At 58.8% G+C, this 57,671-nt stretch carries 40 protein-coding genes and 5 pseudogenes (2 of these 45 only partly in view); 24 read left to right on the forward strand and 21 right to left on the reverse strand.

All coding sequences use genetic code 11. The features are described 5' to 3' along the window. On the reverse strand, nt 1-743 hold the 5' portion of the coding sequence (locus tag IAE38_RS01595; RefSeq protein WP_201215452.1) for an undecaprenyl-diphosphate phosphatase. It extends 88 nt beyond the left edge of the window; the window shows 743 of its 831 coding nt (coding positions 1-743); its start codon is at nt 741-743; its stop codon lies off the left edge, out of view. A 386-nt stretch (nt 744-1,129) separates the two neighbouring features. Here IAE38_RS01595 and IAE38_RS24195 point away from each other — a divergent pair. The 11 genes and pseudogenes from IAE38_RS24195 to IAE38_RS01645 form a co-directional block, all read left to right on the forward strand. Beyond that, nucleotides 1,130-1,801 (forward strand): annotated as a pseudogene (locus tag IAE38_RS24195) (cache domain-containing protein); the annotation flags it as partial. Nucleotides 1,802-1,939: 138 nt separating this feature from the next. After that, entirely contained in the window at nt 1,940-2,674 is a 735-nt protein-coding gene (locus IAE38_RS24200; protein ID WP_428829806.1) for a methyl-accepting chemotaxis protein, read from the forward strand. Between the two features lie 106 nt (nt 2,675-2,780). Continuing rightward, the gene (gene pnuC, locus IAE38_RS01605) at nt 2,781-3,347 is read left to right on the forward strand and encodes a nicotinamide riboside transporter PnuC (RefSeq protein ID WP_201215456.1); all 567 of its coding nucleotides are present in this window, start codon (nt 2,781-2,783) and stop codon (nt 3,345-3,347) included. After that, on the forward strand, nt 3,344-3,880 hold the full coding sequence (locus IAE38_RS01610; protein ID WP_201215458.1) for an AAA family ATPase: 537 nt from the start codon (nt 3,344-3,346) through the stop codon (nt 3,878-3,880). The genes pnuC and IAE38_RS01610 overlap by 4 nt, the downstream gene beginning before the upstream one ends. Before the next feature lie 311 nt (nt 3,881-4,191). Beyond that, on the forward strand, nt 4,192-4,626 hold the full coding sequence (locus IAE38_RS01615) for a hypothetical protein (RefSeq protein WP_028634225.1): 435 nt from the start codon (nt 4,192-4,194) through the stop codon (nt 4,624-4,626). Between the two features lies 1 nt (nt 4,627). Further along, a complete protein-coding gene (locus IAE38_RS01620) occupies nt 4,628-5,206 on the forward strand; it encodes an adhesin (RefSeq protein WP_201215460.1) in 579 nt (192 codons plus the stop codon). Between the two features lie 50 nt (nt 5,207-5,256). Continuing rightward, complete coding sequence (locus tag IAE38_RS01625; RefSeq protein ID WP_201215461.1) at nt 5,257-6,678, forward strand: heme utilization protein; 1,422 nt, start codon at nt 5,257-5,259, stop codon at nt 6,676-6,678. A 61-nt stretch (nt 6,679-6,739) separates the two neighbouring features. Continuing rightward, nucleotides 6,740-7,420 (forward strand): C39 family peptidase, encoded by a 681-nt coding sequence (locus IAE38_RS01630; RefSeq protein WP_028634228.1) that lies wholly within the window; start codon nt 6,740-6,742, stop codon nt 7,418-7,420. 45 nt (nt 7,421-7,465) lie between these two features. Next, entirely contained in the window at nt 7,466-8,224 is a 759-nt protein-coding gene (locus IAE38_RS01635; RefSeq protein ID WP_201215463.1) for a hypothetical protein, read from the forward strand. A gap of 45 nt (nt 8,225-8,269) precedes the next feature. Beyond that, nucleotides 8,270-9,550 (forward strand): hypothetical protein, encoded by a 1,281-nt coding sequence (locus IAE38_RS01640; RefSeq protein ID WP_201164859.1) that lies wholly within the window; start codon nt 8,270-8,272, stop codon nt 9,548-9,550. Nucleotides 9,551-9,687: 137 nt separating this feature from the next. Continuing rightward, a complete protein-coding gene (locus IAE38_RS01645; RefSeq protein ID WP_201215464.1) occupies nt 9,688-11,877 on the forward strand; it encodes an LTA synthase family protein in 2,190 nt (729 codons plus the stop codon). A 12-nt stretch (nt 11,878-11,889) separates the two neighbouring features. On the opposite strand, the gene ureG is transcribed toward IAE38_RS01645, so the two are convergent. The 9 genes from ureG to IAE38_RS01690 all read right to left on the reverse strand — a co-directional run bounded on the left by ureG (nt 11,890) and on the right by IAE38_RS01690 (nt 18,593). Beyond that, nucleotides 11,890-12,513 carry an urease accessory protein UreG gene (ureG, locus tag IAE38_RS01650; RefSeq protein ID WP_201210787.1) on the reverse strand — a complete coding sequence of 208 codons (624 nt, stop codon included), beginning with the start codon at nt 12,511-12,513 and terminating at the stop codon, nt 11,890-11,892. A gap of 12 nt (nt 12,514-12,525) precedes the next feature. Further along, complete coding sequence (locus tag IAE38_RS01655; protein WP_201164857.1) at nt 12,526-13,200, reverse strand: urease accessory protein UreF; 675 nt, start codon at nt 13,198-13,200, stop codon at nt 12,526-12,528. Further along, nucleotides 13,200-13,745, reverse strand: coding sequence for a HupE/UreJ family protein (locus IAE38_RS01660; RefSeq protein ID WP_201215466.1), 546 nt, complete (start codon nt 13,743-13,745; stop codon nt 13,200-13,202). The genes IAE38_RS01655 and IAE38_RS01660 overlap by 1 nt, the downstream gene beginning before the upstream one ends. A gap of 18 nt (nt 13,746-13,763) precedes the next feature. Next, nucleotides 13,764-14,255 (reverse strand): urease accessory protein UreE, encoded by a 492-nt coding sequence (gene ureE, locus IAE38_RS01665; protein ID WP_201164855.1) that lies wholly within the window; start codon nt 14,253-14,255, stop codon nt 13,764-13,766. Nucleotides 14,256-14,265: 10 nt separating this feature from the next. Further along, on the reverse strand, nt 14,266-15,969 hold the full coding sequence (ureC, locus tag IAE38_RS01670) for an urease subunit alpha (RefSeq protein ID WP_060481914.1): 1,704 nt from the start codon (nt 15,967-15,969) through the stop codon (nt 14,266-14,268). Next, nucleotides 15,966-16,283 (reverse strand): urease subunit beta, encoded by a 318-nt coding sequence (locus IAE38_RS01675; RefSeq protein WP_028634237.1) that lies wholly within the window; start codon nt 16,281-16,283, stop codon nt 15,966-15,968. Before IAE38_RS01675 ends, ureC begins: the two co-directional genes overlap by 4 nt. 19 nt (nt 16,284-16,302) lie before the next feature. Continuing rightward, nucleotides 16,303-16,605 carry an urease subunit gamma gene (locus IAE38_RS01680; protein WP_201164854.1) on the reverse strand — a complete coding sequence of 101 codons (303 nt, stop codon included), beginning with the start codon at nt 16,603-16,605 and terminating at the stop codon, nt 16,303-16,305. 10 nt (nt 16,606-16,615) lie between these two features. Further along, complete coding sequence (locus IAE38_RS01685; RefSeq protein WP_201215468.1) at nt 16,616-17,449, reverse strand: urease accessory protein UreD; 834 nt, start codon at nt 17,447-17,449, stop codon at nt 16,616-16,618. A 229-nt stretch (nt 17,450-17,678) separates the two neighbouring features. Then, the gene (locus IAE38_RS01690; protein WP_201215469.1) at nt 17,679-18,593 is read right to left on the reverse strand and encodes a site-specific integrase; all 915 of its coding nucleotides are present in this window, start codon (nt 18,591-18,593) and stop codon (nt 17,679-17,681) included. A 205-nt stretch (nt 18,594-18,798) separates the two neighbouring features. Here IAE38_RS01690 and IAE38_RS01695 point away from each other — a divergent pair. Next, nucleotides 18,799-19,987: pseudogene (locus IAE38_RS01695) on the forward strand (NnrS family protein). Here IAE38_RS01695 and IAE38_RS01700 read toward each other — a convergent pair. The 5 genes from IAE38_RS01700 to IAE38_RS01720 form a co-directional block, all read right to left on the reverse strand. Then, nucleotides 19,984-22,245, reverse strand: coding sequence for an ATP-dependent DNA helicase (locus IAE38_RS01700; RefSeq protein WP_201215471.1), 2,262 nt, complete (start codon nt 22,243-22,245; stop codon nt 19,984-19,986). The pseudogene IAE38_RS01695 and the gene IAE38_RS01700 sit on opposite strands and share 4 nt — an antisense overlap. Next, complete coding sequence (locus tag IAE38_RS01705; RefSeq protein ID WP_201215535.1) at nt 22,242-23,891, reverse strand: VRR-NUC domain-containing protein; 1,650 nt, start codon at nt 23,889-23,891, stop codon at nt 22,242-22,244. The genes IAE38_RS01700 and IAE38_RS01705 overlap by 4 nt, the downstream gene beginning before the upstream one ends. Nucleotides 23,892-23,981: 90 nt before the next feature. Continuing rightward, nucleotides 23,982-25,310, reverse strand: coding sequence for an aminotransferase class I/II-fold pyridoxal phosphate-dependent enzyme (locus tag IAE38_RS01710; RefSeq protein WP_201215473.1), 1,329 nt, complete (start codon nt 25,308-25,310; stop codon nt 23,982-23,984). Next, nucleotides 25,310-26,695: a hypothetical protein gene (locus IAE38_RS01715; protein WP_201215475.1), complete on the reverse strand. Its 1,386-nt coding sequence runs from the start codon at nt 26,693-26,695 to the stop codon at nt 25,310-25,312. Before IAE38_RS01715 ends, IAE38_RS01710 begins: the two co-directional genes overlap by 1 nt. Before the next feature lie 505 nt (nt 26,696-27,200). Further along, a complete protein-coding gene (locus IAE38_RS01720; protein ID WP_201215476.1) occupies nt 27,201-28,223 on the reverse strand; it encodes a zinc-dependent alcohol dehydrogenase family protein in 1,023 nt (340 codons plus the stop codon). Nucleotides 28,224-28,428: 205 nt separating this feature from the next. Between IAE38_RS01720 and IAE38_RS01725 the strand changes: the two genes are divergently transcribed. Together IAE38_RS01725 and IAE38_RS01730 are read left to right on the forward strand one after the other, a co-directional pair. After that, nucleotides 28,429-29,343: a LysR family transcriptional regulator gene (locus tag IAE38_RS01725; protein ID WP_060481905.1), complete on the forward strand. Its 915-nt coding sequence runs from the start codon at nt 28,429-28,431 to the stop codon at nt 29,341-29,343. A gap of 495 nt (nt 29,344-29,838) precedes the next feature. Then, entirely contained in the window at nt 29,839-31,554 is a 1,716-nt protein-coding gene (locus IAE38_RS01730; protein ID WP_201215478.1) for a DUF6119 family protein, read from the forward strand. A gap of 293 nt (nt 31,555-31,847) precedes the next feature. Here IAE38_RS01730 and IAE38_RS01735 read toward each other — a convergent pair whose 3' ends face one another. Beyond that, nucleotides 31,848-35,513: a hypothetical protein gene (locus IAE38_RS01735; protein ID WP_201215480.1), complete on the reverse strand. Its 3,666-nt coding sequence runs from the start codon at nt 35,511-35,513 to the stop codon at nt 31,848-31,850. A gap of 660 nt (nt 35,514-36,173) precedes the next feature. On the opposite strand from IAE38_RS01735, the pseudogene IAE38_RS01740 reads away from it, so the two are divergent. Continuing rightward, a pseudogene (locus IAE38_RS01740) lies at nt 36,174-36,365 on the forward strand (type II toxin-antitoxin system YhaV family toxin); the annotation flags it as partial. A gap of 210 nt (nt 36,366-36,575) precedes the next feature. Here IAE38_RS01740 and IAE38_RS01745 read toward each other — a convergent pair. The 4 genes from IAE38_RS01745 to IAE38_RS01765 form a co-directional block, all read right to left on the reverse strand. After that, a complete protein-coding gene (locus IAE38_RS01745) occupies nt 36,576-38,345 on the reverse strand; it encodes an alkaline phosphatase family protein (RefSeq protein ID WP_201215483.1) in 1,770 nt (589 codons plus the stop codon). A 5-nt stretch (nt 38,346-38,350) separates the two neighbouring features. After that, nucleotides 38,351-39,475: a DUF4062 domain-containing protein gene (locus tag IAE38_RS01750; RefSeq protein ID WP_201215485.1), complete on the reverse strand. Its 1,125-nt coding sequence runs from the start codon at nt 39,473-39,475 to the stop codon at nt 38,351-38,353. Between the two features lie 139 nt (nt 39,476-39,614). Continuing rightward, the gene (locus IAE38_RS24205; RefSeq protein ID WP_442968249.1) at nt 39,615-42,002 is read right to left on the reverse strand and encodes a UvrD-helicase domain-containing protein; all 2,388 of its coding nucleotides are present in this window, start codon (nt 42,000-42,002) and stop codon (nt 39,615-39,617) included. Then, entirely contained in the window at nt 41,999-44,254 is a 2,256-nt protein-coding gene (locus tag IAE38_RS01765) for an AAA family ATPase (protein WP_201215487.1), read from the reverse strand. The genes IAE38_RS24205 and IAE38_RS01765 overlap by 4 nt, the downstream gene beginning before the upstream one ends. Before the next feature lie 398 nt (nt 44,255-44,652). Here IAE38_RS01765 and IAE38_RS01770 point away from each other — a divergent pair, with 398 nt between their 5' ends. From IAE38_RS01770 to IAE38_RS01800, 7 genes and pseudogenes are all read left to right on the forward strand, one after another. Beyond that, nucleotides 44,653-45,489 carry a helix-turn-helix transcriptional regulator gene (locus IAE38_RS01770; RefSeq protein WP_201215488.1) on the forward strand — a complete coding sequence of 279 codons (837 nt, stop codon included), beginning with the start codon at nt 44,653-44,655 and terminating at the stop codon, nt 45,487-45,489. Then, nucleotides 45,471-46,958 carry a Wadjet anti-phage system protein JetA family protein gene (locus IAE38_RS01775; RefSeq protein ID WP_201215490.1) on the forward strand — a complete coding sequence of 496 codons (1,488 nt, stop codon included), beginning with the start codon at nt 45,471-45,473 and terminating at the stop codon, nt 46,956-46,958. The genes IAE38_RS01770 and IAE38_RS01775 overlap by 19 nt, the downstream gene beginning before the upstream one ends. A 2-nt stretch (nt 46,959-46,960) precedes the next feature. Beyond that, entirely contained in the window at nt 46,961-47,638 is a 678-nt protein-coding gene (locus tag IAE38_RS01780; protein WP_092250095.1) for a DUF4194 domain-containing protein, read from the forward strand. Next, nucleotides 47,635-51,081 (forward strand): SbcC/MukB-like Walker B domain-containing protein, encoded by a 3,447-nt coding sequence (locus IAE38_RS01785; protein ID WP_201215491.1) that lies wholly within the window; start codon nt 47,635-47,637, stop codon nt 51,079-51,081. The genes IAE38_RS01780 and IAE38_RS01785 overlap by 4 nt, the downstream gene beginning before the upstream one ends. Further along, nucleotides 51,078-52,244, forward strand: a complete 1,167-nt coding sequence (locus IAE38_RS01790) for a Wadjet anti-phage system protein JetD domain-containing protein (protein ID WP_201215493.1) — start codon at nt 51,078-51,080, stop codon at nt 52,242-52,244. Before IAE38_RS01785 ends, IAE38_RS01790 begins: the two co-directional genes overlap by 4 nt. Nucleotides 52,245-52,411: 167 nt before the next feature. Continuing rightward, complete coding sequence (locus IAE38_RS01795) at nt 52,412-52,729, forward strand: type II toxin-antitoxin system PrlF family antitoxin (protein ID WP_092250104.1); 318 nt, start codon at nt 52,412-52,414, stop codon at nt 52,727-52,729. Then, nucleotides 52,729-53,190, forward strand: a pseudogene (locus IAE38_RS01800) (type II toxin-antitoxin system YhaV family toxin). The gene IAE38_RS01795 and the pseudogene IAE38_RS01800 overlap by 1 nt, the downstream one beginning before the upstream one ends. 324 nt (nt 53,191-53,514) lie before the next feature. Here IAE38_RS01800 and IAE38_RS01805 read toward each other — a convergent pair. Next, nucleotides 53,515-56,076 (reverse strand): AAA family ATPase, encoded by a 2,562-nt coding sequence (locus IAE38_RS01805; RefSeq protein WP_201215495.1) that lies wholly within the window; start codon nt 56,074-56,076, stop codon nt 53,515-53,517. 58 nt (nt 56,077-56,134) lie between these two features. Between IAE38_RS01805 and IAE38_RS01810 the strand changes: the two are divergent. Together IAE38_RS01810 and IAE38_RS01815 are read left to right on the forward strand one after the other, a co-directional pair. After that, nucleotides 56,135-57,177 (forward strand): annotated as a pseudogene (locus tag IAE38_RS01810) (IS256 family transposase). 279 nt (nt 57,178-57,456) lie between these two features. Further along, nucleotides 57,457-57,671 carry the 5' portion of an MFS transporter gene (locus tag IAE38_RS01815; protein ID WP_201215496.1) on the forward strand. Its footprint extends 997 nt past the window's final position, so only the first 215 of its 1,212 coding nucleotides appear in the window; its start codon is at nt 57,457-57,459; its stop codon lies off the right edge, out of view.

Genomic DNA, 57,671 nt, shown 5'->3' on the forward strand with positions numbered 1-57,671 from the left:
GCTGCGTAGCTGTGGTTGGCAATGAACTTGAGCAAGGCACGCACGGCAATCATGGCGAAAATGAACGAGGTCGCGAACCCCAATGCGAACACGGGCAAGTCATCTGGCTGGAACAGGTGCCGGTACTTGTAGCCGGAATACACCGCTGCGCCGACCATGGTTGGCATTGCCAGGAAGAATGAAAACTCGGTGGCCGCTTTGCGCGACAAGCCGAACAGCAGGCCGCCGATGATGGTGGAGCCGGAACGTGAAGTACCCGGGATCATCGCCAGGCACTGGACAAAGCCGATTTTCAGCGCATGGCCCCAGCCCATTTCATCCACATGGTCCACCTCCACAGTGTGCTGGCGGCGCTCGGCCCAGAGCATGATCACCCCGCCCACCACCAGCGCGGCCGCCACGGTGATGGCGTTGAACAGGTATTCATGGATCATGTCGGCGAACAATACACCCAGCACCAGCGCAGGCAGGAAAGCCAGCAGCAGGTTGCCGGTGAAGCGCCTTGCCCGCGGCTGGCTGGGCAAGCCCCGGACGACATCGAAGATCTTGCTGCGAAATTCCCACATCACCGCCAGGATGGCGGCCAGCTGAATGATGATGTTGAAGGCCATGGCCCGTTCGCCGCCAAACCCGATCAGGTCGGCAACGATGATCTGGTGGCCGGTACTGGAGATTGGCAAAAACTCCGTCAGCCCTTCGACCACGCCCAATATGATTGCCTGAAAGGCAGTCCAAAAATCCATCATTCCCCCGATGAAGCTTGCGCATGACAAGCCCCTTGTTCTTGATTTGCTTAGGTCGCCGCACGCGGCCCGGCATTTTTACAGCGCCTGTTGGTCACAAAGCCAGAAGAAAAGTTCACGCCCCCTAAAGGTTTCATCTTGCGCGGCCGAGATGCTAGCAGAGGCTCTTTGCATTGGCTTTACGCGACCTGCTGCAGACTATTTCTGAGATAGCACTTAGCCATTGGTCGAGTGGGGCCATGTAGCCAGCCGTGCTTGGATGCACCTGAATAAAAAGAACAAACGGGAGCACCTGAATGAAGACGTTGAGATCGATGTCGATCAGCAGCCGCTTGTGGCTGATCCTGCTGGTGTCGGTGGCCATGCTGATGGTGCTGGGGCTGCTGATGCTGCGCCAGATCCACGGCGACCTGTACCAGGCCAAGGCCGAGAAAACCCGCCACGTGGTGCAGACTGCGGCCGGGGTGCTGGCGTATTACCAAGGGCTTGAAGCTGCAGGCACGCTCAGCCGGGAGGCCGCTCAGCAACAGGCGTTGCAGGTGGTGCGGGCGCTGCGCTACGACCACGACGACTACTTCTGGATCAACGACCTGGGGCCGAGAATGGTCATGCACCCGACCAACCCCAAGCTCGACGGCCAGGACCTGTCGGGTATCCGGGACCCGGACGGGTTCGCTGTATTCAACGAAATGGTCGCGCTCGCACGGCAACAGGATGCCGGGCCGGTCAATTACCGCTGGCCCAAGCCCGGTGCCAGCGAACCGGTTGCCAAGACTTCCTATATTCAGCTGTTCAAGCCCTGGGGCTGGATCATCGGTTCAGGTGTATACATTGACGGCGTGCAGGCCGAATTTGCCCGCCAGGTGCGCGATGCATCGCTGCTGGGCCTGGTTATCGCCCTGGTGCTGGCCCTGGTGGTGCGGCTGATTGCCCGCAGCATCGCGCGCCCCTTGCAAGAAGCGGTAGAGGCCATGGGCACCATCGCCAGCGGCGAGAGCGACCTCACCCGGCGCCTGGACACCCATGGGCGGGACGAAATCACTCACCTGGGTGAACACTTCAACCGCTTCAACGGCAAGCTGCAGGGCGTGGTCGGCCAACTGCAGGGGGCGGCCCATGAACTGGCACGTTCGGCCGGCCATGTGGGCGACAACGCCGGGGCCGCTCAACATCAAAGTGCCCAGCAGTCGCTGCAGATGGACCAGGTAGCCACGGCGGTCAACGAAGTCACCTATGCCGTGCAGGATGTGGCCAAGACGGCCGAGCAGGCGGCGGGCGAGATGCGCACAGCCCAGCAACAGGTGGCCCATGGGCAGCAGGCTATCCACGGCAGCCTGGCGCAAATCGACCGGCTATCGATGACCATCGACCAGGCCGTGCAGGTCATTCGTGAACTCGCCGGGCACAGCACGCGGATAGGCGGTGTGCTGGAGGTGATCCGTTCGATCGCCGAGCAGACCAATTTGCTGGCACTCAACGCCGCCATCGAAGCCGCCCGCGCCGGTGAACAGGGCCGAGGGTTTGCCGTGGTCGCTGACGAAGTGCGGCTGCTGGCCCAGCGGACCGCCCAGTCGACGGCTGAGATCCACACCATGATCGAGCACCTGCAAAGCCAGTCCGATGCGGCGGTGAAGGCCATCGACACCAGCAGCGAAGCGTCGCGCCAAACCGTCGAGCAGGCCCGTGAAGCTGGCGCCAGCCTGGATGCAATCAACCTGGTGTTGAACAACCTCACCGCACTGAACGCGTCCATCGCCAGCGCCACGTTACAGCAGTCGCACGTCGTGGAAGAGATCAACCGCAATGTACTGGATACCGCTGGGCTTTCTCAGCAGGCCGCCGAAGCGGCGCGCCAGTCAAGCGATGCGGGCCTGGCCCTGGGCCGCCTGAGCCAGGACCTTGAGCAGTTGCTGCGCCAGTTCCGGGTTTGATACACGCAGCGCGGTAGGCACAGGCTGGACCGCAGCCTGTGCCCTACACCTTACCCCTGCGAACGGCTACAATCGCGCCCCTCCCCGATTTATCCAAGGATCGCCGATGTCCGGCCTTGAACTCATCGCCGCCGTCCTCGGCGTTACCGCTGTATGGCTCACGGTCAAGCAGAACACCTGGTGCTGGCCCATCGGCCTGATCGCTGTGCTGATCTACGGCTGGTTGTTTTATGAGGTCAAGCTGTACTCGGGCATGTTGCTGCAGGTGGCCTACGCCGGTTTGCAGCTGTACGGCTGGTGGCAATGGCAGCGGCCCGGGCGCGCCGAAGAGGCGCGCCGGGTCTCGCGCCTGGCGCCATTGCCAATGGTCGCCGGCCTGGCAGCCGGCCTGGTGCTGAGCGCAGGGCTGGGCGCCAGCATGGCCGGCTTCACCGATGCCGCGCTGCCGTGGCTGGATGCCACCCTGACCGGGTTCAGCCTGGTCGCGCAATTGTGGATGGCGCAGAAGCGTGTGCAGTGCTGGCCGCTGTGGGTGGTGGTCGATATCGCCTATGTCGGCCAGTACCTTCATCAGCAGCTCTACTTCACGGCGGGTTTCTTCGTGGTGCTGACCTTGATCGCACTGCGCGGCTGGCTGGAGTGGCGCCGTGACCCGGCGCTGGCGCAACCATGAAGGTCGTGGTGCTGTGCGGGCCGGAATCCAGTGGCAAGAGCTGGTTGAGCGGGTTGATCCAGGCCCGTTTCGGGGGTGTGGTGGTAGGCGAGTACGTCCGCTACTTCATCGACCAGCAACGGCGGGACACCTGTTATGCCGATATCCCGGTCATCGCCCGCGGCCAACTGGCCTGGGAAGATGAGGCACGTGCAGAGGCCCCGCCACTGCTGATCCTCGACACCCACCTGCTCAGCAACATGCTGTGGAGCCAAGCCTTGTTTGCGGCGTGCCCGCCGTGGCTGGAGCAGGCATTGCTGGCGCGGCATTACGACCTGCACCTGTTGCTCAGCCCTCACGGGGTACCTTGGGTAGCGGATGGCCAACGCAGCCAGCCGGCGCTGCAGGACCGCCAGCAGTTCTTCGACGACAGCCTGCAGTGGCTGCAACGCCACCAGCAGGCCTACCATGTTATCGAGGGCACCTGGGAACAGCGTCAGCAGGTGGCCGCAGAGCAAGTCGCCACCCTGATGGGGCGCTGCGCGACGTCATAACCGCCCCAGTGTTAAGCACATGACACACGCCAGCCCCCGAATACCCCGCATTCAGGGGCTCTGGTGTTAATTGCCGCAGAGTGTCAAGGCGCTGAAACACCCAAGTTTCCCCCTCAAGATTGAGGCCATTGCAGCAGCCCGCCCACCCTGGGCGCCGGTGCGCTGTATCAGGGCTGACACACATCCCCACCTCATCACCCCTCCTGAACGCCCAAGCCCTTGATATTGCTGCAGTTATCAAAAGCGGCACGGCTTCTGCTCTGCCTAGCGCATCGCTGAACAAGGCCAGCGGCTGAAGAGGGAACGCCGTCGTGAGGAAGATCAACCACCGCCTCAACCACCTGATGCTGATCGGGTGCGTGCTGGGCTCGCTGAGCCTGTCGGCCCAGGCCGACAACGGCATCATCGTGATCACCCGTGATGTGCAGACCCGCAACGCGGTAGTCCCCCCTCTGCAGCCTGACCCCTCCCCGACCACCGTCAACGCCAACCCCGTCGCCCACGTGCTCAGGCAAACCAACGAACTGAGCGATGGCGACTTCGCCAACATCAGCAGCGGCGCTGGCATCAATTCGCTCATCACCCAACAGACCGACCACCTGGGGGGCAACCTGTCGCATCAGAACCAACTGCCCAACCTGGCCGCAGGCAGGGGGACAGGCTCGGGCAACGGTATTTCCAACATGGTCAATTCAAGTGTGCAGAAAGGCCTGGCCCCACTGCAGATCCTGACGGGAGGCAAGTGAGATGAAGCCCATGCTGCTTCTGCTGGCCGCGCTGTGCGGCGCGCCGGCCTTCGCCCAGCCACCGGCCGCGGTCAACAACACCGCCGACATCGACAACTCGGGCAGCGGTTACCAAGGCAACATGACGGTCAACCAGGCGGCGGGCGACATGCAGCAGCAGGCCAACGCCCGCGCCTTCGCAGCCGGGCACGGCGCCAGCGCCAGTACCCAGGTCCGTCAGCGCCTGAACGTACCGGCTGACCCGGCCATGGATGCAAAGGCCAGTATCGGTGGCACTGCGTTCAGCAATGGCAGTGGCGCCCTGGGCGTCAACCAAAGTGCCGGTGCCGGCACGCAGCAGGCCAACGCCCTGCGTATCAGTATCGGGGCACAACCGCAAAGCATCGACGACAGCGTCCTCATGCAACAGAACGTGGCGCTGCTCAACAACTCCGATTCAGCTGCCATCTCGGCCGGCCATCGCCAAGTCACGACCAGTGACCAGGCGTTCACCGGTGGCCGTGGGGTGGTACAGCTGAACCAGAGTGCCGGGGTGGGAAACCGCATGGCCAACACCTTGAGCATACGGGTCGCGGATTGACCCTTTTCGTTAAGCACGACACTTAACCCTTAAGAGCACGGAGAATCACCATGAAACCTTCGATGGCACTCAAGCCTCTGGTTTTCGCAATTGCGGCGGTCATGGCTGTAGCTGCACAAGCTGATCAGAACGGCCGCACCTACCACAACGGCAGCAGCACCACCTGGCTGCCCATTTCGGCCAAAGCCGATGCACTGGATACCCAGCGCAGCACCGGCAACACCATCACCAACCAGGGCACTGTGAACCAGGCCGAGATGAGCAGCTCGGCCACGGGCGCAAGCGGCAACGTGGGTGTCAACGTGGCGTCCGGTAATGGCAACCAGCAGGGCAACGCGTCGGCGATCGCCAATGCGGCGGCTGATTCCACCCTGGACAACAGCTTCGTGTTCGGCACTGCCGAAGCCAATGCCGATGTCAGCCAGTACAGCAACAACAACCGTGTCGACAACTGGTCTACCCAGTCTTCGGCCGTGATGAGCGGCTCGGGCGAGGGCAGCTCGGGTAACGTGGGCATCAACATTGCCGGCGGCGACCTGAACCAACAGAAAAACAGCATGGCCATCGCCAACACCAACGCTGGCATCGGTAACGCCACGGCCACCGCCAAGGCCGACCAGAATGGCCCAGGCCTGGTGGTCAACAACGGCGCCGACCGCACCTACCGTGTCGACACCCTGACCTTCACCACCTCGGCCACCGGCTCGAGTTCGCGCGAAGGCACCCTGAACTCCACCGACAACCGCAGCGCATCGTCCAACTTCAGCCTGGCCGGCTCGCAAAGCGCGAGCTCCAGCGGTTCGAACGGCTGGAACGCCAGCGGCTCACACTCCAGCAACGCCAGCGGTTCCAACAGTGGCAGTGCCAGCGGCTCGAACAGCTGGGGCGTGAACGGCTCGGCCAGCGGCAGCGCCAGCTCGTCCAGCAGTGCCAACCTGAGCGCCACCCTCGCAGCCGCAGCGGATGCCACGCGCACCGTAACCGTCAACAACGGCAACGGCGACCGCACCCGCACCAACAGCGTCGACGGCTCGCTGAATGCCTCGCTGAACGCCTCGATCGACAAGTCGCAGCAAAGCGCCTACGACTCTTCGTTCGAAAAAGCCTTCGATTCGAACTACGAGAAAACCCACCAATCGTCCTATGACAAGTCGCGTGACTCTTCGTACACCAAGTCGCATGACTCGTCGTACGAGAACGCCTCGGCCTCGGCGTATCAGAAGTCTGGGCAAGCAGCCAGTCAGTCCTCGAACGACGTTGCCAAGAGCTACAGCGAAAGCAGCGCTTACGACTTGAGCAATACCGTGTCCTTCCAAGTGCTGACCCCGACCGGCTGGGCCAACCCTGTTACCAACACTGCAACCCTCAGCGGTTCGGTGAACGGCGGCAGCGGCAACCTGGGCGTGAACGTGGCGGCAGGTGTGGGCAACCAGCAGAGCAACTCGCTGGCCATCTCCAACACCTCGTTCTAAGTGGCGTGCCAAAGGCCCTCTTCGGAGGGCCTATCCCCAACACACCAGAAGGCAACCGATCATGCGCACCATCGCCTTGGCGTTCCTGTTGTGCGTGGCCTGCGTGAGTGAGGCCGCGCAGATGCCGCTGTCCGTATTGCCGGGCGGTGCCGTGGTGTTCAAACCGATCCAGAGTGTGCGCGAACGCAAGTTCGTCGACCTGGTGCAACAAAAAACCGATTTCAGCTGCGGTGCTGCCGCGCTGGCCACCATCCTGCGCCAGGCCTACTGGCTGGATGTGGACGAACATCAGATCATCGAGGGCATGCTGGCCCACGCCGACCAGGACCTGGTGCGTACGCAAGGCTTCTCGATGCTCGACATGAAACGCTACGTGGAGAGCCTGGGCATGCGTGCCCGGGGCTACCGGGTAGCACCCGATACCCTGCACGACGTGCGCATCCCGGTGGTGGTGCTGATGGACATCCGTGGCTACAAGCACTTCGTGGTCATGCAGAAGGTCGACAGGGGCTGGGTATACATCGGTGACCCCGTACTGGGGCACAAACGCTACAGGGTCGATGACTTCATCAAAGGCTGGAACGGCATCATCTTTGCCGTGATCGGCCAAGGGTACGACAAGGACAACGCGCTGATAGACCCACCGCTGCCGCTCACCGCCAAGGGCCGCCTGGATGGCTTCACGCCAGTCAAAGACGCAGACCTGCTGGACTTTGGTTTCATCAAAAGCGACTTCTTCTAACGCCTCTTCCAATGACAAGGTGCATGATGCGCCGGGGAGCATTCCATGAAGACCCCAATCTGGCTGGCCATGGCCTGTCTTGCCGCCAGCCTGCCCATCCACGCCGAAACGTTCAAGCCCATCGAGCTGAAGGACCAGGAGCTGGCGAACCTGCGCGGACGCTTCGTGATGCCGGGGCGCATCGTCAGTTTCGGCATTGTCATGAGCAGCACCTGGCAGAACGCCCAGGGTGAGGTGATTGGTGCCACCAGCAGCCTGCAGGTGCAGCAATCCACAATCAAACCTCAGTTCTACGTGTCGATGATCGATGAAAAAGTCCCCACCAGTGCCCATGCCAGTACCCCGGCAGGCGCTCAAGGTACCGGTACGGTAACCGGTGGCGGCGGGCTGGGGACGACACAAGGGGTCACCCAGGTGGTACGCGCCGCCGGTGACAACAACAGCGCCTACAACAATGTCGATGTGAACGTCACCAAGGCCAACGAGGCGCCCGTCTTCCAGCCCCAGGGCCAGGCGCTGGCCGCCGGGCAGACGCTGGTGGGTGAAAATGGCGCCGGTGCGCTCAGCGTATCGTCCAGCGGCGTGGGCGTGCAGTTGAACATCAACGCCAACAATAATCAGGGGAGCACCGTGCAACGGCTGGCCCAGGGCGGGCTGATGCAGAACACCACACTGCTGGGCAATGGCAACTTCGTTAACAACGTGACCTCGTTGAATGTGGTGATGCGCGACAACCTGCCTGCGGCCGCGTCGCTCAATGGCAGCCTGGACCAACTTAAAGGTCTTCGCACTTTCGGATACTGATCTACGCTCAGTCTCATCAAAGCAGTCGGAAGGGACGGCAATTCCATGCAACGATCGTTAACGCTCAGAGCGGTTGTTTGTTTGACTACCTTGGCACCCGCCACCTCGCTGTACGCCGCTGTAGATCCGCAGGTAGAAGCATTGAAACAGGAGTTGGTAGAGCTCAAGCGCCGCTACGAGGCCCAGCAGCAGGCGCTGATGGTGCTGGAACAGCGAGTGCGTCAGGTTGAGGAAACCCCTGCCGCCCCGCCGCCCAAGCGCCTGGTGAAATCCCCGGCTGAACGCGTCAAGGGTGGCCAGACAGTGGCCACCGGGGCCCCTGGCACCACCGGCAGCTCCTACGGCCAGGCGTTGGCAGCAGACTCGGAGCCTGCACAGAGCGTGTCCAACCTGTACGACGAGGCCAGTGGCTTCTTCGGCGGTGGCAAGTTCAGCCTGGAAACCGGCCTGACCTACACCCATTACGACACCCGTGCGCTGACCCTCAACGGCTTCCTGGCCCTGGACTCGATCTTCCTCGGCAACATCAACCTGGACCGCATCAAGGCCGATAACTGGACCCTGGACCTGACCGCCCGCTACAACCTGGCTCAACGCTGGCAGTTCGACGTCAACGTGCCCGTGATCTACCGCGAGTCCACCTACTCTTCAGGGGGGGCCGGTGGCGCCGGGCCCACCACGTCCGATGCCAGCGTGACCCGTGACCCGGAAATCGGCGACATCAACGTGGGCGTTGCCTACAAGTTCCTCGACGAGTCCGAGAGCTGGCCGGATGCCGTTGCCACCTTGCGGGTCAAGGCCCCTACCGGCAAGGACCCGTATGGCATCAAACTGCGCCAGGTGGCTGGCAACGACAACCTCTCGGTACCTGAAAGCCTGCCGACCGGCAATGGCGTGTGGTCCATCACCCCCGGTATCTCGCTGGTCAAGACGTTCGACCCGGCAGTGCTGTTCGGCAGCCTGTCCTATACCTATAACCTGCAAGACTCGTTCAGTGACATCAGCCCCCAGGTCAACAGCAAGGTGCCGGGCGACGTCAAGCTGGGTGACTCGTGGCAGATCGGTGGCGGTATCGCCTTTGCCCTGAACGAAAAAATGAGCATGTCGTTCTCGGTGTCGGACCAGATCGGCCGCAAGAGCAAGATCAAGCCCGATGGTGGTGACTGGCAAACCATCTCCAACAGCGACTACAACGCCGCCAACTTCAACATCGGCATGACCTTCGCTGCCAGCAACAACCTCACGATCGTACCCAACCTGTCCATCGGTCTGACCGATGACGCCCCGGACTTCTCGTTCAGCCTGAAATTCCCTTACTACTTCTGATGGTTGCACACACCGGGCCCGCCTGTGCGGGCTCGGTTTTTGTGTGGCAGGCCTTTGCACAAAGGCTTCCGAGCGCCCTTGCCTGTTATCATCCAGCACAGATGCATGACGTTTTAATGGCAAAAGGGAAGTTTTTTGTGAAGAGCCTGTCAGACCGCCCACGCACCCGGTTGATCGCCCTGGCGATGCTGGTGCTGGTGATCCCCCTGGTTGCGCGCACCGTGCTTGGCTGGTCGAACCCGCTTGGCTACGTGTCGGACCTTGCCCTGGGCGGGGCTCTGCTGCTGTTGCTGTATCGCCGCCCCTGGTGGCTGGGCTTGCCGGTTTTGCTGGCCTGGGCGGGCCTCTGGGTGGCTTCGGCCGAGCTGGTCAGCGCGGTGGGCAGGCTGCCGACCAGTGCCGACCTCACCTATTTGTTCGACCCGCAGTTCATGGAAAACTCCACCGGCGGCAGCCTGGCCCACGCCTGGCTGCCCGGCCTGCTGGGCGCAGGCCTGCTAACCTGGCTGGTCTGCGCATGGCGCAGCCGTGGCCAACCCGGCGCGCCGTTGCCGCGCAGTGCGTGGGCCGGTGTCATGGGCCTGTTCGCCATTCACTGGGGCAGCCAGCAGTTGGCGCCCTCGGATGCCGATCAATGGCGCCAGTACAACCTTGGCCACCAGGTGTTGTCTGCGGGCGTGGGCAACCTGCAACGTCTTGTCGAGGGGCGCGCGCCTTTCACACCCCTACCCAGTACCGGGCTGACCCAGGCCGACCTGAACGGCCAGCGCCTGTTGGCCGCCACCGGCAGCGCCCGCAACGTGTTGATCATCACTGTAGAAGGCATCCCAGGGGCCTACGTGCGCCCTAATCGCGAGGCGTTGCACAGCCGCTTCGATGAAGACCTCATGCCCAGGCTTGGCCAGTGGGCGGCTCGGGGCATGAACACCCCGGACTACGTGCTGCACACACACCAGACCATCCGTGGGCTCTACGCCATGCTGTGCGGCGACTACGACAAGCTGGCCAATGGCACCCCCAAAGGCGTAGAGCTGCTGACCCAGGCCGAGCGCAACCAGGCGTGCCTGCCTGCCCAACTGCGCCAGGCCGGTTTTACCACCCATTACCTGCAAGGGGCGGGCCTGCGCTTCATGGCCAAGGACCGCATCATGCCGCACATCGGCTTTGAATCCGTGCATGGCGTGGAATGGTTCGGCAACCGTAACTACCTCGATTTCCCGTGGGGCAAGGATGACCGCGCCTTCTTCGAAGGTGCTCTGGACTACGTGGGCCAGCTGCGCAAACAGGACCAGCCCTGGATGCTGACCCTGCTCACGGTCGGCACTCACCAGCCCTATTCGGCACCGGCGGATTACCTGGCCCGTTACGACACCCCCAAACAGGCGGCCGTCGCCTACCTAGATGACGCCCTTGGCGGCTTCCTGGACGCCTTGGAGCGCCAGGGCGTACTCAAGGACACCCTGGTGGTGGTCACCTCGGATGAATCCCATGGCATCGACGGTGTGCGCCTTGCCTCGTCCTGGGGCTTCAACCTGACTTTGGCACCCGAGCAGCGTTTGCTGCCAACCCTCAAGTCAGGCACCTACGGTCATGTTGACCTGGCCACCTCCGTACTCGACTATTTCGCGCTGCCCATCCCCCTGGCCCTGAGTGGGCGCTCCCTGTATCGGGATTACGACACCGGCCGCGAGATGATCTCGTTCACCAATGGCATGCTGCGCTATCACAACGGGCAGGGGGTATTCACCGAGTGTGATTTCCAGCAGCGCTGCCGGCGCTATGCCAGCGAGGGCTTCATCGCCGACAAGGCCCGCTACCTGGGCCAGGGCGATAGCTACCTGGGCCAACAGGTCGGTGCATTGGCGGCGGTACTCGACCAGTCTCTGCTGCAGACCCCACTGAACCTGCGCTACCAGTTCGGCGGCCCCTCCCCCATCCAGCTGCGCAAGCGTATTCACGACGACTGGGCCGACAACCTGATTGGCGCTCAGTATCTGGAAATGCCACAGGGCTCGCACACGCGCGTCAGGGTCAAGGTGCGCTCACTCGACCCCAAGCGGGCAGCATTCATCCAGCTCAAGGCCAAGCAAATGGAGCAGGAAGTGGCCTTGGGCCTGCCCGCCGAGGTAAAGGTAACCACCAAGAAGCCGCTTGAAATGGAGTTCCGTTTCGACAACCCCGTTGAGCGCAAGGCCTTTTCATTTCACCTGCTTGGCTACGGCGGTGGCCAGGTGGAAGTCAGTGACTTCAGCGTGATCACCGCGCTGCCGGGTGAGGATGACGGCCTGGATGAGTTGACCGACGCCCCTGTCGCCCACGCGGGTTGACGGCATGGCGGGCTAGGTGCGCACACCCAGCATGCCGCGCTCGACGATGAAATCGATTATCGCCTGCAGGCCCTCGCCTTTTTTCAGGTTGCTGAAGGTCCAGGGCCGTTGTGGCCGCATGCGCTGGGTATCACGTTCCATGACCTCAAGCGATGCGCCCACATAGGGCGCCAAGTCGGTCTTGTTGATGACCAGGAAGTCCGATTTGGTGATACCTGGCCCACCCTTGCGCGGGATCTTCTCGCCTTCGGCCACGTCAATCACGTAGATCGTCAGGTCAGCCAGCTCTGGGCTGAAGGTCGCGCTCAGGTTGTCACCGCCGCTCTCGACGAAAATCACCTCCAGGTTGCCGAACTTGCGCGCCAGGGCCTCTACGGCGGCCAGGTTCATCGAGGCATCTTCGCGGATCGCCGTGTGCGGGCAACCACCGGTTTCGACGCCGACAATACGCTCGGGCTCCAGGGCGCCGGCCTCGGTGAGGATACGCTGGTCTTCCTTGGTGTAGATGTCATTGGTGACCACGGCGATCTGGTAGTGGTCACGCATGGCCTTGCACAGCGCTTCGAGCAATGCAGTCTTGCCAGAGCCGACCGGGCCACCGACACCGACGCGCAGGGGTTGTTGATAGCTTTGCATTTCAGGCAGTCCTCAAGAACGGAACAAACGGGTGTATTGGGTTTCGTGACGCGATGAGGCGATGGCCAACAGCGGCAAGCCGCCGCCGATCTGCTCATCCTCCAGCATCAGCGCGTGGTCGAAGGCTGCAGGTAACTCAACACTCAAGTCGCGTAAGAGCGTTTGGGCCGCCTGCTGGCCAAAAGGCACCAGCTTGACCCCGGCCATGACGGCGCCCTCCAGCCAGGCAAAGCCATGGCCCAGGGCCAGCTTCCGCAGGGGGATGGCCCACTGGGCTGCCAACCAGGCCATGCCACCCAGTTGAGTCATCTCCAGGCTGGTTCGCCAGGCCGGGGCCTGGCCCAACTGCCAGCCGTCGAGCAAACGTGCCAGCGCAGCCCCACGCTGCTGCTCTTCCAGGCGCAATTCGGCGGTTTCGCGGTTTGCCAGCAAGAAGCGGCTCCAGTGCTCGAACGCCGCAGCATCCTCGGCCAGGCAGGCGTGGTACAGGCGCACCAGCACCGGCCAGTCGAGGCAGGCCAATGTATCGTCGATCTGCTCGCGCTGCCAGGCAGTGAACCCGGCTAGGTCCTTCACCCAGCCAGCTTCCACCGCCCACTCAAGGCCTTGCGAATAGGTAAAACCACCTACCGGCAGGCCAGGGCTGACCAGCTGCAGCAAGCGCAGTAACGCCAGGTCGCTGCTCATCAACCGGCCAGCACCATGGCGGCGCTGGCCAGCAAGCCGCCGCCGAACACTTTCTGCAGCCCGGTGTGGCGACGCAGCAGGCAGCCGACGGCAAAGCCGGCGGCCAACAGCAGGCCACTGACGAGCACAAAGCCTGCGCTGAACTGCCAGAAGGCACTTGGCGTGGCTTCGACGCCGTGAGCCCAACCGTGGAACAACGCGAACATCGGCATGGCCATGGCCAGCAGTACCTGCCGCCCTGGCAGCAGCAGGGCAGCACCGGCGACCACCAGCGAGCCGGCAATCAGGGTTTCCATGCCCAGCACACCGCCGAACAGGTGGCCACACACCGCGCCGGCGAACATCGCGGCCAAGGTCGCCAGTGGCAGGGTGAGGTTGCGCCGGGTCAGGGCGGCCAGCACGCCGGTACCCAGCAGCATCAGCAGGTGGTCAAGGCCGGTGAGCGGGTGCAGCAGGCCATCCTGCAAGGGGTTGGTGTCATGCCCAGGGTGGGCGAAAGCGGGTACGGCCAGCATCAGCAGCAACAGTGGCAGGGTGTTTTTCATTATTGGCTCCAGTGCAGTTCAGGAATGGGCAGGCAGGCGCACGAACGGATGATCGTGGCCGTGGCTGTGGCCATGGGGCGCACTTTGGTAGGCCCCCGCCTCAGGTTCAAAGGGGGCCTGTTCGGCCTCCACCGTCAGCCCCAGGCCACGCAGCATGTCGTCCAGCACATGGTCATGCTGGAAGCGCAACAGGCCGGGCTCGATTTGCAGCGGCACATGGCGGTTGCCCAGGTGATAGGCAGCCCGGGCCAGCAGGTGCGGGTCGCTGCAGCGCACCGTCGACACCGCCTCCGGTGCCGCCAGCACACGAATGCACTGGGTACCTGCAGCGTCGGCCAGCCACTCCCCCCCACGCAGCAGGTGGCCGCGATCGAGCATCAGCCCGGCCTCGCGGCCATCGTCCAAGGTCACCCGCAGGCGGCTCTTGATACGGCTGTCGACGTCCAGGGTGACGGTGCCGGTTTCAGCATGGGCGCCGGGGTCTGAAATACGGCGGGTAAGGACAATCATCAGTGCTCCTTCAGAACAGAAAATAACGCTGGGCCAGGGGCAGTTCCGTGGCCGGCTCGCACACCAGCAGCTCGCCATCGGCACGCACCTGATAGGTTTGCGAGTCGACTTCGATCACTGGCTGCAGGGTGTTATGGACCATGTCGGCCTTGCGCACCCGGCGACAACCCCGGGCCACACCGATCAGGCTGCGCAGGTTCAACTCCTGTGCCAGCCCGCGGTCGATGGCGGCCTGGGGCAGAAACGTCATGCGCGTGGCATGCCGGGCTGCGCCCAGCGCCCCGAACATGGGCCGGTAGTGCACAGGCTGTGGGGTGGGGATGGAGCCGTTGATATCGCCCATGGGCGCTGTCACGATCATCCCGCCCTTGATCACCAGGGCCGGCTTGACCGCGAAGAACGCCGGCGACCACAGCACCAGGTCGGCCAGCTTGCCGGCTTCCACCGAGCCCACCTCATGGGCGATACCGTGGGTAACCGCGGGGTTGATGGTGTACTTGGCGATGTAGCGCTTGACCCGGAAGTTGTCGCTGTAGGCGGTATCCGGGGCCAGCGGGCCCCGGCGCAGCTTCATCTGGTGCGCCACCTGCCAGGTGCGCAGCACCACTTCTCCTACCCGGCCCATGGCCTGGGAGTCGGACGAGGTCATGGCGAAGGCGCCCATGTCGTGGAGAATATCCTCGGCGGCGATGGTTTCACGGCGGATGCGCGATTCGGCAAAGGCCACATCCTCGGCGATGCTGGGGTCCAGGTGATGGCAGACCATCAGCATGTCCAGGTGCTCGTCCACCGTGTTGACCGTATAGGGCAGCGTCGGGTTGGTGGAAGACGGCAGGACGTTGGCCTGCCCTGCCGCGCGAATGATATCCGGAGCGTGCCCGCCGCCGGCGCCTTCGGTGTGGAAGGTATGGATGGTGCGGTCACCGATGGCCGCCAAGGTGTCCTCGATGCACCCTGACTCGTTCAGGGTGTCGGTATGGATGGCCACCTGGATGTCCATCTCTTCGGCCACGCCAAGGCAGCAGTCGATGGCCGCTGGCGTCGAGCCCCAGTCTTCATGCAGCTTGAGGCCCACGGCCCCTGCGGCGATCTGTTCACGCAGGGCTTCGGGGCGCGAGGCATTGCCTTTGCCCAGCAGGCCGATATTGATCGGCAGGCTGTCGGCCGCCTGCAGCATGCGCGCCAGGTACCAGGGGCCTGGGGTGCACGTGGTGGCATTGGTGCCGGTAGCGGGGCCTGTGCCGCCACCAATGAACGTAGTGACACCGCTGTTGAGGGCTTCGTCCACCTGCTGCGGGCAAATGAAATGGATGTGCGAGTCCACCCCACCTGCGGTGACAATCTTGCCTTCGGCCGCGATCACCTCGGTGCCCGGGCCAACCGGTACGGTGACGCCAGGCTGCACGTCCGGGTTGCCGGCTTTGCCAATGACAGCGATGCGCCCGTGCTTGATGCCGATATCGGCCTTGACGATCCCCCAGTGGTCGATGATCAGCGCGTTGGTGAGCACCAGGTCCATGGCGTCCGCCGCCAGCATCTGCCCCTGGCCCATGCCGTCGCGGATCACCTTGCCGCCGCCGAACTTCACCTCTTCGCCGTACAGGGTGTAGTCCTGTTCTACTTCGACCCACAGTGCCGTGTCGGCCAGGCGCACCCTGTCCCCCACGGTGGGGCCGAACATGTCCGCATAGGCCTGCCGGGAAATACGGCTCATGCCCTGCCCTCCAGCGCGCCCATCACCTTGCCCTGAAACCCGTAGATTTCGCGCTTGCCGGCATAGGCCACCAGCTGCACGGTGCGCGCCTGGCCCGGCTCGAAACGCACCGCCGTACCGGCCGGGATGTCCAGGCGAAAACCGCGAGTGGGCTCACGGTCGAACACCAGGGCCTGGTTGACTTCATAGAAGTGGTAATGGGAGCCGACCTGCACCGGCCGGTCACCGTGGTTGGCCACGCTGACACTGACCGTGTCACGCCCGGCGTTGAGTTCGATGTCGCCCTCGGCGACCTGGATTTCACCTGGAATCATGGGAGTACCCTGGGCGTAGTCAGACAATGGGTTCATGCACGGTCACCAGCTTGGTGCCGTCGGGGAAGGTCGCCTCCACCTGCACGTCCTGGAGCATCTCGGCGATGCCGGGCATCACCTGCTCCCGGGTCAGCACTTCGCGCCCCAGGCTCATCAGTTCTGCGACCGTGCGCCCATCGCGTGCGCCCTCCAGCACAGCGGCGCTGATCAATGCCACCGCTTCGGGGTAGTTGAGTTTCAGGCCGCGGGCCAGGCGCCGCTCTGCCAGCAACGCAGCGGTGAACAGCAGCAGCTTGTCTTTCTCTCTTGGTGTCAGCTCCATGGGTGCTCTCTCAGGTAGCCCAGATACGCGGTGGGCAGGCTGGCAGGCCAAGAACGGCCGGGCGCAGCACTCGCCACAGGCATTGCAGGGTGTGTTGCAAGTGTTGGTTGTCGTGGTCGAGCAGGCGGATCACCAGCAGCGACCCCAGCAATGTGGCGCCACCCGGATTAGCCAGGGCTTCGAGCAAGGGCCGTACCTGGTCGAGGGTGTGCTGATCAGCAGGTGCAGCGCACAGGGTCGCCAGCAGCGGGTAGCCACCCAGCTTTTCAAGGCGGCCCCCAGTAATACGCAGCCGCTCGTGCAGGCCAGGCTCGCCGGGCAGTTCGATGCGCAGCCGGCTGTCGAGCGCCCCCTGCAAGAACTGCTCGTTCATCACCGGCCGGCCCAGGCACAGGGTTTCCCAAGCCAGCAGCCTTGCGCCTGGCGCCAGGGTGAAACGGCTGTACAGGCTGGCCCGGGCGCCAGAAAAGAAGATGCTGTCCTGGGGTAGCCATTCCAACGTGCTGCCAGCGCCCAGGTGAAAGTGCTGGGCAAGGCGCGCGGTGGGGCCAATGCTGCGATAGAACTTGCTGGCGCCGGGCATGGTCAGCAACGCGTGGCTGCCAGGCTCAAGGTGAATGTCCAGCTCCAGCCGGTCGCCAGCGACAATGCCCCCAGGCGGGTGCAGCACGTACACATGACATGGCGCACCCTCCGGGTAAAACGGCCTTTGCACCAAAAGGGGTCCGTAATGGCGTCGCGCACCAAGGCGGGTCACGCCATCGCGCACAATGAAGCGCAGTTGCAGGTAGGCGCTCCACCCGGCTTCATCGGTGTGTGTTGCAATATGCTCCGCCAGCGACATCCTGCGGCCCCTGAAATCCGTGGCCTTGATGGCCGTTGCGAGGGCCAGGCTGGCGCATATCGGTATGCGCACGGCCTGACCACTCGATCAAATTCTCAGGCTGGATATAGCAGGTTGCGGGCCAACTCCGCAGGTGAACTCAGATTAAACCTGTAGCAGGCCTGCGCCGGTGTCGGGCACCGCGCACTATCCAAGGGCGGCTGGCGGCGCTGTTTCAGTGCCTGGCGCGTTAATAGTCGAAACGGTCTACCGCACGACGACGCTCGTTGTCGTCACGCCGGTCATAAATGGCGGTGGTCTGGATATTGGCATGGTGGGCGAGCTTCTGGGCGATCGACAGGTCGTGCTCTTCGATGACGCGGGTGATGAAGGCCCGGCGAAAGTCATGGGGCATGATTTTCACGCCCACCTGTGTACCCCGCTGGCGGGCGATGTAGTAAATCGCATGTTTGGTGATGCGCGCACGGGTGATGTGGTTGCCACGGCGGATGCGGTTGAACAGAAACGGGTCGTCTTCTGCGCCGGCAGGTAATGCCTCGCGGCGAAGGCTCAACCAGGCCTGCAGCTTTTCGAAGGCCCAAGGCGGTGCGTACTTGATCAGCTGGTGGTTGCCCTTGCCCACCACTTGCAGGCTGCGCTCCTGGAAATCCACTTGGTCCAGGTTGATGTCCACCGACTCGGACTTGCGCATGCCGGTGCCATACAGCAGGGCAATGATTGCCGCATCCCGCACCCCTTGCGGGCGGGGGTCGGCGGCGCAGGCATCCATCAGCTCGCGAATGAGGCTGCGCCGCAGGTTGCGCCCAGGCGGCAACCGGGTGCCTGTGGCAGGCTTCACCTCGCGCATGCGCTGCAAGTGTTCATGCTCGATCAGCCCCTGGCGCCAGGCTTCGTTCATCACCCCACGAATGGCATTCACATACAGCGATGAGCTGTTGGGGGCATAGCCGTCTTCGCGCAGGGCCGACACCAGCCCAATCACGTGGCCAGGCTCCAGCTTGTGCCAAGGGACGTCGGCAAGGTTGCAGTCGACGAAACCAAGCCGGTCGGCTGTGTCCTGAAGAACGTAGCGCATGGTCTGCTGGCTGGACGGCGCCAGCCGGGCCATGTACTGCAGCAACGGGTTGTTCGGAAGATCGGGCAAAACGTGGATCCTGTGGCAGCGGCAAGTGGCCAGGGCAATCTTGAAACGAAACGAGTCAAAGCGACATGATGCGAGTCATTCGGACTCGCGGCTGGTTGGGTCATTACGACCTTGAGCAGTGCCATCACCTTGATATTCAAGGGCTGCAGCATTGGCACAGATCCTGATGTTACCTGAATCATCCTAGTAGATCTAAGGCATCACCATGCTCGTACCCCTGATGGAGTCCCGCCGTTGCCGCCCGCTGTGGAACCTTGCGTTCCGCCCGTTCTTCCTGGCCGGCACTGTGTTTGCGCTGATCGCTGTGACGGTATGGGCAGGCACATTGGCCGGCGTGTCCGCACCCGTGCCCACCGGCGGCATGCTGGCCTGGCACCGTCACGAAATGCTGTACGGCTTTACCGCAGCCATCGTCGGCGGCTTTCTGCTAACTGCGGTACAAAACTGGAGCGGATTACCCGGCCTGCATGGGAGAAGCCTTCAGGCACTGTTCTTGATATGGCTGCTGGGGCGCGCTGCCTGGTTTCTGGAACTGCCTGTTGAGTGGCTTGTGGTGATCGAGGGTGGTTTTCTGCCTTTGGTGACGTTGGCGCTGGCCAGGCCAATCGTGCAGCGGCGGTTGCGCAACAACTACCCGATTGTCGTGCTGGTGTTGGTTTTTACGGGCTGCCAATGGCTCACCCTCGCAGGCGTCCTGCGCCAGGACGAGCCGTTGCAGCGGCAAGGCGTGTTGGCCGGGTTGTGGCTGGTGGCTGGTGGCTGCAATGATGACCGTATTGGGTGGCCGGGTGATTCCGTTCTTCACCCAACGCGGCCTGGGCAACATGACGGCAAGCACACCACGCCCCTGGCTGGACCGCAGCTGCCTGGTGCTCAGTGTCACGGCGGCACTGGCCATGGCAGCAGGCTTCGGCCAGGCGCCCCAGTGGGGCCTGGCCGTGCTGTTTGGCTGCCTGTTCGCCTTGCACGCTGCCCGCCTGCTGCTGTGGCATGACCGCAGGCTTTGGGGCATACCGCTGCTGTGGTCGCTGCACCTGGCCTATGCCTGGCTTGCCGTGGCCACCCTGGGCATGGCGTTATGGCACGCTGGGGTGAACGTCAGCCCCAGCCTTGTGACCCATACATTGACCGTGGGCGCGATGAGCGGCCTGATGCTGGCAATGATGGCGCGGGTGAGCCTGGGGCACACGGGCCGCCCGTTGAGCGTGCCGGCCAGCGTAGCCGCTGGGTTCACACTGCTGCACCTGGCGGCGCTGGCGCGGGTGATATTGCCCCTTCTCACCCCCCTGGCGTTCAGCCTGTCTGCCTTGTGCTGGTGCATGGCACTGCTGTTGTTCGTGAGGCATTACCTGCCGATACTGTTGCAACCCCGGGCGGATGGCCTGCCGGGTTAGCCGATTGCAGGCGGCCACCAACCGGGGAACATCTGCTGGACCCGGGGTTCGGTGAAGCGCTCGTCAATCAGTACCAGCACGCCTTGGTCCTGGTCCCCGCGTATCACCCTGCCCGCCGCCTGGATGACCTTGCGCACCCCCGGGTACAGGTACGCATAATCGAACCCTGCACCAAACTGCTGGCCCAAGCGCTGTTTGAACTGCTCATTGACCGGGTTGACCTGTGGCAGGCCCAATGTGGCGATGAACGCCCCGATCAACCGCGTACCTGGCAGGTCCACACCTTCACCGAACGCCCCACCCAGTACCGCAAACCCCACACCCCGGCCATCGGCAACGAAGCGGTCGAGAAAACCCTGACGGGCAGCCTCGTCCATGCCAGGCGCCTGGGCCCACACGGGCAGTTGCGGGTGCTGCTGTGTCAACAACCCGACCACTTGCTGCAGGTATTCGAAGCTGCTGAAAAACGCCAGGTAGTTCCCCGGCTGGGCCTGGTACTGCTGTGCAATCAACTCGACGATGGGGGCCAGCGAAGCGTGACGCTGCTGATAGCGGGTGGATACCTGGCTGGCGATGCGTACCTGCAACTGCTCGGCACGAAACGGCGCGGCCACCTCCAGCCAAGCGGTGTCGGCAGGCATGCCCAGCAGGTCACGGTAGAAGCGTTGCGGGCTCAGGGTGGCGGAGAACAGCGTCACGCTGCGTGCCGCGCGCATGCGTGGGCCCAGCAGCCGCGCAGGGTTGACGTTGCGCAGGCACAGGGTTGCCAGCCGCCGCTTGCGCGGGCCCTGGCGCACGGTGATGTCGAACAGAAAGTGTTCATCAAACAGGTCTGCCACGCGGGTGAACTGCAGGGCCTGAAAAAAGAACTGCAGCAGCGCCGGGTCAATGTGCGCAGGGGCCTGGTTCATCTGTTCCTGAATCAACCCCACGCACTGCTGCAGGGCGCGTAGAAGCCCCTCTGGCAGGTGCTCGCTGGCCTCATAGGGCGCACGCTGTTCCTTGTACAGCGCATTCCACTGCCGGTTCACACGGTCCAGTGCGCTGCCAAGGCCTGGCGGCTTGGCCTGGCGCAACGCGTGCAACTGGCCTTGGTCCAGGCTGGCGCTGTACATGCTGCGGCCGCGCTCCACCAGGTTGTGCGCCTCATCCACCAGCACCGCTACCCGCCACTGGTTGGTTTGGCTCAACCCGAACAACAGCGCATGCGCGTCGAAGTAGTAGTTGTAATCGGCAATCAGCACATCGACCCAGCGTGCCATCTCTTGCCCCAGGTAATAGGGGCACACCTGGTGGGCCAGGGCCACTTCCCGCAGCCGGGCACGATCAAGCAGGGGCAAGCCGGCCGCCGCTTGCCGTGCGGCAGGCAGCCGGTCGTAGAACCCGGCAGCCAAGGGGCAGGACTCACCATGGCAAGCCTTGTCGAGGTGTTCACACGCCTTGTCACGGGCGATCAGTTCAAGTGTGCGCAGGGCGGGCTGAGGGGCGCTGGCGGTGATCTGGCCGATAGCGTCCAGCGCCAACGCCCGCCCTGGAGTTTTGGCGGTCAGGAAAAACACCTTGTCCAACTGTTGCGGCACCATTGCCTTCAGCAGAGGGAACAGTGTGCCCAAGGTCTTGCCAATCCCCGTACTCGCCTGCGCCATCAGGCAGCGCCCGGTGCTCACGGCTTTGTACAGGGTTTCGGACAACTGCCGCTGGCCCTGGCGGAACTGCGGGTAGGGAAAGGTCAGCGCCTGCAACCCGTGGTCACGTTCGGCCAGGCGCTGTTGCTGGTAATATGCCCACGCCAGAAACCGCTGGCACTGGGCCTCGAAAAACACCTGCAGGTCGCCCGCTGTGTAGTGCTCGCTGATCAGTGTCTGGCCATCGTTGTCCACGTCCAGGTACACCAGCGCCACTTCGATCGCCGGCAGCTGCCGGGCCTGGCACATCAGCCACGCATAGACCTTGGCCTGGGCCCAATGCAATTGGCGATGGTTGGCGGGCTGGCGCGCCAAGTCGCCGCGGTGGGTCTTGATTTCTTCGAGGCGATTGCAGGCAGGGTCATAGCCGTCGGCGCGGCCGCGCACTCGCAGGGCCTGGTATTCACCTTCCAGGAGGATTTCCGATTCGTACCCAGCCGCCCGGCGTGCGACCACCCGACGATGGCCTTCGATGCCTTCCTGTGCGGTGGGCGATGGCGTGAAGCGCAGGTCCAGGTCGCCCACCTTGGCACTGAACTCGCACAAGGCACGCACCGCCACACTGTAGCTCACGCCGCATCGCTCCAGCGCACGTGACACACCGCCACCGGTAGACCATGGGCGCGGCAGAACTCCAGCCAGCGCAACTGGTTGTCTTGCAGGCGGTCACCCGGCCCTTTCACCTCGACCATGCGGTAGCGGCCCTGCTCTGGCCAGAACTGGATAAGGTCCGGCATGCCGGTACGGTTGTTGCGTATGTCCTGCAACAAGCGCAAAAAGCATTGCTTGAGGTGCTCGCCGGGCAGGCACGCCAAGGCTTGCTGCAGCAGCGCCTCGCTGAGCATGCCCCAAAACACGAACGGTGACTGCAACCCCCGCTTGGCCGCATAGCAATCGAGAATCGCCTGCTGGTGGCTGCCGTCTTCGAGGCGGCCCAGGCAGCGCGCGAAATCCTCACTGCGACGGTGCTGGAAGTCACTGTCATGCAGGTCCTGCGGCGCCGCCTGGAACGGGTGAAAGAACGCGCCCGGCACCGGCGCAAAAATGGCCTCCCAGCACAGCAGGCCGAACAGGCTGTTGAACAGCGTGTTCTCTACGTAATGCACCTGGCCGCCCGCCTGCGCCAAGTGCTGGCGTACGGCCTCTTCAACACCCAGTGCTGCATGGGCCCGGGGCAGTTCCAGCTCAATCAGCTCCAGCGGCGCCGCCCGCTGGCGGCGCTGCGGTGGGCCGCCAAGCTTGCGCGCCAGCCGCGGCAGCATGCGCTCCAGCGCCTGCACTTCCAGGGCGTTGGCCGGCGCCGCTGCCAGTTGCAGCGCCAACGCGTGCGCCTGGGCCCAACACTGGGTGCGTTCCAGCACGCGCACCTGGCGGATGCGTGCCTGGGCATGGCTGCACTGGGTGTACACCGCCATGGCCTGGTCCCACTCACCCTGCCGTTCACACTGCTGGCCGAGCGCAAACAATAGCCGCGCCTGCCGCCGTGCCAACCATGGGTTTTCACTGCGCAGCCCCTGCAGCGTTGCCAGTATCGACAGGGTGTCGTCGCCCTGGTCCAGCCGCTCGGCGCATCGATGCAGTGCCATGGCCAAGTCCAGATCAGTGCGCTGCTGCAGGGCGCGAGAGTCGGCACTGAACGGCACGTGTTCGTAGCGCATCACCCCGAGGTCGGCCAGCACGAAGTCGGACCAGTCCTGGTAGAGGTTGCCGAAAAACAGCAGGCGTATCCGGTCGCACACCGGTTGCAGGCACCACTCATAAATGCGCACGCCAGTGGCAGGGAACCATTCGGCCAATGACCGCGGAGCCAAGGCCATTTGTTGCAGGTGGCTCAGCCATTCATGCTTGGCCGCCCGCGGCCGGCTCAACCGGTCAGCGAAGCAGTTGGCCAGTTCGTCCTTGCGCAACAGGGCGAACAATTGCTCAAGTTCAAGCCGCTCGGGTTCGCGTACCCAGCCTAGCGCCTGAAGCGGTTGCAGGGCCTGGTAGGTATCGCCGATTTCGTCATACTCAAGGCGATCACCGCGAAACAGCTCGCCCTTGCGCATCACCATGCGCACCAGCAGCGCCTGGGCAGGCGCCTCAAGCTGAGTGAAGGCAGCGATGAAAGCCTTCTCCTGCTCATCGAGGAGGTCTTCGTAGCGCTGCCCCACCCACGCCAGCACCTGGCGGAAGTTGTGCAGGTAGTAGAAAGGGTCGTCGACGGAATGGGCAATCACGGAGATCAGGGCAGGCGGCGGCACTCAGGGACACTGTTTATACATACAGACCTGCCAGCCTGGCAAGTGCCGCGGGTCGGGCCATACAGGCTAGCGACTGTCTGCGGCCCTCGCCAAACGCTCTATAGCCGCCTGTAGTTCCACCGGGTCGTCGCCCAGCCACCCAAGCGCCAGATAATGGCGATAGCGGCCTTGCAGGCTGAACTCCACCCCAGGCATCGCGTACAACTCAGACCCTGCCACGGCAGCCATCACGCGGGCCCACTGCGGTACCCGGCGTAGGCGTACCCATAACAGCAGGCCACCCTGGGGTGGGTGCACAGCAGCGCTTGGGCCGAACTGCAGTTCCAGCATACGCGACAGGGTTTGCGCACGCCGCAGCAGCCCCGTGCGCACCTGAAGCCACTGGGCGTCGACCTCACCTTTGCCGAGCATGCAGGCGAGTGCCAGCAGCCGCAGCGGTGCCAGCCGGTAGGCACGCTCGATGAAGGCCTGTTCCAGTACCTCGGCAGGGCCCAACACATACGCGTAGGGCACCTCCGGCCCCAGTGCGGCCTCGAATCCCCCCAACACCAGCAGCCAGCGCGGCTCTACCCAATCGCGCAACCGGGTGGTCGGCGGCCCGGCGTGGCACAGGTCGCTGTCCAGATCGTTTTCCAACACCCACAACGGGTGCTGTGACAGCAGGTGACCGATCTGTTGCTGGCAGGCGGCAGCTACCAACCGGCCCTGGGGCATGCCCAGGCAGGAAGGCATGACCACCATGCCCACAGGCTCGCTGTCGAGCAGGCCGGCCAGTGCGCGCAGGTTCGGGCTACCACGGCCATCCACGGGCACTTCGAGTACGCGTAAACCGGCGTTGGTCAGGGCCCGCAGCACCTGCCTGCAACACGGGGACTGCACCAGCACCGTGGCACCCTCCAACGCCAGCGCCTTGAGCAGTGTATCCAGCAGTGCCGTCACGTCCGGCGCCAACTGCACGTCACCCGCGCGCCAGTAGCGGCTGCACGAGCGTGTGTAGCGCTCGGCCAGTACCAGGCGCAGGCGGGCACTGGCAGGGTCTGCCCAAGGGCCCGAAGTGCTCGCTTTCTGCCGGGCAAGCCGCCGCTCATGGTTCAACAAGCTGCCCTGCAACACCGGCCGAAGCGGCAAGGGTGGATGGCCAGGCATGGTCGCTGGCAACTGGCTGGGGCCACTGTGCACGAAGTAGCCCGACCGTGGCAGGCACTGCACGCGGCCCTCTTCTTCGAGCAGGTTGTAGGCATGCTGCACGGTTGCCAGCGATACCTGCAGCCTGCTCGACAGGGTACGTAACGAGGGCAACCGACAGGTACCCGCGGCCAGGGCCTGGCCGATCAATGCTTCCAGGTACCTGCGCACCTTGCGGTAAGCGAACTCCCGGGGCATGTCGCCCTGCATCAGGTGAGCTCCGCCAGGCTGCGCGGTCGGTTTGGCAGGCACCGGGGCAACAGCCTCAGGTGGATGTCACGGCGGGCCAGGTTACTGAGTACGCGCCAGGCTGAAAGCGGCAGCCGCCCTTCGTATATCCACTTCAGTTGCCCCAGTTGCAAGCCGCTGATGTTAACCAGCCAGGCCTTCACCGCCTCTGGGCAGGGTTTGCCCTGCAGGGCCCTGTGCAGGTAGGGCAGCGCCACCAGCATGTCGGTATGGCGACACTGCAAAAAACGCTCGAGGTTCTTGCCTTGCCTGGCAAAGGGGTTGAAGCACAGGCACGTCAGTTGACCATGGTCGATACCATAGGCCTTGCCCACCTGCAGGCTTTGCGAGTCTCGCCGTTTGCCCTCCGCTGCCGGGCACGCCAGGCGCAACGCCGGGCGACCGGGCTGCGGTTCCTGGCTGCGGGCGCGCAGATCGTGCAGCTGTGCCAACGCCACAGGGTCGACAAATGCCCCGAAGGGCCAGGCATCCCTGGCAGTTTCGTCGATGGAGCCGAGCATCACGTCAAGCTTCTGGCCCTCCAGTAACTGCTCCAGAAAATCGTCCATGGGCATCACCCGCACCGATGCTGCTTCGGTGGTGGCTTGGGGTTCAGGTACCGCGTGGGCCGCCGTCGGTGCCTGCGCGGCGTTACCCAGGCGGATGAGCGCCTGGGTCAGTGCCCCCAGGCAATGGTGCGTTTCATGAACACCTCGCTCGCCCGCCAGCAGCAGGCTACGCCGCGCCCAGGCCAGAAACCGTCGCCGCTGGCGTGCGGCAATCGCAGTGACCAGTACATCCGCACTGGCCTGTGACTGCAGGGCAGCACCCACTGCCATCGCCACCTCCAGGTGAAGGCGGCTACCCAGCAAGGCCTCTGGCCTGGCGTCGATCAAATGCCCAAACACCAGCATGGCATCCTTGGCAACTGTCGAGGCCGTTGGCTGTGACACGCCGACGCTGCTGAACGGCACCACCCCTCGCCCCTCCATCATCTGCAATTGAACCCGTGGGTCATCCTGCAAGAACAGCGCGCTGAAGTTTCGCTCATGACAGGACCTCAGCGGTTCGCCCGCCGCCGGCAAGCTGACCACCAGCACCCGCAACTGGAACGTCACCGGCCCGCGCACGGCGATGCTCAATTGCGCAGCCCGGAGCATGGCCAGCAACCGGATACTGCGCCGGTCACTGCCGTGCAGTACCAACAAACGAAAGGTGCCGATATATTCTGCGCCCCCCGCAGCCACTAACAACCGCTGTATCAACAACTGCAAGGCCGCGCGCTGGGCTTGCGACATATGGTTCAACAAACGCTCCAGCACTTGCTGGTAGATATAGTGCATCGCCTGGTCGTGAATAGCAGTCACGGTATCACCTCATCAACTTCATGCGGCCAGCCCTGCCGAACACGCTTTTATTGTTCCGGCACGCTGCGGGGTCCCCCGCGAGGGGTACGACAAATCGGTCAGGGCACACGCCCCATCACTGTCGCCATACCATCGAGAACACCGCAATACGGCGCCGCTTCACTGCTGCACATCCCCCTGGACCAGGCCTGGCCATGTTCATCACTCGCTCCTTGCGCAAACTATCATTAGGCCATTATCGAGGTACGGAAAACGAATTGAAGATACAGATAGGGGTAAAAAAAGCAGTCAGCAAAGATGAATAGACAGCTTGATGAGTCGACCGAAATAGTTCAAGCGAGGATAGTTGGCGAGATATTACTAACAGTGAGTTAGTCAATCTCTGGAATGTAGTCCAGCACTGTTATAGTTGTAGGAATGTTCTTTTTTTATAATAAATGATCGTATGATATCGCCCACAAAAAACCCGGGGCCAGCCCGGGTTCGTGGATGAACGGCAGTGCGCTCAAGGCTGCGACAAATCAAGCACCACACGCCCGCCACATGGGCATTGGTCCATGTACCGGTGCGCCTCCACCACCTGCTCGAAGGGGTACACCTTGATGATTTGCGGGGTCAGCAACTGATCGGCGGTGAATTGGTTGATATCGCGCAGTGCGCGGTGCAGCGCCACTTGGTCCTGGGCAATGCCAAGCTCGGGCTTGCCGGTAAAATTGCCGATGCAATGCACATGGAACTGAATGTTTTTCTGGAACGCTGCGCAAGCTGGGAACGGCGTCTGGTTACCGCCTTGCAGGCCATACAGCACAAGGCTGCCACGCGGGGCGAGCACGTCGCCCAGCAACGACATCTGTGGCCCGCCAAGGCCGTCGAGCACCATGTCCACGCCGCGCCCGTCGGTGTATTTGCCCACCTGCATCACCAGGTCCTGCTCCTCGGTGACGATCACCTTGTCCGCCCCCAGGCCCAGCAGGTATTCACGCTGCTCGGCATCTTTGGTAGCCGCGAACACCTTGAGCCCCAGCGCCTTGCCCAGCTGAACGAAGGCCGGCCCTGCACAGTGGCTGGCATCAGTCACCAATGCCGTCTGCCCTGCCTTGGCGCGGGCCAGGTCGACATAGGCAAAATAGGCGATGAGCAACGGCGTGTAGTGCACGCTCGCTTCGATGGGGCTGAGTACATTCGGGTAACGGGTGATTGCCGAGCGCGGCAGCACGATGACGTCGCCGTATACCGGGTGGTCGTTGGCACTGGTGGCCGGGAAACTGGCCACCCGATCGCCAACAGCGATATCGTCAATGCCCTCCCCGACCGTCGTCACCACGCCGGCCATCTCATGACCGATGCCGGCAGGCAGCCGTGCACGCGACGATGCCAGGTTCTGGCGCCAGAGCACGTCATACCAGCTGATACCTACCGCTTCAACGCGGACCTGCACCTCACCGGCGGCAGGCGTCGGCTCGGCCTGCTCCTCGCAACGGAGCACGTCGGCAGCGCCGAACTTGTGGAAACGGATCATGCGGGACATCGCATACCTCGCCTGTGTGAAACGCTAATTACCATTGACTCTATCCGGGCTTTAGCGGTTAGGCCATCAGTGGTCATTAATAGTCGACATGCCTGTCATCGATTGGGCACCTGACTTTCCCTGGCATTGGCCACCTAAACGGGTGCAGGTTACCAGCCTTTGGCCTTAAGATTCACCCCTGCCCCCATTCAGGCGAAGCGCACCGATGAATCGAAACGACCTCCGTCGCGTAGACCTCAACCTGTTGATCGTGTTCGAAACGCTGATGCACGAACGTAGCGTCACCCGTGCTGCCGAAAAGCTGTTCCTCGGCCAGCCGGCCATCAGCGCGGCGCTCGCACGCCTGCGCAACCTGTTCGACGACCCGCTGTTCGTGCGCACGGGCCGCAGCATGGAGCCCTCCGCCCGCGCCAACGAAATCTTCGCCCTGCTGTCCCCCGCGCTGGACTCCATCTCCACCGCCGTCAGCCGCGCCGCCGAGTTCGACCCCGCCACCAGCAACGCGGTATTCCGCATCGGCCTGTCGGACGACGCCGAGTTCGGCCTGCTGCCGCCGTTGTTGAAACGCGTCCGTGCCGAGGCGCCGGGGATTGTGCTGGTAGTGCGGCGGGTCAACTACCTGCTGATGCCCACCTTGCTGGCCTCTGGCGAGATCTCGGTAGGTGTAAGTTACACCAGCGAACTGCCTGCCAACGCCAAACGCAAGGTATTGCGCCGCAGCAGGCCAAAACTGCTCAGGGCCGACAGCGTGCCAGGCAGCATCACGCTTGACGACTTCTGCGCCCGCCCCCATGCGCTGGTGTCGTTTGCAGGTGACCTGTCGGGGTTTATCGATGAAGCCCTGCAGGAGCTTGGGCGCAAGCGCCACGTGGTGCTGGCGGTGCCGCAGTTCAACGGCCTGGGCAGTTTGCTGGCAGGTACCGATATCGTCGCCACGGTGCCGGACTATACGGCGGACGCCCTTACCGCCGCTGGGGGGCTGCGTGCTGAGGACCTGCCGTTGGAGGTGCGGAGTTTTGAATTGCATATGGCGTGGCGGGGGGCGCAGGATAATGACCCGGCGGAGCGGTGGTTGCGGTCGCGGATACAGATGTTCTTCGGGGATCCTGAGAGTCTTTAGGTGTCGTCGAATAGGCTATTTTTCTGATTACTTCTGCCTTTCCACAGACCATGGAGCTCCATTCACTTCCACTGGGTTGCTACATTGGGGGCAAATCTGAGGGTATGCTTTGGATGGTTTGAAAATGATACCCCCAATCTAAGGTCCATCTGTAGGGGGCCGGCGACCACACCTTCCCGACTCCACCGCCGAAGGCCATGGTGTTCACTTAATACGCGGGCAACATCACCCTTAATGCTGGAGTTCGGAAGGTGACTTTGCCGAACGCTTACAAACAGAAATGCTCAACATCCTTCACCAGCGCCCTCGTTATCCCGCTCAAGTAATCGCTGCCCACACCAGGCCACAATCCTGCCCTGTACCTGCCTACTGCATCCAGGTCCTAGTCACTGCCGCCTAGCCACCAGAATATCGGCACTCATTGCAATTTGATATCACTGTAAGCAAAAATCGGATCCAAATATGTCTGGATTGGTCATTTGCTAAGGGGTGGTAATGAGCAGGATTAGCGTCAACTCAATCACGGTGCGGCTACTGAAGCCGAACCTAGATCCAGAGGATGGCCTCAGCCCGAAATATGGGCCAAGCGGCGCTAAGGAGTTGAAGGGGCAGGACTGGGAGGGTGGCGGAGAAGGCATCCTCTACTACGGCCAGGTGTATGACCGAACTCCTGAATGGCTGGCCCTGCTCGAGCCCCACATCTCAGACCCTCTTGGAAGCCTGCACTCCAGCGGTTCTGCAGCCATCCTCTTTTTGTACGTAGAAAACCGCTGCATGGCCCTTTGTTTTGGCTATGCCCACCTCGCGCTGGAGGAAGATGCCTTCGTTCACCAATTTGGACTGAAGGTGGCGCTCAACACTGTGCCGCGAGGTAGCTTGCTTAGCCTTGATCTCGCAACTCCAGACGCGGTGACATTTCAGAAGCGGATACAAGCCAGCAAACTCTCGGATTTCAGTCAGTTTGGTATGGACACACTACGAGACCTGGCCAGGGTGGCGGGCGGTCAGCCCAGTGACGATGGATTTGCCAAGTTTGTTGCCGGCAAAGACGCGCTAAGCCTAGACGCCCCGCTGGCTCCGTCCGAGTTTCACGACAAGTGCGCGGAAATTCTGAAGGCTTATAAGTCAATCGCCTACAAACGCGATTACGCCTGGTTTGACAACGTCAGGGAGGAGACCAGTTCTGAGCGGTTGAAGATCTTGGATCGGCAGCTCTATAGCGAGATTCGTGCGATCCGCGGAGGCGCCAACAGCCTATTGCACATGTCCCCTCCAGAGATCCTTGATTACCAAGAGGGCGCAGAACTGGGGTACACCGGTTTTGGTAGCCGCAAGTGCGAGTTCACCAAGCTATCCATCACCGATTACGTGGACGAGCTAAATCGGCTGACCTGCACTCAAACGATGGAGGTCATGAAGTCCTCGCACCGGGTCCGCTCCGTGAGCCAAAAGTCTGGCGAACCGATTGGCTGGAAGGTTTATGACTGCCTGAACTGGGAGTGCACGCTAACCAAGCCGACGCGGACGCACTACGTGCTATTTGCAGGAAAATGGTACGAAATTTCCGCAACCTTCAAAGATCTGGTCGAAAAACATTTCGATAGCATTCCGGATTTCAGCATCATCGGTCGAACCTCATGTCTGAACGAAGAGGAGCTGATTGCGAACATCACTGCCAAGCGTCCCGACCTGATCAAGCTAGACCGTACCAAAATCAATCCCGAGGGTGTCACTTCGGGCAACCTTGAGCCTTGTGACTTCTACTCAAACGACAAGATGTTCATCCATTTGAAAGATGGCGGATCATCAGGGCCCATAAGCCACCTGTGGATGCAAGGTGTGGTCAGTGCTGAGGCCTTCGTGGCAGATAGCAAATTCCGCACGAAGCTGAAGGACACCGTCGCGAAGACCAAGGGTGGAAGCGCATTTTTGAAGTCACTCCCGGACGGGCGAAAATCTGACTTCAATCGTAGTGACTACACAGTAGTGTACGGAATCATGCGGCCGCCCTATAAAGGCGGCTCTTTGGGAATCCCATTCTTCAGCAAAGTGAGCTTCATGGCAGCCTGTGATCGACTGCGTCGCACGGGTATGAAGATCGGCAAAGAGCTGATCGAGAAAATTTCACCTGCGTCAGTTGCATCAACTAAGACGAAAAAAGCAAAGGCCGCGACTAAGGCAGGCGCCGCGAAGCCCTCCAAAGCGCCTTGAAACCCTCAATGAGCTTGCCAGTGGGCACCGCTTCCCTTCAGATGGAGCGGCCCACTCACTGCTCGTCTACGTTTATACATTCCCTAGGCTCTGTGCGAAGAAAGATGTCGCAAACACCGCATGGAACAAGTTAGGGAGACTCCATCGATGGCGTGGGATTCTACAAAACCTCAGCGTTCGTGGCGCGGCGGTTGGTTTTTCGGAATTTCGTACAGAGCCGGGTTTAATCAGGTGGGTAATCAATTCCGCGACACCAAAACATTGGTATGCCAGTACTTCAGCATCGCAAATTGTCAAGACTGCAGATTCAATAACTGGTGATAAAACGTGACCGGAACCTGATTCAATAGCCGCACCTCTTTGTAGTAACGAATATGAGGACTACTTCGAGTCAAAATCCTTACAAGCGAAAAATGAGCCCCCCGCTCAAACCCATCATAAGAAAGACCTTGGATAAACTTACAATACCTGTCGGACAAACTCGCAAAATTAGCAGCAGCAACATAGACAACAATAAGCACGGTACTACAACCAACCGAGTTATAAAGATGAATCTTGTTCATGTGCTCGCGAATAACGTTCCGCTCAATCGCTTTCAGCCTAAAGGCTTCAATAAGGGCTATATATCTGTCGCCTTTATCCATTATCCAGGCGTCTACTTCTCCGACGTCATCACCTGACGCAGAACTGCCGCTACGGGACTGGTCGCGAACCGTCCATCCAGCGAAGTTCATGCGTTGGCGCAGCAATGAGACGAGCCAGTCATTGATTGAGTTCTCTTTTGCGAGAGGACTAATATTGGACGACGCCATTTTATATGAACGCCTCAAATGCATGCGTCGCAACAGCAACTCCAACCCAATGTGGTCAATCACATCAAGCAGATATTCATCTAGAGTACTGGCACTATCACTAAAAACCTTCACCTGATCAACGGCCTGCATATTGCAAATGTTACGCCATACGCTTAGCGGATCGCTACCCGATGAAAAAAGTCCATCAATGCTCAGAGCAACCGTACTTCTTTCAGATAACTCACCCTCAAAAATCGAAGCCATTTTTTCTATTTCATCCGGTAGGTTCTTATGAAGGCTTCGCACACGCCTCATGCGGTCAAACGCTTCACCGGTACGCCCGACACACTTTAGATACTCACATCTTAACAATGAGATTTCTACGTTATCCTGCTGTTTAATGGAGGCTACACTCCAGAACCTTTCGAACACCTCCATATTAAGCACTTGCAAACTTAGCTTTAGAATATAATAAAGATCCATATCCTCTAGCGAGGACAGCTTAAGGTTTTCATAGGCACAAACCCATCGATCACAGTACAAGTACCACTCGATATTAGCGTCGACTTTTGCTTTTTCGAGGGCCGCTCTAACAAGCCCACTCATCTCCCTGATAGCTCTTGGCCGGAGCGACATACGCTCAAAACGCCGAAGCGCACTTGACGCATCAACTTCTATCTCAGCAGTCGCTAGCAGGTATTCGCAGTAATGCTCGACTTCTGGTAAATGCATATCATCGCTGCGCCTAAACGCCTTCAATTTTTCGAATCGTTCGACAGCAGACAGACTTACGTCATCAAAGACCTCTTTGAGCTTAATTTGCGCGGACAAACCATTCAAGCGCTCGCCATGCGATCCATGGCTACTCTTCCTCGCATACTCAATGTAATAGCTTGCCATTTCGTGTTGACCATGATTTGCTGCCTTAGTAATCAACTCGTAAATCTGCGGCATCCAATGAAGTTTTTCGGAAGCGATCCCTCTAACGGATATCTTCGATTCGATCAGCGCTTTCCGCCTCGGCGCGTCTACTCTTTCAAGCAATGTATATATCGCCGTCAGTGGAACGTGCTCGCTAGAAATTAGCGTAACCAAACGGTCAAACATGCTATCGTTAAATAGATTGGAAGCCACGCAGATCTGTTGCCACACTCTAATTGGACTGTATTCAGAGTTATCTACGAAGTAATCCAGTGCGCCCGAGTACCGGCCACCGCCAAAGCCAAATTTTTCAACTATTGAAACTATCTCACCCTCACTATCGCATACACTCTCCAACTCCGCTCCGGCAGCATGCAGCGTCAGCAGCAACCTCAGATGCATTCTGACACCCGAGATAAAACTTCTCAACCTATTGGAATCACCGCTCACACCATCTGTAGACAGGTCTTCGAACACATAAATCAGCTTCACCCGTTGAACTTTTGACAAGTTGCGATACAAACAGACCCAATCAAGTTCATCGAAAGCGACAGGAGCCTCACGCTCGCTACACTTCTTCTTAATCAAAGCATTCAAAACCGCCAAGTAACTCCTTGCCAACTGGATGGAAACAGATTTAAGCGCAGACGCTTTGTTATCCCGCATACCTGAAGTTGCTTTCAACATCCAAAAAAGAGCAATCCACTCGCCTAGCGGAATTTGGCCAGGCTTTGTACCTCTTTTTTCCAGACGAGACTTGACAACCCCTACAAACGACTCAATGTTAAGTGGGAACAGTTGAACCTGCGAACCCGAGACATCCACATATTTAATGGCCATGATCGCTTTATTGAGGGCGGGCAAACAAGTATCATCAATAGACTTCCCATGCGAAGAGCCGCCCAACTCCCCCTCTACAAGCCATGCAATAGCTTCAGCTAAATGTTCTAACCCACTCATAACTTGCGCAGCGCTGAAATAGCCGGAATAGGACCCAACGTATATATCTAACGCTTGCGCCCACAGAAGATTCTTCCAAATCTTGTCATAGGCAATCTTTGAAGAATTCAGCTGACGGATCCGCCGTATACTCCAATACACCTCGATCAGACCAATATGATTAGTTGGAAAAAACGAAAGCAGCATGCACAAATATTTTTGTTCTATTGCAGACTCAAGCAACATCCCAATCAGCCTTGGCAGCTTTGGCGCACACTCAAGCAGCTTTTTGGTCAAAGGAAAGCTACTATCTTCACCGTACCAGTTATTCTCGCTTCGAATGATAGTAGCAACTAGACTTCCACTTAACCCTCCACCACTATGATTTCCCCATCGCGTGCTGTTGCCCCACCATTGAGCCTTTTCATATAGAGAGTCATCTTCGCCTGCAGGATCCATCAGACCTTTGATCAACCCCAGATCCAATTGATCGGGATGTTTGCGTCGACCTGCTCCGTCACCGCTGGCAATTTGTCGTACGCCGCGCTGGCCAAGTACCACATCTACGGCACATACGGTCCAGTCGTCATTCAGGGATTGGTCACTCAATACATAATCAACACCTGCTTTCAGGAATTCTTCCTTATCGATTTCAGGCCTATCAAAGTCCAAGTCAAAAATGAAGTTCCACCCCGTCACCAACCTCATTTTCAGAGTGTAGGTCGCGAACGCTTCGTCTACAGTATTTGATGCTCTCAAGAGCTCCCAGACTTGCGACCCAACACTCTCCACTTCGCGCGTGTCTATTGAAAGTAAAGCGTATTCACCCCGACGCTTCAGATACGGTTCCAGCAGCACTAGGTCATGAGAATTGAGCGCGCTGTAGGTGATTTGTAATTTAGGGGCCAGTAATCCTTCCCATCCGATCTGTACATCACGCAAGAACTGAAGCGCATTGAGTTGGGCTCTCAATTTCGATGGCATGTCTGATGCCACCTCCATCGAGGCCAAAACCTTGAGATAACCATTCGGAAAGCTGATTGCTCTAACGGCCTCCAGCGCCTCAATATCAATGGCGTAGGCCAGAAATAACTCGCCCCCGTCTTCGGTAGGCCAGCCTAGCCTTCGCTCCAATAACTCTTTTACCGTTCCACGATTCAATAAAGGTGGGTAAATCTCGGACGCAGCAATCAGTTCGGCAACCCGTTGATGCTTTTCGTTAAAAATTTGTCGACTGGGTGGATTATCGCGCTCATAAAGAGACAGCTTCCGTTCCAGATCTTTAATTAACTCGTACGATCTCATCTCTGCTTCCAAATCTACCAGTACGCTGCGTGTTTTTCGCTCTTTCCGAGAGAAGCGTTACTCCGCTCTCCCCAATAAGGTTTAGGCACAGTGTGAAAAGTCTTGAGACGAAGGTCAAGGAAGGCGAAAACAGCCGAGGAAGTGGAGTTTACGCATTGAGCATGAGCATGAGCATTCCGAGGCTCTTTTCATCACAGCGTCACCGAGTATCAAGGCCTTCACACAGAGCCTAGCACCCAGTTTTGCATATTGCCGCCTCGCCTTCACTCATTGATCTTCCAAACGTTGAAATGACCGGCACAGGCTCGGTTCAGTAGAATCGGGGACAGCAATAACGCTGCTCAGGCAAATGGCGACGTTGTGCCTCGGTGTAGCCACAGGACTCGCAAATGATTTTTGGTATCCGGGCAATTTCTGAACTTAACGCCAATAGGTCAGGCGCCACTGATGGGGTCTTGTTCAACGCCAGGCACCGCTGCGATGCGCACCTGCACCTGCCGGTGTGGCGCGCTGTCGGGCGTTGAGTGTCGTATCTTTCCGCCCGTGGCGATAGGTGCTGACCACCTGGAAGCCTTCACGGCTCTCGACGCAACAGTGCCCCGTTAAGTCGAGAGCGTGTGGATTTATTGTCAGGCTACCGCGAGCGCGGCCTAGAACGTGATCGACAGGCGCTTTCGGCTGTTCTTTCGCTACGACTCAAGGTCCAAGGTCATCGTCTATGCATGGGTCAACGACGAAAATACCCTACGGTCCGCAGGTGAGTTCGCCGGACGCTTATACATTGGTGATAAACTCATAGGCCTCAATAGTCCCATTCACCGTAGGGGTCTTGCTCGTAACGCCAATCCCTGATGACGATATTGCCGTTTATAACTAGCGGCTCGACCTCAAAAGTGACACAGCAGGTTTTGTGGGCCTCCAGAGTATCCGGGATATATGCAAGACCAGACGGGAAAGGCCCATTGCTAATGATGGGGTCGTCCTCTGTCCTTTCATGACAATGAATAATGGCGAGCACACGTGAAAACAGAACAATGTTGATCCCGTCCTGGTGCTGAACCACTATTTCTGAGCCGGATGCACCGCTTGCAGATGGTTGGAAAAACCTGCCTCAGTTTCACAACGCCACGTTGCCCACAGCTTGCATCCCGTCTCGCCCCCAATGTCCAACTCAAACGCCAACCAGTTCCGCGCCGGCATCACATACCGATTAAAACCGGGGAACAACATCATCTCGACACAGTGCTGCACATCGATTGATTGGACCTTGCTGGCGGTATGGTTAAGCAACTGCAGAAAAAGTCGTTCGGCCACACCGATCAGCGATGGGTGCACCACACCTGATGAAGTAAACTGCTGAATCTGCGCCCAGTTCGACGTCGGCGGAATATCCCGCCGGTAGCAACTGCCCCACGCCGCGACATGCACATCCCCGGAAGCAATGGACACCCGCAGCATTCTCTGCTCGGCAATACGGGTCAGTGATTCTAGCAGCCGCTTGCGCTCCCCTTCGTGATCCCCGTGCGACCAATGATCCTTGAGATCATCAGCGTTACTGTCCAGCACATGATCCTGCCCAAACGTATCGAGCAGCCCTTCAGCCAGCGACAGCTTGGGATGCGCGACTGGCACCGAGGACATGAAGATCAAGTGCTGGCATTTGCTTCCAGGATGAGCAGGTTTACCATCACGGAGCGTGTTGAGCCAAGCCTGCATGGCAGTCCAGGTATCGGCCCCCAGTACCTGGGTCCGTGATCGCTCAGTGCGCAAATCCGCCACAAACAGCGATACCGGCCCCATGTGATAACCGAAACTGAAGCCCGGCTGATCGTCCAGGAGCGGCAAGGCCAATCTATCCCCTTGCAATAAGGCACTCCATTGCAGCGGCGCATACTGGGGGTCCTGCTGGGAAACGTTGGCACGCTGGAGTGCTTGCAGCGGCGGCAAATCTTCTAGGGCGTGTTGCAACTGAAACACCCAGAACGCCTTGCGGGCATGACGCATCAACACCTGGAACAACTCACAATGCTGCATGGCCGGGCTGTAGGACCCCCAACCGTCGAAGATGTCGTGGTCGTCCCACATCATCACCGTAGGTATTCGCGCCATCGCGTCAGCGGCATCCAGGTTCAGCTTGGGGTGCCCCCAGTGGCGCCGTGTATCGGGCAGCCACCGCTTGGCATAGAGCTCAAAATAGTAAGACTCGATCTCCTTCTCCAGTGCCGCGCTTACCTTGAACGCCAACTGCTCCTTGCGCGACAGGCCGACCCACTTCTTGAGCGCCTTCACGTCCTCCCAGATCGAGTCGAAGTAAATCTGATCGCCCCCCATCAGCAGCAATTGAAACCGCTTCAACCCCTTGTCATGGATTCGCCCTTCGTGCCAAAGCTGTTCCTTGTCCAGCACGTAACCTGGAGCACGCAAGTCACTGTCATGGTTGCTGATCAGATCAGCCCAGACTGCGTTTTCAGGACGCACCAGCTTGCGCATTCCGCTAGGGTCAGAAAAACCGTTGCAAGAAACATAGGCCATTCTTGGGGCATAGTCTCGACCGGGAACGGAGAACTGCCATTGCGGCCCTTCATGCCCTACACCGAACTGAACCGTGCGTTCCTGCGCCTGCTGATCACAGCTCAGGTCATAGCGAAGAAGAGTTTCCTTCGCACGCACCAGCAACACTTTCGGCGCGGGGCACGCCCGGCCTTCAATGGACAGCGCCGGGAATGCCGAACCGCTGGCAACCCCGACCAACGCGGTCACTTGCCACTGCCCGGTTTTGCTGGTGCCTCGAAAGGACAACACCGGCCCCACGGTAAAAAGTGCTTTAGACATCCCTGTTATCTCCCTTCAAGTTCAGCCGCAATCACCTTGACAATCTTGGCGCGCGACGCGGCTCTCTTGGCCAGCCTCTGCGCTTCACCTGTTTGCTCCAACCACTCTCTGAATCGCTGGAGCGCGTGTCGCGTTTGCGATGCATCGCGACAGTTGGCCAGGAAAGCAAACTGTACTTGCTGGACCTCATCAGCGACAAAAACACCAAACGGCCCACTGACAACCGTGGCATCAGGAAAGCCTAACAATGCAGTGGCCTGTGTCTGCGTAGCGCCACGATGACAGGCGATTAAATGCAAGGGGCCTTGCGCGTCTTTCAGCAGATCCGCTTGTTCATGATCACGAAGAAAAGGTTTACCCACCAACTCACGCGCAGCGGCAACCGTGAGCGCAGCCGGGATTGCATGGACCAGTACAGCGATATTCACCCCAGCAATGGGCACAACGGCAAACGCTTCGCTAACCGGGGCTTTGCCACCATTGAGCGCCTGTAGTAACACCGTTTCCATTGCTCGCTTCCGCTGCCGAAAGTCCATCCGCGTCCAATCGAGCGCCTGGCCCATATCGAATCGACTCGAAGCTGCAGCGGTTACCCCCCGCTGGGTCAGCACAACCAACGCATCGAAAAGCGCCTCGCGAACGCGGGTACGCAACTGCTCAACGGTTGAGACCGTTCCACCCCTGAAGGGTGTCTGCTGTTCAATAAAGTCCTGGAAGCGCTGGTTACGTGCAGCCTCCGCTCCCCGGCCATCGCCTACAGGGATCGTGGGCATCGCGATGAAGCGCACCTTGCCGCGCGTGGTGGCAAGCCCCTCCATGTACTCCGCATGGCAGATACCGATGTCGCCGTCACCACTCGCCCAGCCGGCGTTTCCATTGGACAACACCAGCAGCACATCGCAATCTCTGACTGCCTGTAAACAGGCGTCCCAACTGTCCTGCATACCATCCGAAGGAGGTGCATCTTCGTTAATCCAAACCTCAAACACCTGCTTGCCAAACAGCTCGGTGCCTTCTATCTCACGCTTAATCTGCTCTCGAATACTGCTGAGTGTTTGATCGCTGTCAGCGGGAAAGCGGTCGTTACAACGACTGGACAGCATGACCTTTATTTTCTTTGACTGGGCCATCCTTGCTCCTGCCCCCAATCCCGAGGCCTCAAGATTCTTTCATCAATGAATACCTTCCAGGCCTTTCTCCAGATTCACCTGTCCAAGAAGCCGGAGGTAATGTGGTGCCCACCTATCCCAATCGATCTCAAAGACCTGACTATCCCTCTTCTTGGCCGCTGGGTTGACTTGCCAGTTTGCTCCAATCCGAGGTATAGGTGACAACTGTGCCGGTTTCGGTACACGTCAAAGAGATCTCTGCATTTAGGTTGACGCTCAAATCATCGCCGCGAATTCCCTGCCACTGTGCCAAGTACCGTAATGAACCGAACTTTCGCATTTTCTTCAACGTTCGAGAAGCGCCGCCTTTCCAGTTCAATACGGGGAGAACACCGGCCCTACACTGCTCCGCCAACTGCGGGTCTCTCCGAGCAAGTCGGCGGCCAATTTCCCAGCAGTTAATCAGTCCTCGGTCACGCTCTTCCCAAACCTGCTTCCAGCTCAGGCCTTCGCGATCTGGCTCGCAGATAGACCGATAAAGTATAAGGCCTGCAGGATCCGAGCGCTCTACTATCTCTGAGCTTTTGACACCCGAAAATTCGTCTGGGACAACGTTAATCTCCGACTCCGCGAACCAGCCACTTGTTTTTATTTTTGCCAGCGCCAACTCCGGGCTTGAAGACCAGAGCACTAAAGCCAGGCTTTCACGTGCGCGACTACAAGTGACGTAGAGCAAGCGCAACGTGCGATCGATGGACGTCTCCCTTTTTTGCTCTACATTATTTTCATCAGTTTCGCTTAAACCCTCTGCTCCGAATATTTTGTCATAAGAAAACAGAAAGCCGCCTGCTTCCTGATCATCCATGACAACTAGGACATGCTCAAACTCTGAGCCCTTAACTACTTGATGAGTAGATAGGTTGGAGTTTCCCTCAAGATAATTTTTGTATCTCCCGACTTCACTCCAGCGCGCTTTGAACAAAGCATGCCAGCCTCGTAGCTTTCTGTCTTCAGAAGACTCTGGGACGCCACGACCAAAAACTTCGGGAGGCGGCTCGATATCTTGAAACGCCTTAGCAAGACGATCGTCAACATCGAATAGACCGGCACTAATAATTGGCTCGAGGATTTGCCTGACGGTCGCATCCGTCTTTGCACATAACTCTGCAAATTCCTTGACCGCAATGTTCATCTTCGCAAGCTGCTCTTTTTGAAGATCGGTATCGATTGATAACCGACTTAGTCGATCAAATCGGTGCAACACCTCCATCACTAAGAACTCATCCACATCAGATCGCCCATCGAAGCAAGCAGCCAATGCCGTGACTTCACGTAGGAGTACCCGCACCGCAGCAGGCCCTGTATTCTCACCACTGCCTTGCGGAGCAGTGGAGTCGGGATCTATAAGCAATAGTGCATTGAAGACTTCAAGAAATCCCCCACGACGGGCGGCAAGTCTGTGCTCCAAAGCTAAAATCTGAAAGCCCTTACTTGGACTACCCCATTCGCGATGGCCTGAAATCTCAGTCATTGCCTGAGCGCATCGAGCTTCGCCGGCAATCTTTGCGTCGGCCGACTGGGCTGTGTTACCGATGAAAATCCGTACGGTGCCTGCATTTTTTTCTATTCGTGAATGTTGCTTCACGCCTACCACCGGTTGCGTCCGGCCATCCATCTCGGTTTCCCAGATGTGATTGATCAACTCCACGATTCGCTTCTGGCTACGGTGATTCATCTGCAATGCAGGACGTGCCCACGCTTCGGGGATCAAGCCGGGTAAATCCTGGTGACCATCAGCATAAATCCGCTGGCGGTGGTCCCCAAGAAAGCCCAGAGCCAATCTTGTCGACGTTTCTTCCGCTACTTTCATTAGGGCACCAAGCATTCCCTTCATCGTATCTTGAGATTCGTCGATAAGAATTACCGGATGTCGATCCGCTAAAATTTGCCTGAGCGTAGGGCGCTCCGAAAGCAGCCATTCCGTGATTGCAATGATCTGCGCATGTTGTAGGGCACCTTCACCATAGGTATTACGGTCTGGATGATAGATAAATCTCGGAATGGCTTTGATGGCTTCGGCTTTTTCCTGGAGGTCCTCAAGAATACGTTTATCCTTGGAGGTAGGGCCTCTCAGCCGCTGCGCAGCGGTCTCTTTTGCCTTTTCAAGATTCTGAGCATTGATGCCAAGCAGCGCTTCTCGAATGTCGTCATCGAATCCCCCGATCAACCCCCAGCAAAACCCATGAATGGTGGACACCTTAGTAAGTTCATTCTCGCCAAGACGACCGTTTATCACGGATATCGCATTTCTGGTATACGTGATTACACGGATTGATTGCCCGCGGGATCGCAGCCGAGCAGCAAACTGTGTACCAGCGTCGTGAGCTTCCACTCCCGTCAGCCGGCGCAGGGTCTCAACAAGCGTCCGTGTTTTACCGGAACCGGCACCCGCAAACAAAAAGAAACTTCGAGGCTGGGGGGCGGCCAAGTAGGCAGTGACTTCGTCGACAACACTCGCATCACGATCATTTCCCTCTAAAGGCGTCATGGCTGCTCCCCCGTTGATACTGGATTCAACTCTGATTCCAGCCATGCGAGTGCCTCAGTAATGTATCCGGGACAAGCAAGCGGCGCCCCAAGGGAAAGCTGTTCAAAAAGGGTCGCAGCAAAATCACCCTTTTTGAAAGACCCCCGAAGCATTTTATGCAGACTCAGGTTCAACAGCTGTAGATCGGAATGCTCCTCCGCCTCCCGAGCAGCTCTCCCCAAAGCGCCCTTCTCATCGATTTTGGATTTAAACCACTCAAGATTGGTTAGGATGAAGGAGTCTTCGAACGAACTCGGCCATGGACCGCCAACTGGAATCGGGACCTGCCAGGCAAATAAAACGCGATTACCCTTATGACCAGTCCAGATCTTCTCATCTAGCTTGAGCTCAGCATAACCCGAGAAATTCTTTAGTTGAGGATGCCATTGAGCAAGCGTGTCATTTGCCGACATCAATATTGCCGAATCGGAAATTGCGGTCGCGACCCAGGTGGTCTTACCCTTCTCGCTTTTCGACTCACTAACGGGGTCAATATCCGTGATAACCACAGTAGGTATGCCCAATCGCTCTACTAATGGTTTTAGTCGGTGAGCATGGCTCCCTCCCACTCCTAGGAAAGACAGATAACGACTGCTCAATTCCTCAAAATCACGATCTATGAAAAACGGAACAAGCATCCTCTCGGCGGTCCCCTCAACGAAGATAGCGGCGTCCGCAAATAGAAGGTCAGTATGTTGTACCTGAAAATATCTCTCCGCAAATATCCGGGTAGCTGCGTCGGCGCCAAAGGTATCTGCCAAGTTGATAACCTCAGCACTGGGCATTTCTTCAGGCTTGGTCGCCCGAACACGACGAACGTAACGGAGGCGACTGAAGCTCCCTGAGTGGGCCATATGACTCGAATGAGTACTAAGCAAAATCTGGCTGGAAAGGTGAGCGTCCGCAATTTCCTTTGGCGTGATGAGCTCAAATGCTCTCTTGGGGAAAATCCTCTGAACCTGAACATGAAGATGGGCTTCTGGCTCCTCGATTAAGACAAGATGCACCGCTGCCGGCGCGCCTTTTTCGGGACGAAGGCGAGTTTCCCGAAAGGACACCAATTGGTAACTGAGGGATTGAAGATTCTGGTAGCCAAGACCAATCGCATGCTCGGGAAGAAACTCATTGGGCTGACCGTCCAGGCGATATTGCACAGCGGTGCTGTGGTCTAGCAGGTCGGCGGTCTGAATTCGAGTCCGAAAGTGAATTTCCTGAGGATCATGAAGACCTGGGTAACCAAGTTTTCTGACATCCTTGATCGAAGGCTCTAGGGCAGTTCTGATTTTTTCATCAAGTGCCCCTTGGGCGTTGGCTACCGCCAGTACCAATTCGGGGTGATGCCCAGCGCCAGAAGTAGAACTATTCAGATGACGACGAGCATATTGCAGCATCTGGTTCGAAAAAAGCCCGACGCGATGCGGGTCGGATCCAGGACGTGCATCAGCTTCCTCTGACCCAAGTCCTCGCTGCGCGGCAATAAAATTGACCTTGATCAACGACGAGAGATGCGTGCGCTCGATCGGTTTCGCGTATGGAGAAAGATCCTGTGGCTTGCTTGACGGATTTCCTGACAACGGCCCTTTCGCTGGATCTAGCCTATACGCGATCACGTGGCTGAGATCACCAGGAAAGCGCAGCCAGTAATCCAACAAATCCGTCGGCCATGGCCTTGCAGCAGAATCCAAGGAGCGAACAAGCTGTCGAGCTTCACGGTATCGCCACGCGAGCTGTTGAAGATCATCAATGGTAGTCGCTGGCTCTAGCCGTAAACGGACGCCTACAGCGCCGCCAGCCCATCGTAAAGATGGCAGGAAAGGACTGACTACATGGTAGGCGCCAGCCTGCGCATTGAACCACAGGTCTAACGTTGGCATGGTCGCCAAAAAATCCTGAAGGTACTGATGCCAGATCTGTGGGCTGGTATCACTCGATGCAGGTGGTTCGTCAAGCGCTTCCCAAACTTCACCAAGCCTGCGTAACGTGGACCACTGATCCACGCTCAAGTCAAATGCGCCAAAAGCAGGAGAATCAGCTAAGAATTTCCTCAGGGCCAATAGAATTGAGGTCTTCCCGCTGTTGTTCGCTCCGACCAAGATAGTGGTTTGAGGATCAATCTTGAGCTCGATAGCCCCTAATCGACGAAAGCGATTTATCTCGACGTACGCGAGCTGTACATGTGGGCTGACAGCAACATTTTTTTCTTCGCCAGACATCAATACTCTTCCTTGAATACAACCGCATTGGGGGAGCTCAATCTGAGGGAGCAGAGTTTAGCTCGCTTTTGTAGCGGCCACTGGCTCAAATGATGGCCAATTGAAACCAATGGAGCAAGCGTTGCCGCTCCTCGCCGTAGCTGGGCTACGACTCCTCGCGGCGCCTTGCCTGAACATGAAAATCGCTCGGCATTGTTACTTGCGAAAAACACTCTAGTGCCGACGTTTTCGTCTGCACTGAAGCCCCACGTCCTGCCGCCTGAGCCATTACAGCCAAGCATTCACAATGCTATGTCCTGTAAAAAATAATTTTACATTTTTTGTAAGCTACATTTTTCGTAAGCTATATTCGATGTACGCCATGGTTGGCGACCATTACTCCGAGCCAGTGAATCCTCATGATCAACGAGCCAATCCAGCGTTCCGAACTCCTCAAGACCCTGCTGTTGTGGGGCGGTCGACTCGGCAACGCACGCCTGCGTGAACTGTTAGGAATGAAGGTCACTCGCGTCAGTCAGATCATGAGTGAATTTCATAGCGAACACCCCAACTGGATGGAGTGGGACTCCGTCGCCCGAAGCTATCGGGCCACTCCAGCGGCTTACCGCACAAAGATCGACACCTCTTCATCGCTGGATCGTTATCTGTCATTGGTAGGGATTTCCCATACCCAGAACGAGTCGTCCAGCCAGCAAACGATATGGAATGCGTTTCCCGACATTTCCACACCTGTGCCGCGTGTGTTTGCCCAGATCAGCGAAGCCATCGAGCTCTCCCGGTGCATCCAAATCAACTACCGCTCGATGAGCAACCCTAGACCCCATCGGCGCGAGATCTCGCCTCACAGCATCGTGCGAGCCGGCCGTCGGTGGCACGTGCGTGCGTTTTGTTCGACCCGCCAGGAGTTTCGCGATTTCGCGCTGGGACGCATTGACTCCCCAAAGCTGCTGGCCACCCCTGCCGCACGGTCAGCGGACGATGACCACCCCTGGAACACACAACTTCAGGTTCGGCTGATCGCCCATCCTAGATTGAGTCAGGCGCAGCAGGAGATGATCCGGTTCGAATACTTTTCAGGTACGGCGGCGCGGGTAGAGCGCTGTCGTGCAGCGATGGTCTCGTACTTCATACAGGACCTGCGCGCAGCAACGGATACGTCGAAACAGCTCCCTCCGGAGTTTCAGTTGGCTGTCGAGAACATGGAGGATCTACGACAATGGATGTTCACAGTGTAGGAGGCGCTGGCGCGAAGCTGTTCGAGCGCATACCTGATCGATTGTTCAGCCCGCTCGCCTCTACCAACCGGCTTCAGTACTGGTCGCTCCTGTGTTACCTGTACCGACGCCGTTTTGGCCCAGATGCACCGTTACCACCGAGCCGCGGCTTTGCCCCGCGGGACCTTTTACAGGATGTCGAAGACCATATCCGGTACGCGCCCGATTGGCATCTGGAGGACGGCGATGATCCAGGGCTTAGCGTGGACCAGCGGGCGTCGAACTACTTCCGCCGCTTAGTACAGGCCGGCTGGTTCCGCACCGAGAAGCATGGGCTCGCTCAAACCATTTCGATGGCGCCGCCCGTGAACCAGATGCTCACGTTGCTCATCGATTACGCGGACAAGGACCCGGTCTTCGTCTCCGGAAAAATTCACTCCATCGATGCGCTGATCACCAAAGTAATGCAGGGCGAAGGGGGCGGGGACCTGTTTCGCGAGGCAGCAGAGCAATGCCGGAATCTGCTCATCTACATCAGGACCACCGGGACCAATGTACGCGACCTGATGGCCTCGATTTCCACTCAGGAGACCACCGCAGACTACGCTCGCCGCTTCTTTCAGGACTACGTCGTCAACATGTTCATCGGCGACTACAAGGAGCTGCGCACCCAAGAACACCCCTTGGCCAAACGCCCGCATATTTTGCAGGCGGTCGAGAAGCTCGCCACGATCCCCGAACACCGGGCCAAGCTGATGAATTGGTACATCACTCGACTGGCCGACGGAGACGAGGCAAGAGCCGCTGCGGCTTTTGGCCGCGACCTGCGACGTCTGGAGGAACTGAATCGCGTCGAGGAGTATCTTGAGCGCCTAGACGATGAGGTCCGCAGCGCAAACAAATGCGCACTGATCGTTTTGCAGTATCGACTTCAAACGATCCGTCCCATTGACGATCTGCTGCGCCAAGCCATCGACGGGCTGCTGGGCAGCGGACTGGAAGGCGGGTTTGAAGGTGCCATGGACGCCTTACCGCAGGTGTTCGCACCGGATGCGCTGATGAGCGCTGCCAGGCTTGCACAACCGCGCAAGGAAATTCAGCGCCTACCTCCGGCGCCCCTACGAAAGGCTGTGTTGTCGGAACACACCCGGGCCGTGGGCAATCTAGTCCGACGCGCTCAGGAGCGCAGGCGCATTACTCCGGCAAAACTACGCGACTATGCCAAGGCAGCGTTAGGTGAACACGACAAGGTCAAAAGCCAGGACTTGCCCGTCGACAGCATTGAAAACCTGCGCGCCTACCAAAGCTTCAACAGTCTGGCGACGGCTCTCAAATCAAAAATCGCCACCTCCGGAATACAGGCCCGAAAGCAGATCCCGGGCTTCGATGTGGTGTGCGACGAAGACGGTACGAGCGAGCACCCCTTCCTCATCGCGCAGTCATTTCAAATCCGTCTGCGCAAAACAAAATCCGACCACAAAAGGGAATAGCCATGAACAGCCACTGGCAAGATCTGGCGAGCAATTCGAATGGATACTACGAAGAAGACGATTTTGCTGCGGCCACCTATCGTTTGGTCACGGATCAAGTGATCTATCACTCAGACCTAAAAGGGCGAAAGATCTACTCCATCATCGACCAGTACGAACGCCATATCGCCAAGGCTCTGGCACCGCTGGGAGTGACCATCGGTGTGGATCGTCAGTTGCTGTACGCCTATGCCCTTCCCCAACACCCCAGCCTCACGACAGCAACGATCCCGCAGACGATGTTCGCCCTGGTATTACGCGGGCTCTATGAGGATGGCATGCGCGCGGGCCAGGTGTCGGACGACAGTGGGGAAATCATCTGCGACTTCATCGAGCTGCAGGAAAAATACCGCCTGATGACCAACCGGGAGCTGCCGCCCAAAGGTGAGCTTGAAACCCTGATCCGCACGGCCAGACGGTGGGGCATCGTTCGTCGGCTGGAGGCCGGCGACACCCATCTGTCAGGACTGAACATCGAATCCGACGATGGTGGCATCGCGATCCGCCCCGCCATACGGGTCATCCTCGGCGAAGCCGCTCTGCAGCAGCTTGCCCTGTGGGGAGCCAAGGACCGTGACGTCGAACTGCCGCCTGCAGAAGACAGCGATGCCCAACAGCCTAGCCCGGACGACATCCCATGAAGCGCCTTGAAAGCATCAAGCTGGTCCAGTTTCTATTGTACGAAAGCGAAGAATTCCCTGTAGGAGAAACCAGCGGCATCTTCGGTCCCAACGGCAGCGGTAAAAGTTCGGCGTTGGATGCGGTCCAGATTGCGATGTTCGGGGCGAACAAGAATCACATGGCCTTCAACGCCCAAGCCGACTCATCGGGGGTCAAGATGTCGCGGTCGCTTCGCTCCTATTGCCTGGGGCAGTACGGCGACGAAATCACCCAGTGCGCACGCCCTAACGCCACGACCTACATCACTCTAACCTGGAGAAACACCGAAACGAACGAGCCGACCACGACCGGCATCTGCATTGAAGCCTCACTCGACAGTGAGGATGCGACGGTGGTGGGTCGCTATGTGGTCAACGGCATTGAACTGGCCATGGCCGACCACCTGCAATCCATTGAAGGTGACCTGACCCCCCTGCCCTGGAAGAGTTTTCGCACCCGCTTGATGGAACGCGCGAAGATTCTCGGGGAAAACCCGTTCTACGATGACCCGTCTAGCTTTACCAAGCAGATTCTGTTCGCGTTGAGAGGCAGGAATGGGCAACCCTCCTACGATGCCTTCATCCGGGCGTTCCGCTTCGCGCTGAGGATGAAGTTCGACAAGTCTGTCGATCACATCGTCCGCAACGATGTGCTGGAGAGAAAGCCGACGAACATCAAGAAGTTCAAGGCCATTGTCGACACCTTCAAACACCTCAATCTGCTCATCGAAAACGTTGAAAAGAAAATCGCTCAGGGCAAGAAGGTCGCCGGCCGCTACCTCGAGGCACAGACCAAGCTACGCCGTGCAGTCTCATGGCGTGGCCTGGCAGCCATTGCTCAGGAGGAGGAGGCTCAACTCGCTTGCGAAACCGCCGAGGAAGTTCTTGAACAGGCCAGAAGAACGACTCAACAGCTCAATACTGCCAGCCAACACATGAGCGATTCGCTGGCTGCCTCGGAGGGCGAACTCAGTCACCTGAGCACGCGTCAGCAACTGCATGCCGCGCACAAGGAAAATGCAGACGCCCAGCTGGATCAGCAAAATGCTCAACAGCAGCTGGCCAGAGAGACAGAAGTATTTAATGGAGACTTTCAAAAGGTCAGCAGCGCACTGGAGGGTGTTGCCCAGTCGCCTTATCTGACAGCGCTGCAAGAGCAGGCTCGATCACTTGCGGCGCGCCTGCGCTTGTTGGTCGCCACTCCGGGCTTGGCCAGCGTAGAGACCCTACGAGCGCCGCTGGACGCCATGGCAGTATTAGGGCAAGAGATCAGGGCAAAGCTGGAGACCGTCCATCAGGACATTTCGGATCAGGCGTCCGATTTCGCAGATCAGGTGCGCATTCTGGAAGGCTCACTCAAACGGGCCGAAGAAGGACGGGCACCGCTGAGCCACTATGCCCAGATTCTGTTGGAAGAGCTGCGGGATGAGGGGCTCCATCCGACCCCGGTGTGCGATCTGGTGAAGATCACCGATGTACGTTGGCAACCGGCAATCGAAGCCTACCTGGGCAAGAACACCGAAGCCTTGTTGCTGCCTGAAGATCAGGAAGAGCAGGCGTTTGCGATCTACCGCGGCTTGAAGGGGCGCCGAACGGCCTTCGGTGTCAAGATCGTTCGCAGCAACCAAGTCAAAGTGGCCCCTATGAATCTGAACGGTCTGGCCGCAGAATTGATCGAGGGCACCAATCCCATCGCCGTCGCTTATCTGCGCGGTCAGCTCGGCAACCTGAAGCGCGCCGAGAAAACCGGCGATGCGCTCAAGGGTGAAAGAACTCTCACCGTGGACGGCATGTATGTCAGCCCGCGGGACTTTGAACGGCTCAAACTCGATGATGACAGACTGCGGATCGGCGCGGGGACGCGAAGCCAGACCGAACGAATCAAGGCCGACTTGGCATCTGCTACGCTCAAGCTCAAGCAGACACGGGAGCAACTGAGCGCTGTCAAAGACACGCTGGACCTTACCAACGGTTTCGGCAGCGAGCTTGCCAGCCGCCTGCTCGTTAGCCGGATGACGGCGTACGAGCAAGCCGTTCGCCAGAGTGAGCTTGCTGACCAGCGGGTGGCCAACATCGCAGACGCGGAATACCTCGAGATCTGCGAACGTATAGCGACACTTCAGCGTGACGTAAATCAGCTCAAGCTGAAGGAGCGAGCAGCCTCTACAGCCGCCGCGAGAAGCGAATCACTTATTCCCGGGCTGGTAGCCGCTCATACCAGCAGCAAGCTTCATTATGAGCAATGCGTTCTGCTCAAGCAGCAATGCCGTGAGCAGGTCGACTATGACGCCGGTTTCGTGTCTGCCGAATGGAGCCGACTGATCGAGCGTTTCGAATCGCCACAGGCGATGGTTGCCCATTGCAACCGAGAGTCCCAGCAAGACGAGCAGGCCGGAACCAAACTGGCAACCAGCGCGCAAACCCAATTGTGGGCCTACCTTCAGGAACACCGAGAGTCCCTGACTCAACAGGATCTAGAGGACTGGCGGATCGCCAAGGCCTGGATCGACAGCTATGTACAAAAGCTCGAAGTCACCGAGCTTCCCGAATACAAAGCGCAGGCCCAAGATGCGTATCAAGCCTCTCAGGAAACGTTTCGGCGGGACGTGGCCATCGCGCTCAACACCAACGTTGTGTTTCTTCGACAGACCTTCGAACGGCTCAACGCAGCCTTGAGCAGTACTCCACTGTTTACCAATGGGGAGCGCTACCAGTTCATGTACAAGACCCGGCCACAGTACAAAACTCTGCTCGATTTCATCAAAAAAGTCGCTGACTACGGCGTAGACGGCGGGCTGTTTGGTGAGGCTGGCACCATTCCGCCTGAGTTTGAAGAGTTACTCAAGGAAAAGGCCACTGCTGGCAATGCAGGCGAGAAAAGCCCACTGGATGACTATCGTGAATTCTACGAATTCGATATTCGCATCGAGCAGGTCGCACCGGACGGCACCGAAAAGACCATTGGTCATCTGAGCAAGCGGATTGGCTCGGGCTCAGGAGGCGAGCATCGTGCTCCGCTGTACGTCATCGCCGGTGCTGGCCTGTGGTCCGCGTACCGCATGGACCATGGTGCCAATGACGGCTTACGCCTGATCATGCTGGATGAAGCATTCGACAAAATGGACACCTCCAACATTGTGGCCACGATGAAGTATCTGCAGGAGCTTGGCCTGCAGGTCCTGCTTGCAAGCCCTGGAGAAAATCTCGGGATCCTCAACGCATTTCTCGACAACTACTTCGAGATTCAGAAGGACGCCGTGCGCCACGCGGTACAGGTTGATCGAGTGGATGTTACCCAGGCGATGCGGGATCAATTCCGTGAGGATCTCTGGGAGTTTCATCCAGAGCTGATCGAAGAAGAGATGCTGTCGATGAAGGCAAAGTCAAACGGCCCTCAGATCTCTCCTGACGGGGCGGCGCTATGACAGAACAGATCGCCCAGGAGCTTCTTCTGAAACTGCTAAAAATGGGTAACAAATCAGAGGCGGGAGTGCGTCAGCATGCCCCCGCGCTGACTGCTGCCAAACTCAAGCCTTATGGGTCGCTGAGAAACTGGCATCAGAAACGTGAGTGCGAGGAAATCTTCCTCGCCGCACGGGATGCCGGCGCTATCAACTTCTTGCGCGACAAACTCAATCCTGAGGACGGGCTCATCGAGCGGATTGAGCTGATCGATACCTCCGTACTCGCCCGTTTTTTGAAGCAGACAACGCATCAAGAGATCATGGCCGATGCCAGAGAGCTGCTTGCACCTCATCTGGCGCGGTATGACGTGCTGGAGGAAGTCATCGAGCGGTGGTCGCGCATGGCCAATGTGCGTAGTTACGGACCGACAGACGCAAGCAACTGGATCGAGGCCATCACCGTAATCGACCAGTGCTTGCAGATGCAGGACGTTACACTATCGCCCGTGCGCGAAATGAGCGCCCGCCTGCTTCGCAACAGCAAAAGGATCGAGCAACTGACAGTCCAACTGGATGTTCTGCTGCAAGGGTCGATTGAAGCGGCGGCGAGAACACCCGCAGAGGTCTGGCAGGAGCTTGGCCTGTTCAAGGAGGAGCAACCTGTACTGCTGGCCGGCAACGTGGCCATCGTCAGGACTCGGGTGACGGCCATGCTCGACGAGCCGTATACAGGTTTGCCTGCGACTGCCATTCAGTCGATCTCAGGGCCAGTAGAAAGCGTGCTTACCATCGAAAACCTAACTACGTTCCATTCTGAGGCCAAGCGTCATCCTAGTCGTCCCACTTTACTAATCTACACAGCTGGCATGCCATCCCCGGCGTGGCGGGCTATGTATCAGCGATTGTTGTCGGGCATTGCGCCAGGAACGCCCGTTCATCACTGGGGGGATGTCGACGAAGGCGGCTTTCGCATCGCGTCTGTTCTGGCCAAAACATCAGCGGCCGTCGGTCATGCGCTCATGCCTCATGCCATGACCCCCGATCATGTCCCTATGAACATGAGAAAGCCGGCCTCGAAACGGACGCTGACTCGGATGAAGCATTTCGCAGAATTAGCGGGCTGGACAAGCCTGAGTGAGGAATTATTCAAGGCAGGGTTTATTGTCGAACAGGAAGCGCTTTAGAGGCTGTACGCAATCCCGAGAAACCTCTTATGTCCCTGGAAGTGGTGTAACTCATCCTGCTGCGCTATTGAGCGTCCTCCCCGCCTATGCTTGATCAGCAGAAAGCCAAGATTGACCATGTAAGGATTTTTCCTTACTATTCAATCAATACATTCGGGAGAACGCCCATGCCTGCCATCCACGAAATCGCAACGCTTACCTCGAAGGGACAGGTCACACTGCCCAAATCCGTTCGCCAGCTTTTGGGCATTGACACTGGTGGCAAAATTGCATTCGACGTACGCGGGGGTGAAATCGTGGTCAGCCGCGTAGAAACCACCCACGAAGACCCTGCCATCGGTGCGTTCCTGGGTTTGCTGGAGGCTGATATCCGAGGCGGCCGCAACCTCACTACTCTGCCAGAAGACTTGGCGCAAACCATGCTCGCCAACGCAAAGCACTCCGTAAACCTGGACGAAGATATCGATGGTGAGGTTGCGATTTGATGCTGCGAAATGGCTGGACCCTGTTGTTCCATGAAGGTGTGACTTTACAGCTACGCAAATTGCACGAAGCCGCCGCCCGAGCTGAACAGAACGATCCGCAAGGTTTTGAGAGCAACGCCAACGTCAAGCTGTTTCGGGCATTGAGCCATCTGATCATGGAGGCTGTACCTGCCGACCCAGGCCGTGATGAGTTCCGCCAGGGCAACACGCTGGGCACCGCCTACAGACATTGGCGCCGAGCAAAAATCGGCAGGCGCTTTCGGCTGTTCTTTCGCTACGACTCAAGGTCCAAGCTCATCGTCTATGCATAGGTCAACGACGAAAATACCCTACGGTCCGCAGGCAGCAAATCAGATCCCTACGCCGTATTCGAGAAGATGCTGGGCCGCGGCAACCCTCCTGATGACTGGGATGCGCTGACTGCTGCGACGCGTAGCCACTGGGACGAGCCCAAAGCGTAAGCGGCACGCTTTGGCGAGTGATAGCACGTTCAACACCGCCCTTCAGTGCGTCCACTATCGTCCACTCGTAACCACTACAGAAAGGGGTACTTCTGGGGGTACACATTCAATTTCCCGCTCATAACTTGTTGATTAGCATGGATGCCCGAATGTTCTTCGGGGACCCTGACAGTCTTTAGGGGCTTCGCGCATGCTTGTTAGCTGGTCACTTCTGCGTTTTTCTAGCTTCGAATAGACATATACTCCCAGCGAATTGCTACAGTTCGGGCATATTTGAGGGCATGCTTTGGATGGTTTGAAAAGGATGCCCGCTCTTTTACGAGTCTATTGAGAATCGGTGAGCCGGTACTTTCCGGCCTCAATCTTCACCATGAGCTTCTGCCCACAGAGACTGCCTATCGCGCGTCCCGCAAGACTCTCGATGGAGTCATCCAGGTCACTGGTTACCAACCCATCCCGCAACCATTGCACTATCTCGGATTTAGTGGCAACGGTCGCATCATTGCGCATCCGAAACTCGACGATCGTAGTGGCGAGGAATAGGACAGGGACTTCACTAATCCCATGCACTGGGTCATTAGAGCGCGGAAATTGAAAATTGCCGACCAGTGCGGCCACCTTGATTAACGATTGCCCGCGCCTCATTGATCGCGCAGTACCCAATTCAACCGCCTGCTGGGCGACCTCAAAAACCGTGGCCTCGCCCAGTGGCTCCGCGAGGCAAGTCAGACATGCGCCGTACCTGTTATGCGGTGTCATCGTATCGCATTCGGTGCAAGGCTTCAGATAACCCTCTGTCAGTTCATTACGCACAACGTCGATTCCAGCTATGGGAACACCTGTCGATAGCGATATCCACCAACCCCAAAGCTGAACTCCGCGATTGCTCCACCTGGCGCCGCCTTCATATACCCAACGCCTCCATCGGCTTGCGTAAACAAATCCTTCGCCGAAGATTTCGTGTCTTCCGTACACGTCGGCGTATTTTTGCATTTTGTTAACGATAAATCGTGGGGCCGGAGCACGGGCATCCTGATCGAGCACTGGTTTACGATCAATATTCCCCAAGCCTTTGCGCAGGAAGTCTGATTTTACGCTGCTATGACCCACAAGCAGTTCGATAGGTACGATGACATAGGCACGAGTGGTAGCTCGCCCGAGAGCGCAAGCCAATGTAATGTCATCCATTTCGAAGCCTGCTACGACGATGACGACTGGCGCCTCCATACCGCGATACGCCGAGATCGTGGACCGTGGAACTTTCATCTCCTCAAGCGACGAGGAGAACTGACTTAGCACGATCAAGTCCTCGTTCATCACACCTGATTTAGCAAGGCTCGCCATCATGGTCTGGATTGTCTTGGAGACATCCCAGCTAATGCTTCTGGACAAGTCTTTCACGGAGATCGGCCGAGGGCAATTCACCTCATGTCGTGGCGGCAGCATCTCCATCATCGTCTGAGTGATGCCTCCGGGATTCCGGTAGACCGTTGCTAAATAGAAGAATCGCTCGCCATAGGTATCCTCCAGAAATCGATAGGAACTGCCTTTTTCAATCCCGGGTAGTACCTGGAGCTCATCAGCAAAAACGAACTTGCGTGCGTTGGCGAAATGGTCGCGCAGCGCCAAATGATCGGCCTCATTGAGCGCCTGGGCCTCATCAATGATCAACGCCGCGTACTGTTGATCTACCGACCCATGCAGGGCTAGGTGATGCTCGTCATAGTTAGGCTCGCCGGAGCTGTTTTCCCGATTCCGCTTGCCCTGGGACTCGCAGTAGGAATGAAAGGTTTGAACAGTCACCGCCCGGCCAAACTGGCTCAATTGTGCGGCCACCTTATGCGTAATCTGCCGGTTCTTCAAAAGGAACAGTACCTTGAGGTCCCGAGCGACAAGCTGCTCAGCAAGAGAACGCGCTATCAACGTCTTGCCGCTGCCCGAAAACCCCGCGATCAACCTTTGACCAGAGTCGACGCACAATGCCACCTGATTCGCCTGCTTTTTGTCTAATTGAAGCCACAACTCGCTGTCCGCAACGATTTTCCGGCCAAGCGCCCCTTCCTGTAATGCCCGCGGCCAGACGGAGTCGATAAATTTTTTGATTTCATCGCTGAAATTATCCTTGATGTCGTAGTTCAGTGCGGACTTCCAGTGCTCCATCAATTGGATTATGCGCGAAGGCATGTCCTGACGGTGCTTTTGGAGAATTAGAATACCGTCGGGCAACTGCTGGTCGAGCGGCACGTATGCACTGGCGATTTGCGAGCTCTCCAGATCGAAATCTGGAAAATGCACTGCATAACCGACTGGGCACTTCATCTGCCACGATTGCAACATATCGACGAGAACGAAAGCGTTGTCCTTGACCTGGTTCAGAGGATCGATTTCATAACCGTCACGTTCGTGAATGAATCGAACGCCCGAAGGTTGATAAAAACCTGACTTCGTCTCTATGCAAAGCACACCCAGCTCCGCATGTAAGATCACGAAGTCCACCTCGCCAGACAGGTGCCTTCTCTCTAAGGAAACTCGCAGGTAGTCCTGCAGATCCTGCGAGTACACCCGCTTCGTCCGGCCGCGTAGCCAAGGTAGCGAATGGATGACGACAAACCCATCGTCAAGTGCCGCTAGTTCCTGAAAAAGCGTAAATTCGCCTTTGCTGCGGAATTCCGCATGATCGAGTGCTGGAAAGAATTTGGCCATTGATGGAAGAAACGCTATGTCAGTTGGGGCATAGTAAGGCACTGGGTGCACCCGTGTCCTCTCCACCAACCTATCAATGGTACCGCTCCGATCAGCCCAGACCGGGCGAAAATTGATCCTGTCCCGAGAAGTGGTGTAACTGAACCAACCGAAGGCGCCCTGTGGGCGAAAGAGGGTGGTCATCGTGGTTCTTGGCTAACGTTGAGTTTGCGAAGACCTAACACTCACCAGGGAAACCACGATGACCAAGCCCACTATCGCACTGACCGAGTTGGTTGAGAAAGGGGCAGACGCTGATCTGCTCAAGCAAATGATCCAGTTCGTTGCCCAACGCATGATGGAATTCGATGTCGAAAGCCTGTGCGGCGCCGGCTTCGACGTTAAAAGCCCTGACCGGATCAACAGCCGCAACGGCTACCGGGATCGCCTCTGGCAAACCCGCGCTGGCGATGTCGATCTCAAGATCCCGAAACTGCGTCAGGGCAGTTATTTCCCCGGCTTTCTTGAGCCTCGTCGTACTGCCGAGAAGGCCATGGCGGCGGTGATCCAGGAAGCCTATATCCAAGGCGTTTCAACGCGCTCGGTGGACGAGCTGGTCAAGGCCATGGGCATGACCGGCATTTCCAAGAGCCAGGTGTCACGGCTGGCTGGCGAGATCGATGAACGCGTCCACGCCTTCCTTGATCGCCCTTTGGAAGGCGACTGGCCTTACCTGTGGATCGACGCCACGTACGTCAAGGTGCGGGAGGCCGGGCGCATCGTCTCGGTCGCTGTAATAATTGCCGTGGCCGTGAACACTGATGGTGGCCGCGAAGTCCTGGGCATGCGGGTTGGGCCGTCGGAGGCCGAGCCGTTCTGGACGGACTTCCTGCGAAGCCTTATGCGGCGCGGCCTGCGTGGCGTGAAGTTGGTCATCTCCGATGCCCACGAAGGTTTGAAGGCTGCGGTTTCCAAGGTCTTCAACGCGACCTGGCAGCGCTGTCGCGTGCATTTCATGCGCAACGCCATGGCCCATGTCGGCGAGGACCAGCGCACCATGGTAGCGGCGCTTCTGCGCACATGGCGTTTCCCAAAGCGCATCGACAGCAACTGCACAGCACCCATCCACTGGAGCGGCTCAACGCAGAGATCAAGCGCCGCACCGACGTCGTGGGCATCTTCCCCAACGATCCCGAGATCACAAGGGTGGTAGGGGCGATGCTGCTGGAGCAGAACGACGAATGGTGCCTACAACGGCGATATATGCGGTTGGAGGCCTTTGAATCCGTCAGCGATAATCCATAGGCCAAGCTGTCGGCCGTGATCAACTAAACGGCAAACTCAGTGGCCAGAGCCATGATGAGTTACACCACTTCCTGGGACACGATCGAGAAATAAGGCGTGGCCGGCTGGGCTGCGTCAGATCGTACAATCTAATGCAACCCGTTATGCTTGCAGCTTTGTATCAGTGAATGGGTTATACATGTGCAGGACAGTGAGGGGCTGACAACAGCATTGGTGGCCTGAGCTGAAGTCCATGTTGCGGTTTTAGTCGATGCTTGATCACTCTACAAGGAAAGTATCATGCCCACGTCTCAACCATCGGCACGTGCCCCGGCAACAGGGTTATTCGGCCTCTTCTGCCTCGCCAGTTACTTGTTGTCCATGTCCTATGGCATGACGTTTCTGTTATCGATGATGCTCAAGGCCCACGGTGGCACTGAATCGGATGCCGGCGTCGTCATTTCGGTGGCCATGATCAGCACCGTTGTAGCGGTGATTTTCTCGGGTCACTTAAC

It is taken from the genome of Pseudomonas sp. S32 (genome assembly GCF_016648095.1).
Lineage (GTDB): Bacteria > Pseudomonadota > Gammaproteobacteria > Pseudomonadales > Pseudomonadaceae > Aquipseudomonas > Aquipseudomonas parafulva.

Coding starts and splice junctions, on each gene's coding strand:
- ureG (WP_201210787.1), bottom strand. CDS start 12,513: ATGCAAAGCTATCAACAACCCCTGCGCGTCGGTGTCGGTGGCCCGGTC.
- IAE38_RS01660 (WP_201215466.1), bottom strand. CDS start 13,745: ATGAAAAACACCCTGCCACTGTTGCTGCTGATGCTGGCCGTACCCGCT.
- IAE38_RS01710 (WP_201215473.1), bottom strand. CDS start 25,310: ATGCAGGGCGACATGCCCCGGGAGTTCGCTTACCGCAAGGTGCGCAGG.
- IAE38_RS01625 (WP_201215461.1), top strand. CDS start 5,257: ATGAAACCTTCGATGGCACTCAAGCCTCTGGTTTTCGCAATTGCGGCG.
- IAE38_RS01785 (WP_201215491.1), top strand. CDS start 47,635: ATGAAGCGCCTTGAAAGCATCAAGCTGGTCCAGTTTCTATTGTACGAA.
- IAE38_RS01685 (WP_201215468.1), bottom strand. CDS start 17,449: ATGTCGCTGGCGGAGCATATTGCAACACACACCGATGAAGCCGGGTGG.
- IAE38_RS01750 (WP_201215485.1), bottom strand. CDS start 39,475: ATGGCCCAGTCAAAGAAAATAAAGGTCATGCTGTCCAGTCGTTGTAAC.
- IAE38_RS01640 (WP_201164859.1), top strand. CDS start 8,270: ATGCAACGATCGTTAACGCTCAGAGCGGTTGTTTGTTTGACTACCTTG.
- IAE38_RS01680 (WP_201164854.1), bottom strand. CDS start 16,605: ATGGAGCTGACACCAAGAGAGAAAGACAAGCTGCTGCTGTTCACCGCT.
- IAE38_RS01730 (WP_201215478.1), top strand. CDS start 29,839: ATGAGCAGGATTAGCGTCAACTCAATCACGGTGCGGCTACTGAAGCCG.
- IAE38_RS01610 (WP_201215458.1), top strand. CDS start 3,344: ATGAAGGTCGTGGTGCTGTGCGGGCCGGAATCCAGTGGCAAGAGCTGG.
- IAE38_RS01735 (WP_201215480.1), bottom strand. CDS start 35,513: ATGAGATCGTACGAGTTAATTAAAGATCTGGAACGGAAGCTGTCTCTT.
- IAE38_RS01775 (WP_201215490.1), top strand. CDS start 45,471: ATGGATGTTCACAGTGTAGGAGGCGCTGGCGCGAAGCTGTTCGAGCGC.
- IAE38_RS01720 (WP_201215476.1), bottom strand. CDS start 28,223: ATGTCCCGCATGATCCGTTTCCACAAGTTCGGCGCTGCCGACGTGCTC.
- ureE (WP_201164855.1), bottom strand. CDS start 14,255: ATGATTGTCCTTACCCGCCGTATTTCAGACCCCGGCGCCCATGCTGAA.
- IAE38_RS01770 (WP_201215488.1), top strand. CDS start 44,653: ATGATCAACGAGCCAATCCAGCGTTCCGAACTCCTCAAGACCCTGCTG.
- IAE38_RS01790 (WP_201215493.1), top strand. CDS start 51,078: ATGACAGAACAGATCGCCCAGGAGCTTCTTCTGAAACTGCTAAAAATG.
- IAE38_RS01655 (WP_201164857.1), bottom strand. CDS start 13,200: ATGAGCAGCGACCTGGCGTTACTGCGCTTGCTGCAGCTGGTCAGCCCT.
- IAE38_RS01795 (WP_092250104.1), top strand. CDS start 52,412: ATGCCTGCCATCCACGAAATCGCAACGCTTACCTCGAAGGGACAGGTC.
- IAE38_RS01675 (WP_028634237.1), bottom strand. CDS start 16,283: ATGATTCCAGGTGAAATCCAGGTCGCCGAGGGCGACATCGAACTCAAC.
- IAE38_RS01635 (WP_201215463.1), top strand. CDS start 7,466: ATGAAGACCCCAATCTGGCTGGCCATGGCCTGTCTTGCCGCCAGCCTG.
- pnuC (WP_201215456.1), top strand. CDS start 2,781: ATGTCCGGCCTTGAACTCATCGCCGCCGTCCTCGGCGTTACCGCTGTA.
- IAE38_RS01620 (WP_201215460.1), top strand. CDS start 4,628: ATGAAGCCCATGCTGCTTCTGCTGGCCGCGCTGTGCGGCGCGCCGGCC.
- IAE38_RS01745 (WP_201215483.1), bottom strand. CDS start 38,345: ATGTCTAAAGCACTTTTTACCGTGGGGCCGGTGTTGTCCTTTCGAGGC.
- ureC (WP_060481914.1), bottom strand. CDS start 15,969: ATGAGCCGTATTTCCCGGCAGGCCTATGCGGACATGTTCGGCCCCACC.
- IAE38_RS01630 (WP_028634228.1), top strand. CDS start 6,740: ATGCGCACCATCGCCTTGGCGTTCCTGTTGTGCGTGGCCTGCGTGAGT.
- IAE38_RS01780 (WP_092250095.1), top strand. CDS start 46,961: ATGAACAGCCACTGGCAAGATCTGGCGAGCAATTCGAATGGATACTAC.
- IAE38_RS24200 (WP_428829806.1), top strand. CDS start 1,940: ATGGACCAGGTAGCCACGGCGGTCAACGAAGTCACCTATGCCGTGCAG.
- IAE38_RS01765 (WP_201215487.1), bottom strand. CDS start 44,254: ATGTCTGGCGAAGAAAAAAATGTTGCTGTCAGCCCACATGTACAGCTC.
- IAE38_RS01805 (WP_201215495.1), bottom strand. CDS start 56,076: ATGACCACCCTCTTTCGCCCACAGGGCGCCTTCGGTTGGTTCAGTTAC.
- IAE38_RS24205 (WP_442968249.1), bottom strand. CDS start 42,002: ATGACGCCTTTAGAGGGAAATGATCGTGATGCGAGTGTTGTCGACGAA.
- IAE38_RS01725 (WP_060481905.1), top strand. CDS start 28,429: ATGAATCGAAACGACCTCCGTCGCGTAGACCTCAACCTGTTGATCGTG.